The 57,671-nt window shown below is 34.2% G+C and carries 55 protein-coding genes, 2 tRNA genes and 2 pseudogenes (2 of these 59 cut by a window edge); 50 read left to right on the top strand and 9 right to left on the bottom strand.

What is annotated here, in order from left to right; all coding sequences use genetic code 11:
* On the bottom strand, positions 1–1,265 hold the 5' portion of the coding sequence (locus EB239_RS13425; RefSeq protein WP_003870079.1) for a DDE-type integrase/transposase/recombinase. Its footprint begins 100 nt before the window's first position; 1,265 of the gene's 1,365 nt are visible here — the first part of the coding sequence; its start codon is at positions 1,263–1,265; the stop codon falls past the left edge of the window.
* A gap of 185 nt (positions 1,266–1,450) precedes the next feature.
* Here EB239_RS13425 and EB239_RS13420 point away from each other — a divergent pair, with 185 nt between their 5' ends.
* From EB239_RS13420 to EB239_RS13385, 8 genes and pseudogenes are all read left to right on the top strand, one after another.
* Entirely contained in the window at positions 1,451–2,272 is an 822-nt protein-coding gene (locus EB239_RS13420) for a CheR family methyltransferase (protein WP_003870078.1), read from the top strand.
* Entirely contained in the window at positions 2,269–3,324 is a 1,056-nt protein-coding gene (locus EB239_RS13415; protein ID WP_003870077.1) for a protein-glutamate methylesterase/protein-glutamine glutaminase, read from the top strand. Before EB239_RS13420 ends, EB239_RS13415 begins: the two co-directional genes overlap by 4 nt.
* Positions 3,325–4,179: 855 nt before the next feature.
* Positions 4,180–5,469 carry a putative bifunctional diguanylate cyclase/phosphodiesterase gene (locus EB239_RS13405; protein WP_318261403.1) on the top strand — a complete coding sequence of 430 codons (1,290 nt, stop codon included), beginning with the start codon at positions 4,180–4,182 and terminating at the stop codon, positions 5,467–5,469.
* A gap of 300 nt (positions 5,470–5,769) precedes the next feature.
* Entirely contained in the window at positions 5,770–7,173 is a 1,404-nt protein-coding gene (locus EB239_RS13400) for a methyl-accepting chemotaxis protein (protein WP_003870074.1), read from the top strand.
* 207 nt (positions 7,174–7,380) lie between these two features.
* A complete protein-coding gene (locus EB239_RS14665) occupies positions 7,381–7,539 on the top strand; it encodes a hypothetical protein (protein ID WP_003870073.1) in 159 nt (52 codons plus the stop codon).
* 223 nt (positions 7,540–7,762) lie between these two features.
* Positions 7,763–9,054, top strand: a pseudogene (locus EB239_RS13395) (GGDEF domain-containing response regulator).
* 931 nt (positions 9,055–9,985) lie between these two features.
* Positions 9,986–12,598 carry a calcium-translocating P-type ATPase, SERCA-type gene (locus EB239_RS13390; RefSeq protein ID WP_003870070.1) on the top strand — a complete coding sequence of 871 codons (2,613 nt, stop codon included), beginning with the start codon at positions 9,986–9,988 and terminating at the stop codon, positions 12,596–12,598.
* A 198-nt stretch (positions 12,599–12,796) separates the two neighbouring features.
* Complete coding sequence (locus tag EB239_RS13385; RefSeq protein ID WP_003870069.1) at positions 12,797–13,171, top strand: class II SORL domain-containing protein; 375 nt, start codon at positions 12,797–12,799, stop codon at positions 13,169–13,171.
* A 151-nt stretch (positions 13,172–13,322) separates the two neighbouring features.
* Here the strand turns inward: EB239_RS13385 and EB239_RS13380 are convergent, their stop codons facing one another.
* Positions 13,323–14,096, bottom strand: coding sequence for an exodeoxyribonuclease III (locus tag EB239_RS13380; RefSeq protein WP_003870068.1), 774 nt, complete (start codon positions 14,094–14,096; stop codon positions 13,323–13,325).
* Positions 14,097–14,321: 225 nt separating this feature from the next.
* Here EB239_RS13380 and EB239_RS13375 point away from each other — a divergent pair.
* The 7 genes from EB239_RS13375 (at position 14,322) to trxB (ending at position 18,014) form a co-directional block, all read left to right on the top strand.
* Positions 14,322–14,407 (top strand) — tRNA-Tyr (locus EB239_RS13375).
* A 3-nt stretch (positions 14,408–14,410) separates the two neighbouring features.
* A tRNA-Lys gene (locus EB239_RS13370) sits at positions 14,411–14,486 on the top strand.
* A 119-nt stretch (positions 14,487–14,605) separates the two neighbouring features.
* The gene (locus EB239_RS13365; protein ID WP_003870067.1) at positions 14,606–16,126 is read left to right on the top strand and encodes an FAD-dependent thymidylate synthase; all 1,521 of its coding nucleotides are present in this window, start codon (positions 14,606–14,608) and stop codon (positions 16,124–16,126) included.
* 17 nt (positions 16,127–16,143) lie between these two features.
* A complete protein-coding gene (locus EB239_RS13360) occupies positions 16,144–16,458 on the top strand; it encodes a MazG-like family protein (protein WP_003868493.1) in 315 nt (104 codons plus the stop codon).
* A gap of 78 nt (positions 16,459–16,536) precedes the next feature.
* The gene (locus EB239_RS13355) at positions 16,537–16,719 is read left to right on the top strand and encodes a spore coat protein (RefSeq protein ID WP_003870066.1); all 183 of its coding nucleotides are present in this window, start codon (positions 16,537–16,539) and stop codon (positions 16,717–16,719) included.
* A 15-nt stretch (positions 16,720–16,734) separates the two neighbouring features.
* The gene (locus tag EB239_RS13350; protein WP_003870065.1) at positions 16,735–17,010 is read left to right on the top strand and encodes a spore coat protein; all 276 of its coding nucleotides are present in this window, start codon (positions 16,735–16,737) and stop codon (positions 17,008–17,010) included.
* A 56-nt stretch (positions 17,011–17,066) separates the two neighbouring features.
* Positions 17,067–18,014, top strand: coding sequence for a thioredoxin-disulfide reductase (trxB, locus tag EB239_RS13345; RefSeq protein WP_279625645.1), 948 nt, complete (start codon positions 17,067–17,069; stop codon positions 18,012–18,014).
* 29 nt (positions 18,015–18,043) lie between these two features.
* Here the strand turns inward: trxB and EB239_RS13340 are convergent, their stop codons facing one another.
* A complete protein-coding gene (locus EB239_RS13340) occupies positions 18,044–19,027 on the bottom strand; it encodes a LysM peptidoglycan-binding domain-containing protein (RefSeq protein WP_003870063.1) in 984 nt (327 codons plus the stop codon).
* Between the two features lie 105 nt (positions 19,028–19,132).
* On the opposite strand from EB239_RS13340, the gene cwlD reads away from it, so the two are divergent.
* The 8 genes and pseudogenes from cwlD (at position 19,133) to EB239_RS13300 (ending at position 27,330) form a co-directional block, all read left to right on the top strand.
* Entirely contained in the window at positions 19,133–19,813 is a 681-nt protein-coding gene (gene cwlD, locus EB239_RS13335) for an N-acetylmuramoyl-L-alanine amidase CwlD (protein ID WP_003870062.1), read from the top strand.
* An 83-nt stretch (positions 19,814–19,896) separates the two neighbouring features.
* Positions 19,897–20,529: a pyrophosphatase PpaX gene (gene ppaX, locus EB239_RS13330; protein ID WP_003870061.1), complete on the top strand. Its 633-nt coding sequence runs from the start codon at positions 19,897–19,899 to the stop codon at positions 20,527–20,529.
* Between the two features lie 64 nt (positions 20,530–20,593).
* Positions 20,594–21,013, top strand: a pseudogene (locus EB239_RS13325) (MerR family DNA-binding transcriptional regulator).
* Positions 20,994–22,430 carry an IS200/IS605 family accessory protein TnpB-related protein gene (locus tag EB239_RS13320; protein WP_003870059.1) on the top strand — a complete coding sequence of 479 codons (1,437 nt, stop codon included), beginning with the start codon at positions 20,994–20,996 and terminating at the stop codon, positions 22,428–22,430. The pseudogene EB239_RS13325 and the gene EB239_RS13320 overlap by 20 nt, the downstream one beginning before the upstream one ends.
* Positions 22,431–22,575: 145 nt before the next feature.
* On the top strand, positions 22,576–23,520 hold the full coding sequence (locus EB239_RS13315) for an AAA family ATPase (protein ID WP_003870058.1): 945 nt from the start codon (positions 22,576–22,578) through the stop codon (positions 23,518–23,520).
* Positions 23,513–24,667 (top strand): DUF58 domain-containing protein, encoded by a 1,155-nt coding sequence (locus tag EB239_RS13310; protein WP_003870057.1) that lies wholly within the window; start codon positions 23,513–23,515, stop codon positions 24,665–24,667. The genes EB239_RS13315 and EB239_RS13310 overlap by 8 nt, the downstream gene beginning before the upstream one ends.
* Complete coding sequence (locus EB239_RS13305) at positions 24,636–26,828, top strand: DUF4129 domain-containing transglutaminase family protein (RefSeq protein WP_003870056.1); 2,193 nt, start codon at positions 24,636–24,638, stop codon at positions 26,826–26,828. Before EB239_RS13310 ends, EB239_RS13305 begins: the two co-directional genes overlap by 32 nt.
* Before the next feature lie 88 nt (positions 26,829–26,916).
* Entirely contained in the window at positions 26,917–27,330 is a 414-nt protein-coding gene (locus EB239_RS13300; RefSeq protein WP_003868505.1) for a universal stress protein, read from the top strand.
* 9 nt (positions 27,331–27,339) lie between these two features.
* Here EB239_RS13300 and EB239_RS13295 read toward each other — a convergent pair whose 3' ends face one another.
* Complete coding sequence (locus tag EB239_RS13295) at positions 27,340–27,999, bottom strand: BON domain-containing protein (protein ID WP_003870055.1); 660 nt, start codon at positions 27,997–27,999, stop codon at positions 27,340–27,342.
* A 141-nt stretch (positions 28,000–28,140) separates the two neighbouring features.
* On the opposite strand from EB239_RS13295, the gene cdaA reads away from it, so the two are divergent.
* From cdaA to EB239_RS13200, 19 genes are all read left to right on the top strand, one after another.
* Positions 28,141–28,974 (top strand): diadenylate cyclase CdaA, encoded by an 834-nt coding sequence (gene cdaA, locus EB239_RS13290; RefSeq protein WP_003870054.1) that lies wholly within the window; start codon positions 28,141–28,143, stop codon positions 28,972–28,974.
* A complete protein-coding gene (locus EB239_RS13285; RefSeq protein ID WP_003870053.1) occupies positions 28,964–30,154 on the top strand; it encodes a CdaR family protein in 1,191 nt (396 codons plus the stop codon). Before cdaA ends, EB239_RS13285 begins: the two co-directional genes overlap by 11 nt.
* A 200-nt stretch (positions 30,155–30,354) precedes the next feature.
* Entirely contained in the window at positions 30,355–31,419 is a 1,065-nt protein-coding gene (buk, locus tag EB239_RS13280; protein WP_208638278.1) for a butyrate kinase, read from the top strand.
* A gap of 13 nt (positions 31,420–31,432) precedes the next feature.
* Positions 31,433–32,329 carry a phosphate butyryltransferase gene (gene ptb / locus EB239_RS13275; protein ID WP_003870051.1) on the top strand — a complete coding sequence of 299 codons (897 nt, stop codon included), beginning with the start codon at positions 31,433–31,435 and terminating at the stop codon, positions 32,327–32,329.
* A 37-nt stretch (positions 32,330–32,366) separates the two neighbouring features.
* Entirely contained in the window at positions 32,367–33,434 is a 1,068-nt protein-coding gene (locus EB239_RS13270) for a Glu/Leu/Phe/Val family dehydrogenase (RefSeq protein WP_003870050.1), read from the top strand.
* An 88-nt stretch (positions 33,435–33,522) separates the two neighbouring features.
* Positions 33,523–34,596 (top strand): butyrate kinase, encoded by a 1,074-nt coding sequence (buk, locus tag EB239_RS13265; RefSeq protein ID WP_208638277.1) that lies wholly within the window; start codon positions 33,523–33,525, stop codon positions 34,594–34,596.
* 14 nt (positions 34,597–34,610) lie between these two features.
* On the top strand, positions 34,611–35,285 hold the full coding sequence (locus EB239_RS13260) for a hypothetical protein (RefSeq protein WP_003870048.1): 675 nt from the start codon (positions 34,611–34,613) through the stop codon (positions 35,283–35,285).
* A 14-nt stretch (positions 35,286–35,299) separates the two neighbouring features.
* Complete coding sequence (locus EB239_RS13255) at positions 35,300–35,512, top strand: 4Fe-4S binding protein (RefSeq protein WP_003870047.1); 213 nt, start codon at positions 35,300–35,302, stop codon at positions 35,510–35,512.
* A 15-nt stretch (positions 35,513–35,527) separates the two neighbouring features.
* Positions 35,528–36,595: a 3-methyl-2-oxobutanoate dehydrogenase subunit VorB gene (locus EB239_RS13250; protein ID WP_003870046.1), complete on the top strand. Its 1,068-nt coding sequence runs from the start codon at positions 35,528–35,530 to the stop codon at positions 36,593–36,595.
* Complete coding sequence (locus EB239_RS13245; protein ID WP_003870045.1) at positions 36,595–37,344, top strand: thiamine pyrophosphate-dependent enzyme; 750 nt, start codon at positions 36,595–36,597, stop codon at positions 37,342–37,344. The genes EB239_RS13250 and EB239_RS13245 overlap by 1 nt, the downstream gene beginning before the upstream one ends.
* Positions 37,345–37,346: 2 nt before the next feature.
* Complete coding sequence (locus EB239_RS13240) at positions 37,347–37,904, top strand: 2-oxoacid:acceptor oxidoreductase family protein (RefSeq protein ID WP_003870044.1); 558 nt, start codon at positions 37,347–37,349, stop codon at positions 37,902–37,904.
* 38 nt (positions 37,905–37,942) lie between these two features.
* Entirely contained in the window at positions 37,943–38,833 is an 891-nt protein-coding gene (locus EB239_RS13235) for a bifunctional enoyl-CoA hydratase/phosphate acetyltransferase (protein ID WP_003870043.1), read from the top strand.
* Between the two features lie 29 nt (positions 38,834–38,862).
* A complete protein-coding gene (gene iorA, locus EB239_RS13230; protein WP_003870042.1) occupies positions 38,863–40,596 on the top strand; it encodes an indolepyruvate ferredoxin oxidoreductase subunit alpha in 1,734 nt (577 codons plus the stop codon).
* A gap of 6 nt (positions 40,597–40,602) precedes the next feature.
* The gene (locus tag EB239_RS13225) at positions 40,603–41,178 is read left to right on the top strand and encodes an indolepyruvate oxidoreductase subunit beta (protein ID WP_003870041.1); all 576 of its coding nucleotides are present in this window, start codon (positions 40,603–40,605) and stop codon (positions 41,176–41,178) included.
* Between the two features lie 121 nt (positions 41,179–41,299).
* On the top strand, positions 41,300–41,899 hold the full coding sequence (locus EB239_RS13220; protein WP_003870040.1) for a lysophospholipid acyltransferase family protein: 600 nt from the start codon (positions 41,300–41,302) through the stop codon (positions 41,897–41,899).
* Between the two features lie 68 nt (positions 41,900–41,967).
* The gene (glmM, locus tag EB239_RS13215; protein WP_003870039.1) at positions 41,968–43,311 is read left to right on the top strand and encodes a phosphoglucosamine mutase; all 1,344 of its coding nucleotides are present in this window, start codon (positions 41,968–41,970) and stop codon (positions 43,309–43,311) included.
* Between the two features lie 260 nt (positions 43,312–43,571).
* Complete coding sequence (gene glmS, locus EB239_RS13210) at positions 43,572–45,398, top strand: glutamine--fructose-6-phosphate transaminase (isomerizing) (RefSeq protein WP_003870038.1); 1,827 nt, start codon at positions 43,572–43,574, stop codon at positions 45,396–45,398.
* A 349-nt stretch (positions 45,399–45,747) separates the two neighbouring features.
* Positions 45,748–46,164 (top strand): EamA family transporter, encoded by a 417-nt coding sequence (locus tag EB239_RS13205; RefSeq protein WP_003870037.1) that lies wholly within the window; start codon positions 45,748–45,750, stop codon positions 46,162–46,164.
* Between the two features lie 105 nt (positions 46,165–46,269).
* On the top strand, positions 46,270–46,659 hold the full coding sequence (locus EB239_RS13200) for a secondary thiamine-phosphate synthase enzyme YjbQ (protein WP_003870036.1): 390 nt from the start codon (positions 46,270–46,272) through the stop codon (positions 46,657–46,659).
* A gap of 2 nt (positions 46,660–46,661) precedes the next feature.
* Here the strand turns inward: EB239_RS13200 and ligD are convergent, their stop codons facing one another.
* Both ligD and ku read right to left on the bottom strand, forming a co-directional pair.
* Positions 46,662–47,585 carry a non-homologous end-joining DNA ligase gene (gene ligD / locus EB239_RS13195; protein ID WP_003870035.1) on the bottom strand — a complete coding sequence of 308 codons (924 nt, stop codon included), beginning with the start codon at positions 47,583–47,585 and terminating at the stop codon, positions 46,662–46,664.
* 14 nt (positions 47,586–47,599) lie between these two features.
* Positions 47,600–48,412: a non-homologous end joining protein Ku gene (gene ku, locus EB239_RS13190; RefSeq protein ID WP_003870034.1), complete on the bottom strand. Its 813-nt coding sequence runs from the start codon at positions 48,410–48,412 to the stop codon at positions 47,600–47,602.
* Between the two features lie 122 nt (positions 48,413–48,534).
* Between ku and EB239_RS13185 the strand changes: the two genes are divergently transcribed.
* Positions 48,535–49,812, top strand: coding sequence for a serine hydrolase (locus tag EB239_RS13185; RefSeq protein WP_033426665.1), 1,278 nt, complete (start codon positions 48,535–48,537; stop codon positions 49,810–49,812).
* A gap of 24 nt (positions 49,813–49,836) precedes the next feature.
* On the opposite strand, the gene EB239_RS13180 is transcribed toward EB239_RS13185, so the two are convergent.
* Together EB239_RS13180 and ytaF are read right to left on the bottom strand one after the other, a co-directional pair.
* Positions 49,837–50,502, bottom strand: a complete 666-nt coding sequence (locus EB239_RS13180; protein ID WP_003870032.1) for a peroxiredoxin — start codon at positions 50,500–50,502, stop codon at positions 49,837–49,839.
* A gap of 76 nt (positions 50,503–50,578) precedes the next feature.
* Positions 50,579–51,232 (bottom strand): sporulation membrane protein YtaF, encoded by a 654-nt coding sequence (gene ytaF, locus EB239_RS13175; protein ID WP_323053819.1) that lies wholly within the window; start codon positions 51,230–51,232, stop codon positions 50,579–50,581.
* A 117-nt stretch (positions 51,233–51,349) separates the two neighbouring features.
* On the opposite strand from ytaF, the gene EB239_RS13170 reads away from it, so the two are divergent.
* Positions 51,350–51,628 (top strand): DUF503 domain-containing protein, encoded by a 279-nt coding sequence (locus EB239_RS13170; protein WP_003870030.1) that lies wholly within the window; start codon positions 51,350–51,352, stop codon positions 51,626–51,628.
* Positions 51,629–51,744: 116 nt separating this feature from the next.
* A complete protein-coding gene (gene hcp / locus EB239_RS13165) occupies positions 51,745–53,388 on the top strand; it encodes a hydroxylamine reductase (RefSeq protein WP_003870029.1) in 1,644 nt (547 codons plus the stop codon).
* 70 nt (positions 53,389–53,458) lie between these two features.
* Here the strand turns inward: hcp and EB239_RS13160 are convergent, their stop codons facing one another.
* On the bottom strand, positions 53,459–53,857 hold the full coding sequence (locus tag EB239_RS13160; protein ID WP_003870028.1) for a helix-turn-helix domain-containing protein: 399 nt from the start codon (positions 53,855–53,857) through the stop codon (positions 53,459–53,461).
* Positions 53,858–54,036: 179 nt separating this feature from the next.
* On the opposite strand from EB239_RS13160, the gene EB239_RS13155 reads away from it, so the two are divergent.
* The 5 genes from EB239_RS13155 to EB239_RS13135 form a co-directional block, all read left to right on the top strand.
* Complete coding sequence (locus EB239_RS13155; RefSeq protein WP_003867465.1) at positions 54,037–54,222, top strand: helix-turn-helix domain-containing protein; 186 nt, start codon at positions 54,037–54,039, stop codon at positions 54,220–54,222.
* A gap of 298 nt (positions 54,223–54,520) precedes the next feature.
* Positions 54,521–54,886: a DUF6514 family protein gene (locus tag EB239_RS13150; protein WP_003867466.1), complete on the top strand. Its 366-nt coding sequence runs from the start codon at positions 54,521–54,523 to the stop codon at positions 54,884–54,886.
* A gap of 95 nt (positions 54,887–54,981) precedes the next feature.
* Positions 54,982–55,398: a holo-ACP synthase gene (acpS, locus tag EB239_RS13145; protein ID WP_003870027.1), complete on the top strand. Its 417-nt coding sequence runs from the start codon at positions 54,982–54,984 to the stop codon at positions 55,396–55,398.
* On the top strand, positions 55,361–56,893 hold the full coding sequence (locus EB239_RS13140; RefSeq protein WP_003870026.1) for an NAD(P)H-hydrate dehydratase: 1,533 nt from the start codon (positions 55,361–55,363) through the stop codon (positions 56,891–56,893). The genes acpS and EB239_RS13140 overlap by 38 nt, the downstream gene beginning before the upstream one ends.
* Before the next feature lie 11 nt (positions 56,894–56,904).
* Positions 56,905–57,671, top strand: the 5' portion of a protein-coding gene (locus EB239_RS13135; RefSeq protein WP_003870025.1) for a LolA family protein. 244 nt of this gene lie beyond the right edge of the window; 767 of the gene's 1,011 nt are visible here — the first part of the coding sequence; it begins with the start codon at positions 56,905–56,907; its stop codon lies off the right edge, out of view.

The raw sequence follows: 57,671 nt of genomic DNA, 5'->3' as shown, positions 1-57,671 counted from the left end.
TCATGAGGTTTCAAGTGATTGTAGTACAGCTGATATAGCAATGCATGAGCGACAGCACCTTCAAAAGAACTAAAAGACTTATGGCGCTTGTAATGAGCCTTGTAAGAGCCAAATAAGCGTTCTAAACGGTTTTTATACGGTCTGTAAGTATGACTGTCACCACCGGGTGGAGGAGAGATTCCCAACACAGGTCGGTGACGGATATCGGCCCCAAAGAAAACCGAAGCGAAATGGACTGCCACATCATAAATAGGCGCTTTATCTGTGACTAAAATGAATTCGTGGTTGCTATAACGGTCAATGACCTCTTTAAGGATTGTCAAAGCAGCTAAAGCATCCCTATGAGGAGAAAGGTGCTGTGAGATAATAAAACCTCTCAAGCCATCACAGGCAGTAAAAAGGTAATGCCACTTACCTTTGACCTTTATGTAAGTCTCATCAATAACAACAAGGCCTGACAAAGGGAGGTTGATAGACTTAACAAGCGGAGCGAGTTTAGAGGCCAAGGAAACCACCCAGTTTTGTATAGTCTGATGAGAGACTTGAACTTGCCATATATGCTGTAGTACAGAGACAGTTTGCCTTAAAGAAAGACCGAGACCTACGTATAAATTAACAGTTTGTGCTATCAAGAATGGGCTAAAATGGCTTTTTGCGAGGTTAACAGGGGTAGCATTTGGAGAAGAAGAGAGTTCATCAAAATCAACATCAAAAGCTCTGAAGCGATATCTTTTACGGTGGTTAAGCCACTTAGGGCAATTATCATTGCGACACTTAAACACAGTAAAATTCTTTCTAGTTTTATCCTGAATAAGGGCAGACCTGCAGAAAGGGCAGCGGTAAGTAGGGCGAGACTTTTTAGGAGCAGGTTTACCAGGAGCCCATTGATGTTTACACACTTTACACTGTAGTTTTTGAAAGCCGTCAGGGTCTTTACCAAAACTGTACAAATAATCAGGAGGGGCACCGCAAACAGGGCACTTATCAACATCAACACAAAGGGGTTTAATACGTCTAACATGAGAGATAGGCTTACCTTGAGCTTCAGCCTCGGCAAGGATTTTCTTGTAATCTTTTTTCTCAACAACTTTTTCAACAAGGGGTAAAGGATCCTCTAAAGGTGACAAAACTTTGTAGCCTGAAGGTTGGAGGTCAACAGGCGGCTGAATATCTACTTTAAAGTGTTTGAGAGCGAATAGAGAAATTTTAAGCAAAAAATTTAATAAATGAGTAAGAAAGAAAACGGGTAGTAGTTGTCGAAACATAAATTAGGATTCCCTCCTTTGGGTTGATGGTGTTTGTTTTTGCTACAACTACTACCTACGACACCAAGGGGAGGGAATCCTCCTTTTTCTCGAAAAAATTTTTATTCCAATGTTTTAGAGACTATAGATATGCGAATTTAAGGCTTTAATTTGACGTTACACATACAACGAGGGGAGGTATAGTAATGTTTGCAGATACAATCGGAATAAGTCAATTAGCAGAACTTATAAATAGTTACTGTGGTATTGATTATAAAAAAGATCTTCCGGCTCTTCAGTCTAAAGTTTCTAGAAGATTAAAAGAACTTGGGCTATCCTATTGGGAATATTGCGGATATCTCAACATGGAACCAAATGAATGGGATACCTTAATTGAATTGATAACAGTTAACGAAACTTACTTTTTCAGGGAAGAAAACTTTTTGGAGGAGTTTCGGAAAGTTATACTTCCCCAATATGTAGGACGTACCTCCCAAAATCCTTTGCGTATATGGAGTGCCGCTTGTTCGACTGGTGAAGAGCCTTACACAATTGGAATGTTGGTTGAAGAGAGTGGGTTGTTTCAGCCAGGAGAAGTGCAAATCATTGCTTCTGATATTAACAAAAAAGTTTTGGAAAAAGCCAAAAGCGGTGTGTATAAAAAAAAATCTTTTTCTTTTAGAAGAATGCCTGAAGGAGCATATGAGAAATTTTTTATTGAATTAGATGACGCTTATAAGGTTAAAGATTCTATTAGGAATATGGTTGACTTTAGATATATAAATCTTTTGGACAATGACGTAGCAGACCAAATTGGAAAAGTGGATATTATTATATGTAAAAATGTATTGATATATTTTGATAATAATACTATTAAAAAAGTAATCAATACTTTTTATGATATCTTAAAAATGGGTGGATATTTGTTTTTAGGTCATGCAGAAACGATAACGGGCATGAATTCTGGATTTGAAGCAATATATACTCCATCTATTTTTTATTATAAAAAGGGGGGCAAAAATTTATGAAAAAATATGGAGTATTAGTAGTTGATGATTCATCTTTTATGAGAAAATATATAAGCCTTATTATTGAAAAAGATCCACAATTTTCTGTTATAGGCATAGCAAGAAATGGAGTTGATGCAATAGAAAAGATACAAAGGTTAAAGCCTGACATTGTGACTATGGATGTGGAAATGCCAGAAATGGATGGAATAACTGCGCTTAAAGAAATAATGAAAACTAATCCAGTTCCTATAGTAATGTTAAGTAATTATACAGAAGAAGGTGCGGAAACTACAATTAAAGCTTTAGAATTAGGAGCTGTTGACTTTTTCCTTAAAAGTGAATTAACTAAAGAAGATGCAAAAGAGGAAACTGCTACTGAATTTTTAAATAAGTTAAAAGCGATTGCTGAAAATGCCAAGATTCCATTTAAAGAAATAAAAATTCCAACGGAGAATATTATTAAATCATTAGAAAACAAAATTACTGTAAGGAATAACCTGGTGGATCTTGTGATAATAGGATGTTCTACTGGAGGACCTATTGCCCTTCAATCAATTCTTCCATTTTTCCCGAACGATATCCGTGTGCCTATAATTGTTTTACAACATATGCCACCAGGTTTTACAAAATCGTTAGCTGAACGTTTTGACGCTATGTGTAATTTGCACGTTAAGGAAGCGGAAGATGGAGAAATTTTAGAAGCTGGTAATATTTATATTGCTCCAGCTGGTTTCCAGACATTATTATATAAAAATATAGATGGAAAAATTACTTTAAAAATAGAAGATTATCATGATGACAAAATATTGTACAAACCGTCTGTAGATATTACACTTAGTTCCGCAGCTCCTATTTATAAAGATCGCTTACTAGCAGTTATACTAACAGGAATGGGAAATGATGGACTTGAAGGATGCAAGGCAGTAAAAAAATATAATGGACGTGTTATAGTTGAAGCAGAAGAATCTTGTGTTGTATATGGTATGCCAAAAGCAGTTTTTGAGGCAGGACTTGCAGATATTCAGGTACCATTATCAGGTATTTATCAGCAAATTATGTTTTATATATAATTTTATTGAAGAAGTGAGCTAGTTAAGTATTTAATCTGTTGGTTGAAATAAATATAAATATTGTCTTCTGAAAATAAAACTATATATTTACATAAAAATTTTCGATAGCCAAAGGCAATGGTATCCATTGTGAAGTGGAATCTGAAGGAAGCCGAAGGTAAAGTTCCAAACCGACGGACAGAAACTTGCATATAAGGCTCATACGGGGCGGATGAGACTGCGAGACAAGTCAAAGTCCAATACTGTCCGAACCTTGCGGAGTAAATGTAACGGTTACATGGGGTGAAGGTTATCGGTCTTACTTTGGGAGGTCTGTATGGTATGCTTAGAGAGAATCTTCTCTGTGAATAACCTGCTGAGAGGTATAGTTGAACATTCAGAAGTCAGTTCAAGTTATAGTACTGGTTGAATCTACCGAAAGGATAGGTGTAAATGATAAAAATTAAGATGCACGAAAAGTGGAAAATAAAAATGTATAAATTTGTACATGAATTTGGTATCCTTCTGTTTGTTGGAGGGATACCAAATATGAAAAATATATTAGGCTGGTGTTAGTATATTCAAAGCTATGGAGATAAAACCTAGTTTTTTAGAATTAGCAAGAGAATATGGGATAGATAGGAGAACTGTTAAAAAATATTATGAAGGATATGAAGGTAAACCAAAAACAAGAAATAAATAAAGTTCTCAAAATGGGCAAAATTGTAATTTATAATCAAAAGAGCAATGTATTTAAACTAAAGACTTTTTGAAAACAGCAGATGTTCAAAATTAGCAATTTTAGAGGCAACGATAAAAGCAATATACTGAATTATGCATGCGAGCAAAAAGTCTACTTTTATTGAATATGAAAGGATGATTTATGTGTTGAAGAGAAAGGAACTTAGAGATAAGAAGTATTATTATGATTATTTGACCCACCTTCCAAACAGATATTTTTTATATGAGTATTATAGCTCCAGCAATTGCCAATTTGTTGTTGCACTCCTTGATTTTGATAATTTTACATACATTAACGATTCCTATGGACATCATTTTGGGGATAAAGTGTTAGTTGAAATAAGCAATATGCTGATTGAAATAGTAAAAGAAAAGGGAAAGATTTTCAGGTTTGGTGGTGATGAGTTCGTTGTTCTTTTTCACTGTAATCTGGATGAAGCAATAAGCGTTATAGAAGATGTTATAGAAAAATTTAATTATATTTTCAAAGTTGAGGAAAGAGATATATTAACAACAGTGAGCGCCGGCATTTATGTATCAAAAATAGGCGAACATATGGATGATATTATAAGAAAAGCAGATGCTGCAATGTTCGAAGCTAAAAAGTTGGGCAAATCAAAATATGTCATTTTTGACAAAACTATAGAGGACAAGATAATCGAAAAAGCTGAAATGATGGTAGATATCAAGAAAGCGATGTTAAACAACGAGTTTTACCTTTTATTTCAGCCTATTTATGATTTGAGAGAAAATAGGATAAAGGAAGTTGAAGCCCTTGCAAGGTGGAGAAACAACAAATATATCAATATCTCTCCTTCTCGATTTGTCCCAGTACTTGAGGAAACTGGTCTCATCAAAGAATTTGGTATTTTTATTATTGAAGATGTTTTTAAACAAATAAGAGATTGGCGAAATAAGGGTATCGAGCTTAAGGTTAACATCAATGTTTCTCCCCTTCAGCTTAGGGACGATGAGTTTTTCTTTAAATTTGATGAGCTTATTAATAAATACAATATACCATCAAATCTCATTGGCATAGAATTTACTGAAACTCAAATATTAGACATTAAAGAGCAAAAGGTAAACAAAATAGACGAATTTTTAAGAAGGGGAATAAAGATTTCGCTAGATGATTTTGGAGTTGGATATTCTTCCTTAATAAACATGGTAGAGTTTCCTATAAGCACTATTAAGATGGACAAAAGCCTTATTGACAGGATTGACGAAAACAAAGTAAAAACATTAATCAAAGGAATTTTGTATATCTCAAAGGAAATGAACTATGAAGTCGTAGCGGAAGGGGTAGAAACAGAGGAACAGCTTAGTATGCTAAAGGAATGGGGCTGTGACAAAATACAAGGTTATTATATATCGAGACCTAAAACTCCAGATGAGATAGAAATGATGTTCAATTATCCTCATTAAGATTAACCAAAAGCAAAAACAACACTGCTTAATAAAGCCCTGCAAATGGGGTAAAACTGCAAGTGAATATTCAATTTCTTGAATTAAAACATAGAGAAAGTTGAGTAAGTGAATTATGAAAACTATAATATTTTAAAAACAAATATTTAGAGATGGAGAAAACATCGACAATATATTGGCGTTTACAAAAGATAGAAATTTTCTGTTTATAATTGTGACGGATTGTTTTTGTTTCCTATTTAAAATATAGAAAAGTTTAATTTAAGCAATATAATATAGATAAAAGAAAGGGGTAAGGCAATGTTACGAAACAACGCGAACGTAAAAGGGAATAAAAACATACTAAAAAATCTAAAAATAACAACTTTACTTTTTATTCTAATAGGACTAGTTGCCATTTCTTTTGGAATAATTTCATTTTTAGCTATAAATAACATGAAGATTTTAAATGAAGCTATGAATAATTTGTATAATTATAAAATGGCATCATCAGTTGAACTAAATGCTAAAAATTTAATGGAAGTTGTAAATAAAGCAAATTTAGCTTATTCAAAATCAAGAGGTATCTTTATAGGAGTATCTATCTTGTCGATGGTAATGTCACTAATTTTAGGATTTGCTATAACAAAATTATTAAGGAACTCAATGAAGCAGATCAATGTTCTTGTTGAAAAACTATCAAATTATGACTTTACAGTGGAAATAAATAATGAAGGTAAGAACGAATTTGCTGAAATGAATAGATCATTAAAAATTGTGATAGAAAATATAAAGGAAACAATTAAGATTGTTAAAGAAAATGCAGAAACTCTGACTATAAATTCAGAAAATTTATCTGCTGTATCAGAAGAGATAGCATCATCTTCACAAGAACTTGCAGAGACTATGCAACAAGTTGCAGAGGGCGCGACATCACAAGCAAATGATTTACAAGATATTGTACACTTAATAGCTGATTTTACACAAAATATAGAAAATGTTTATAAAGAGCTTCAAAGCGTTAAAAATGAAACAGATAATACAGCAAATAGGGCTAACAATGGTAAAAAAGAGATGGACAAGCTTGTTAAGTCGATAAATGAAATAAGAAATGCATTTGAAATAGTTATATCAAACGTTAATAATCTTACAAAATCAATTAAGGAAATTAGCAACATAACCAATGTAATAACATCAATATCAGAACAAACAAATCTTCTAGCATTAAATGCAACTATCGAAGCAGCCAGGGCTGGAGAAGCTGGAAGAGGATTTGCAGTAGTTGCTGAAGAAGTTAGAAAACTTGCGGAAGAATCTAAAAAATCAACCAACGAAATAATCGAACTCATATCTTCAATACAAGTAGATACAGAAGAAGTAATAAAGACATCAAACGAAGTAGATAACTTTATAAAATCTCAAACAAATGTAGTAGAAAACACTGTTGAGGCATTTGGCAAAATTTTAGAATCTGTTGAAAACATAGCACCACTTATGGATAGAACTTATAAAGGAATGGATGAAATAGTAAAATCTAAAGATGAAATATTATCTAAGGTAGAATCAGTAAGTGCCGTAACACAAGAGAACTCTGCTGCATCAGAAGAAGTGGCCGCTTCATCAGAAGAACTTTCAGCATCATCAGAAGAAGTGGCCGCAATAGCACAAAACTTAAATTCAATGGTTATAGACTTAGCAAATGCTGTAAATAAATTTAAAGTTTAAATTAAACTAAAATTGTGTTAGGCATTAATAACTGATTATTACTGCCTAAATTTAACTAACAAGAGGGAATAAACACGACTATTTGATAATTATCGAGTAATATATTTTATGATAATCTTATCTAAAGTTTAAAACTAAAGGAAATGGGTCACAAAGTTACAAAACAACATTTATAAAAAATTAAATTCTGCATGATATAGAGGACAAATGATTGCTTCTGTGAAAATTAATAGAGAAATAAACTATAAAAATGTGATTTTCGCTGTTTTAATGCATCTTACTTATGCTCAGTTTTGGATATATTTAGTGTTAAAAAGATATTTTTTGCAGATAAAGATGCTTCTTAGGAAAGCTGAACCAGTGTAGGAGAAAGCGGTAGGATTTAAAAAAGCAAAATATGATGAGAAAAATCTAAATTTTAGATGCATAAAAATAGGGCATCTAAAATTTTAATTGTGTTTTTTAGGTAAATATTTCGGAAAATAAAACTCTTGAGTAATTTTTTAAAAATAGAACAAAACGTTTTTATAAGTTACATCTAGTTATATTTGCTGAAATCTAGTTAATTGGAGGCATTAACTGATGGAGATTGCTTTTCCAAAAGGAAATCCTGATTGTAGAAGACAGTAAACTTAATGCACAAATAACGGCAGACATTCTAAATAAATACGGATACAAAACAGAGATAGTTACATCAGGAGAAGAGGCTATTGAAAAAGTAGTAAATAATGTTCAAACTCCAGATTTAATCCTTATAGACATAGAACTTAGAGGAGCAATCGACGGGATAGATACGGTAAGAATAATTCAACAGCATAAAGATCTCCCTATTTTATTTCTAACTGCTAATGCCAGTAAAGAAATAATGGAAAAAGTAAAGTCAGTTTCAGCCTATGGATATGTTCCCAAAGGTGTAGATGAATATGTACTCATATCTCAAATAGAAATGGTTTTTAAGCTCTATGAGGCGAAAACAGAGCGCAAAAAGGTAGAAATAGACTTAAGAGAAAGGAACGCAATCTTAAACACTATAATGGAGTATGCAGGATATGCAATTATTATGATTGACGATAGCGGTAATGTGACTTTTTGGAACCCTGCGGCGGAACGTATACTTGGTTATTCAAAAGAAGAAATAATAGGAAAAGAGTTACACACATTTATGACCCAGGATGAACGACTATACGAAGCCTATAGAGAGGCATTTAAAAAATTCTGTTTAAGCGGTAAAGGAAATGTTGTGGGTAAAACAATTGAAATGAAAGCGAGACATAAAGACGGTTATGAAATTGATGTGGAACTTTCACTTTCTGCCGTTAGAATTAAAGATTCGTGGCATGCAATAGGGATTATTCGTGACATAAGTGAGCGCAAGAGATTTGAGGAATTGCTTTACCGCCAATCTATTACCGATCCCCTTATACAAATATTTATAACAGGCGTTTTTTTATGCAGATGCTGGAGCAGGAAATAGAGCGAACAAAAAGGAATAAAAAACCATTTTCACTTATTATGTTCGACTTAGATCACTTCAAAAACGTAAATGACCGTTTTGGGCATGCTGCAGGAGATATGGTTCTTAAAAGTGTTACCGATACGGTAAAAAAGAGGATACGAAAAACAGATTGTTTTGCACGCTGGGGAGGAGAAGAATTTATAATCCTCCTGCCTGAAACTTTTTTGAATAATGCAGTTGATCTGGCTGAAGAGCTTAGAAAACACATAAGTACGATAGAACTGCAAGGAATAGGGGATGTAACAGCAAGCTTTGGAGTAACTGAATATAGGGACACTGATACTATTGACACAGTTCTTTTACGAGTAGATAATATGCTTTATGAAGCAAAAGGTACAGGAAGAAATTGTGTAAAGAGCGAGTAAAAAGGTATGGCAAAATAGTGCGCAGCATATTCTCCAGACCATTGAACATTTTGCAAAAATAATTCTAAGGTGTAAAAAGAATTATTCAAAAGAGCTTCTTAATGTTTTAGACGACATAAGAAGTCCGTATGTATTGTCATTAGTTTGCATTTTTCTTGGGTTTATTGCTAATGAAGAAGCTATCCCAGTTGTTTATGATAAATATATTCAATTAGAGAACCTGTATCCTAATAAAAGTTATGAACAAGGTCCACTTTGGGGGCTTTATAAGCTAAAAGAAAGGTTTTGTGGATAAAAATCTTGCCTGATTAGCCACTAATTTTTTAAGTGATAAAATAATAAAAAATTGTATTGGACAACAACTAACTAATAGGAAGACTTGACAATGCCTGAAAAACCACACAAACTCCGCATTATTGACAGATTTAAAGATAACTAGGATGTAATACTGGATTATTTTACCAAAATTTTTTAAACAAGAAATTCAGATTTATCAAATCTTTTCCGATATACCTGTCAAATATAGGTTATAATAACTTAAGTTTTGAGTTGCAAAGCCAAATTAAATTTTGTGTGCGAGTTGTGTGCGAACTGAGAAAATCTCAAGTGATTTAAAATGATTTCCATATTTCAACAATAATCTTAAATGCTTGATTTATCAAGTTTTACAAACATTCTTGACATGTCAAAAAAATTCTGATAAACTACATTTGTATAAATTCGTAATCAACAGGTCGTGGTTCGAATCCCACTGCCAGCTCCAGTTCATTAATTAGATAGAGTAAAGGGGAGTAACTCTGAATCAATCAGTCGTCATGACGGCTTTGCCCGGCTGATTGAGCAAAAAATGCGAGTGAGACCTTTACTTTGTGGGATACTACAAAGTAAAGGTCTATTTTATTTTGCAAAAATTTTTAAAGGAGGGCTGCTAATGAAAAGATATTGGAATATGGATGTAGAAGAGATAAAAAAAGAATTAGAAACTGATGATAAAAATGGCTTGACACAAGAGCAAGCTAATGAAAGGTTATTTAAATATGGTAAAAATGCTTTAAAAGAAAAGAAAAAGAAATCAATATTTTCATTATTTCTTGAACAGTTTCAAGATTATATGGTGTTAATTCTTATTATTGCTTCAATTATATCTTTTTTTCTTGGAGAGACAACAGATGCAAGTATAATATTAGTTGTTGTAATTTTAAATGCATTATTAGGAACAATTCAGGAAAACAAAGCTGAGAAGTCTCTTGAAGCTCTTAAGAAATTGTCTCAACCTCTTGCAAAAGTAATAAGAGATGGGAAAGTAATGGAAGTTGAAGCATCTTCTCTTGTAATAGGAGACGTAGTATTAATAGAAGCAGGAAATATCATACCTGCAGATGGAAGATTGGTGGAGGCTAAAAACCTTAAAGTAGATGAATCAGTATTAACTGGTGAATCAGTACCTGTTGACAAAGTTGATACTGTAATAGAAAATGAAAATATACCTTTAGGAGATAGGCTTAATTTAGTGTACATGGGTACTACGGTTACTTACGGCAGAGGTAAATTTATTGTAATTGCTACAGGTATGGATACCGAAATGGGGAAAGTAGCCGGTTTGATAGAAAACGAAAGGAATGTCAAAACGCCACTTCAATTAAAACTTGAAGAATTGAGCAAATATTTAGGAACAGCTGCGCTTCTCATAAGCGCAATAATATTTGCAATAGGAGTACTTCAAAAAAGACCAGCATTTGATATGTTTATGACGGCTGTAAGCCTTGCTGTTGCAGCGATTCCTGAGGGACTCCCTGCTATTATAACTGTTACGCTTGCACTTGGCGTGCAAAAGATGATTAAGAAAAATGCGATAATAAGGAAACTTCCGGCTGTAGAAACGCTTGGCAGTACAAGTGTTATTTGTTCTGACAAAACAGGAACCCTTACACAGAACAAGATGACAGTTGTGAAGCTTTATATTAACGATAGAAAAGTGAATGTAAAAGAAGATGAAGTGAAACAGGAGGACTATTTCCTTTTAAAAAATGCTGCATTATGCACTGATGCTTTTATAGATGAGGAAGGAAAAGGGATTGGCGATCCTACGGAAGTTGCGATTGTTGCTGCGCTAAATGATTTAATAGGCTTAAAAAAAGCCGATATAGAAAAAGAATTTCCAAGAATTGCGGAAATACCCTTTGATTCAGATAGAAAAATGATGTCAACAATACATATTATGGATAAAGAGGACTTTAGATTAATTACCAAAGGAGCACCTGACAATATTTTAAAAAGATGTAAGTATATTTTGAAAGACAATAAAATTTTACCGCTTGATGAAATAGAAAAGAATAGGTTAAGTTCTATTAACGAAGAAATGGGAAAAGAAGCTTTAAGAGTTATTGCAGTTGCTTATAAAGATATCAAAGAAATACCTAAAAATTTGAACAGCGATGAAATGGAAAAAGATTTGATATTTATAGGGCTTATAGGCATGATAGATCCACCACGATTGGAGGCCAAACATTCAGTTGAAATATGTAAAAAAGCAGGAATAAAACCTGTTATGATAACGGGTGATCACAAGATAACGGCTTCTGCGATAGCACGGGAGCTTGGAATTCTTGAGGATAATGATGAAGCAGTAACAGGCGAAGACCTTGACAGAATCTCTGATGAAGAATTAAAGGAAAGGATAAAAAGAATATCTGTTTTTGCAAGGGTATCTCCTGAGCACAAGATGAGAATTGTAAAAGCGTGGCAAAAAAATGGTGCTGTGGTAGCAATGACAGGCGATGGTGTAAATGATGCACCTGCCCTTAAACAGGCGGATATTGGAGTTGCAATGGGTATAACTGGTACCGATGTTGCAAAAGAAGCAGCAGATATGGTTTTAACTGATGACAATTTTGCGACAATAGTTGCAGCAATAAAAGAAGGCAGGACCATATTTGCAAACATAAAAAAAGCTATCCATTACTTATTAACCTGTAATTTAGGTGAAATAGTTGTACTGTTTATTGCTACAATATTAGGCATGCCGATGCCTTTAAAACCCATACATATACTATGGGTGAACCTTATAACTGATAGCCTGCCAGCTCTTGCTCTTGGATTTGAACCGCCGGAAAATGATATAATGGAGAAAAAACCCAGACAAAAAGGTGAAAGCATTTTCGCAGGAGGGTTGGCCTATAGAATACCGCTTGAAGGTATGTTAATTGGGTCGGTCACATTAATTGCTTTTGTTATAGGACTTAAGCAAAATATAGAGACTGCAAGAACAATGGCTTTTGCGGTGTTGACTTTATCGCAGCTTGCTCAAGCTTTAAATGTAAGGTCGGACAAATCCATTTTTAAGGTAGGATTATTTACAAACAAATACATGATTTTTGCTTTGATAGTGGCAATTTTGTTACAGGTTATTCTAATTGTAACTCCTTTAAACACTATATTTGGACTTAGGAATATTAATGTTTATGACTGGGATATAATTATTGCAATGTCAGTTACACCTCTTTTAGTAATGGAGGTAGTTAAATTTTTTAAAAACAAGAGGTAAGGTTATATTCAAATCCATTTTTCAATCTTTTCTTAAGATATTATTAATTGAGACTTTGTATTATTACATTGCGACTTTCCTTTAAAAGAAGATATTTAGTTTATAATCTTTTGTTAAATATAAAATTTTTTAAGCTTTTTGATATTGGATAAAGTTGTGGTATAATAAAAAAAATAATAAAAAGTGGGGAGGATATTTATGGAGAAATTTGGGTCATTATATCAAAGTGGAGATTGGAAAGGAGAGAAGCACGTACCTGTCATACATATCTCCGACAAGGTAAAAAAAGGAGAAGTAGTTGAATTAAGAGTCAATATAGGAGAAGAAATTCCACATCCAAATACATTGGAACACCACATTAAATGGATTAAAGTGTATTTCCATGGTGAAGGAGATAAATTCCCTGTGGAAATAGGTAATTACAATTTTACATCTCACGGAGAGTATGGAGTGTTTACAGAACCCGACTTGACAATAAAGTTTAAAGTTGAAAAATCAGGAACAATCTATGCGGCAAGCTACTGCAATATACACGGTTTGTGGGAGAATAGCAAGAAAGTTGAAGTTGAGTAAAATTTCAAAGGGCTTTCATCTTTAAATTTATCCAGATGAAAGCCCTTTGTTGCTAATTTAAGGAGAGGAGAGAGTGCAATGAATTCTTTAGAGTTTGCTATAAAAATACAACCCCTTCTATAAATTTTCAGAAGGAGTTGTTAAATTATGGTTATATTAATTTATCATCTATTTCTAAAACCACAGGACAGTGGTCACTACCCATTACATCAGAATGAATTTCTGCATCAATAAGATAATCTTTTAATCTTTGAGAAACTATGAAATAATCAATTCGCCAACCGATGTTTTTTTCTCTGGCATTTCTCATATAAGACCACCAGGTGTAAGCATCTTTTTTATGAGGATAAAAATATCTGAAAGTATCTATAAAGCCGGAGTTTAAAAGCATTGTCATTTTTTCACGTTCTTCATCTGTAAAACCTGCATTTCTTCTATTAGCAGATGGATTTTTTATATCTATTTCTTTATGGGCTACATTTAAATCTCCACATAAAATTATAGGTTTTACGGAATCTAATTTTAGCAAATAATTTCGAAAGTCTTCTTCCCATTCCATTCTGTAAGAAAGTCTTGTCAATCCTCTTTGAGAATTAGGAGTGTAGGTATTTACTAAGTAAAATTTTTCGTATTCTAGCGTTATAACTCTTCCTTCGTTGTCATGTTGAGGGATGCCTATTCCGTAGTTAACGGATAAAGGTTTATATTTTGTGAATACAGCAGTTCCTGAATAAGCTTTCTTTTCAGCAAAGTTCCAAAAAGCGTAATAACCTTCTAAATTAAGTTCTTCAAGGCCTGTCTGATGGGGCTGTAATTTGGTTTCTTGTATACAAAAAATATCAGCATTTACTTTTTTGAAATAATCCATAAACCCTTTTTGCAAGCAGGCCCGTAAGCCATTTACATTCCATGAAACAAATTTCATATTTTTTCCTCCAATATTTTTGAGTTGCTATGAATTAAAAACTATGTGATTACTATCTTCATTATATAGAAAAACAAAAATAAATCAAATTCCAAAATTGTTTACATATTTTTACATAAAAATAACTGCATAAAAGCCCTTTACAAATAGAATTCTATATGATAAAATAAGCTACGTAGTTTTTGTTAAAGCTTCAAGCAAAACTTTTTATTGTTTTAAAAATGTGGAGGGATACCCAAGTGGCCAAAGGGGGCAGACTGTAAATCTGTTGGCTGTCGCCTTCGATGGTTCAAATCCATCTCCCTCCACCATATGACCCATTAGCTCAGGAGGTAGAGCACCTGCCTTTTAAGCAGGGTGTCCCGCGTTCGAGTCGCGGATGGGTCACCAGTTGTAAAAAACAGTTATCAGTGATAACTGTTTTTTTGTTTTTTACCTCAAAAGTTTATGGTATAATAATATAAAATGTCGAGAAGGTTGGTTTTATAATTTTGAAGGGAGTTTTTGACATGAAAATGAGAAAATTGACACCTGAAGAGGAGAAGCTTTTAGAGAATTTTGTGACAGACGTATACGGACCTGTCTATTTTATACATTCATTGCCGGAGTTTATCATTCCACCTATAAATTCGAAGGTAAGTAGAAGAGATACCAGCTGGAGGCTTAATATACTTGAGTCTTTGACAGATGGAGATTTAAACATAACTGACTACATACCCAAACATAACATACCTTTAGAAAAAGCAATACAAAAGGCGAAAGAATTTCACGAAAAGTGGGTTGAAAGATTTGGACATTCTTCTATTGCTGAGCAGCATTTAATGCACCTGTGCGTGGAAGATGTTTCAAGGCTTTTGTCAGGGGATATTGAACTTATGAACAGGCGGCCTGCCTTTATAGAGTGGAGCCAAAGGTATCAAAAGCCTACAAGAGATAAAGTAGTGATACCAAAAGAATTAGAAGGAAAGCCTGATTTGAAAGAAAAGTTTTTAAAAGTCTGGAACAACTCCTATGATGCCTATGAAAAACTTGTAGAAGTTTTGACAGAATATTTAGCTAGGGCAGAAGAGAAAAAAGAGGGGGAAAGTGAAGAAAGGTTTTACAATAGGATTAGTAAAATTGCCTTTGAAGATGCGAGATATGCACTTCTTTTAGCTACCAAGACAAGTTTTGCAGTAGCTTTAAATGCCTTAGATTTACAGGATATAGTGAGAAAACTTTTCGCGCATCCTACTAAAGAGGCAAAGTTATTAGCCGAAAGAATAGTAGAACAAGGGGAAAAAATTGCACCAAGCATGTTACGACATACAACTCCTACTGTTTATCAATTAAAAGTTCACGATAGATTAAAGAATTTAGCAAGTGTTGTAAGGGAAGATGAATTATCAAATTCAGATGAGGATGTCATTTTAATAGACTATACAGGGAAAGATAGTGAATATTCTCCGGTAGATATTGTAATTATGCATATTTTGTTTACATATTCAGGTAAAAGTTTTGAAGCGGTGAGAAAAACAGTGAAGGAGATGGACGAAGAGGGGAAAAGTAAAATCTTGCAGCAGGCAGTTGAAGATATAGGGGAATTTGACCATTTAATGGAGGCATTTAAATCGGTTAGATTTAAATTTCAACTGAAGATAAGTGAAGCTAATTGGCATCAGCTTTTAAGGCATAGAACTATTGTCTTTGATTGCGGTGAACCGACAATTGAAAATGGTTTTGTTATTCCTCCAAATATCGAAAAAGCGAAGGCTTCCGAAATTTTAATAGAAGCAATAAAGGCTTCAGAGGAATTATTTATAGAATTAAAAGAAAAATTGCCTGAAGTAAGTCCTTACGTGGTAACAAATGCACACAAACGCTTGGTTCTTATGAATGCGGATTTATGGGCTTTTGATCATTTTGCAAATTTGAGATGCACTAATGAAGCTCAGTGGGATATAAGGAATGTTTCTTTTAAGATGCTTGATTTGATTAAGGAAGTAGCGCCCCAGTTGGCAACCTTTATGGCAAGGCGAAAAAAAGCTTAAAAGATGGAGATGAAATCATGAAAACCAGTTTTAAAGAAATAAGTTTGCCAAAGCTTAATAATTTGACACCCTCACTGGAATCTACTGCCCTTAAATTAATGGAAGAAGCAGGAGAATTGGCACAAGCTATAGGAAAATTTAGAGGTTTAAACGGAGAAAATGTCACTTTAAGCGAAAAAGAGATAATGGAAAAAATTTCAGAGGAGCTTTTAGATGTTGCTCAAGTCGCAGTTTCAATGATGTTTGTCTTGGAGGAAAAGTATAATATAAATATTGAAGAAAAACTTAAAGAACATATCGAAAAATTAAAAAGGAAAGGGTATATAAAATAAAAAATATGCAGAAAAACTCTGCATATTTTTTATTTTTGTGCGCATATTAAAAATGAAATCTAAGAAGGGAGGATAAATATGCAACTTTCAAACAAGGAGTTACTTTATTTGGATGATATTTTATCATTACAACAAAATATGGCAAAAACTTTAAACGATTATGCTACAAGATGTCAAGACCCACAGCTTAAAGCTTTATGCCAAAATCTTGCAGATAGATGTCAAAACAATTTCAATTCTTTGCTAAAACATTTAAGTTAGGAGGAGTGTAAAAATATGTATGGAAATACGCAAATTAGTGACAAGGATATTATGATGAATGTACTGGGCAATTACAAATTCGCAATAGAAATGTTCAGCCATGCAGCAGTTGAGTCTGCAAATGAAAGCATAAGAAGAGAATATATCAATCTTTTAAATTCTACTTTAGAAGATCAAAGGACAGTTTGGAATGCTATAAATCAAAGAGGATGGTATCCTGTCAAACCGGCTCCACCTCAGGATATACAAGAGGCAAGGAACAAATTTAGACAACCCGTTGGGATGATGTAAATATAAAAAGTTTGTGATATAATAATGGAAGTAGTGTTTTTACTGCTTCCATTATTATATTTTATTTTCAAAGGAGGAGTGATTTTATTATGTACGATCTAATTATTTTAGGAGGAGGTCCTGCGGGACTTACTGCTGGATTGTATGCTGCAAGGTCAAGGCTTAAAACGGTACTTATTGAAAAAACTTATCTGGGAGGGCAAATAGTAAATACTTATCAGTTAGAAAATTACCCCGGTTATGAAGAGATAAGTGGTGCTGACCTTATTGCCAAGATGGAGGCACAGGTGAGAAAACACGGCCTTGAGATTGTTAATGAAGATGTTGAGAGCCTAGATATTACAGGAGATGTAAAGAAAGTTAAGACTTCTAATAAAACTTATGAAGCAAAAGCTATTATTTTAGCGATGGGCGCTACACCTAAAAAGTTAGGTGTTCCAAATGAGGATAGATTTATAGGGGCTGGTATCTCCTTCTGTGCTACCTGTGACGGAGCTTTTTACAGAGATGCCACAGTGGCAGTTATAGGCGGAGGAAATACAGCAGTAGAAGACGCGTTATACCTTACTAAATTTGCAAAAAAAGTCTATATAATTCATAGAAGAAATGAACTTAGAGCTACAAAGATTGAACAGGAAAAAGCCTTCGCAAATGAAAAAATTGAGTTTATTTGGGATACTGTAGTAGTTGATGTAGAAGGAGAGTATGGAGTAGAAAGACTCAAACTTAAAAATGTTAAAACAGGTGAAGAAAGCACACTAAACGTAGATGGTGTCTTTGTAGCTATTGGTTATGCTCCTAATACAGAATTGGTGAAAGGCATAGTAGACCTTGATGAATATGGATATATCATGACAGATGATGATATGAGGACAAATATACCTGGAGTTTTTGCAGCTGGAGACATAAGGCATAAATCTTTAAGACAAGTTATAACGGCTGCTGGAGATGGCGCAACAGCGGCTTATGTAGCAGAAAAATATATAGACAGCGTCAAAAAATAGTCAGGATTTTTCCTGACTATTTTTTGACTTTATTCTTCTTTGCTTTCTTCTTGTTCTGCATTTATTTCTTGTACTTCTTGGTTATAGGCTACTTCCTGTGAAGATGTAGAAATTATAATTCTCTGACCGGGATAAATCAAATTAGGGTCTTTAATATCTGGATTTGCCTTTAATATAGCGTCTACTGTTGTATTGAAGGTTTTTGCTATATTCCATAAAGTGTCACCAGGTTTTACTATATAAACTTTTCCTGGTGGTGTAGGGGTAGTAACAGGAGGAGTTCCAAACAAGAGTGCATTCCATGTCACATTATCGACAATTCCTGTTACTGGAAGCCCTCTGCTTTGCTGATACGCTTTTACGGCTTCTTCTGTTTTTCTTTCAAAGATACCATCAATAGGACCAGGGTCAAAGCCCAAAGATTTTAGTCTTGCTTGGAGATTTACTACAAAGGGTCCTTTATCTCCAATCTTTAGTGTGGGATATTCAATGGGTGGCGATGTGGGACAAGGAATTATTAATATTTGCCCAGGGTATATCATATTTGGATTTATTAAATAGTTTGCTTTAATTAGCTCCTCCAATGATACTCCAAATTTTTGTGCTATAGTCCATAAAGTATCTCCTGGCTGTACTGTGTAATAAGTTGGACAAGGCTTTTGCGCGGGAGGTGGTGAAGGTAGTGGTGGTTGTGGTGCGATTATTTTTGCTCCAGGGATGAATAGCTTTTGACCCGGATATATGGTATAAGGGTATGTGAGATTATTTGTATAAATGATAGCTTCGTAAGGAACATTAAATTTTTGAGCAATAAGATATAGAGTATCTCCAGGTTGGACAGTATAATAACTTCCTTGTACTGGAATGATAAGCCTTTGTCCAGGATATATTAAAGATGGATTTATAATGTTGTTTCTTGTGATTATAGCGTCAACTGAGGTGTTAAATTTTTTAGCAATTGAAAATACCGTGTCTCCTGGTTGTACTACGTATGTGAATTCTAAAGTGACCATATTTTTACCCCCTTCCTTTAATCATAATATGTGGATTTTATTATTAAGTGACATATAAACTTTTTTAGATGAATAATTTTTACTAAAAGATAAGGGGATGGGGACATGGTATTTAAAAGGTGGATGATGTTTTTACTAATTGTAAGTTTAATAGTAGGGTTATATAGTTTTAAAAAAGGGTATTATATCTCTGTTTTTAAAACTGTTCCAATAATGAATAAAGTTGTTGTCATAGATGCGGGACATGGAGGACCAGACCCTGGGAAACCTGGAAAATATGGAAAAGATGAGGATGAGTTAAATCTTGAGATTGCTCAAAAATTAAGAGAACTTATTGAAGAAAGTGGTGGTATTGTAGTGATGACAAGGGAAGACGACACTTTGTCAGATAGTTCTCTTTCAAAGGATTTAAAAAATAGAGTGGTAAAAGCAAATGAAGTAATAGCAGATGTTTTAATTAGTATTCATTTAAATAGCTTTAGTCAATCTAAATACAAAGGGGCACAGGTATTTTATCAAAACAATTCTGAAAAAGGTAAACTATTAGCAGAACTTATTCAACAAGAGTTAAGAAATACGTTAGATCCTGATAACGACAGGATGGCTAAAAGTTCTAATAGTTATTACCTTTTGCGAAACGCTAAAATGCCGGCAGTTATTGTGGAATGTGGCTTTATGTCGAATCCAGAAGAGGAAAAGCTTTTAAATGACGAAAAGTATCAATATAAAATTGCTTGGGCAATATATAAAGGTTTAATACATTATTTTCAAAAAGTTTCAGAATAGCAAAATTTTTCACTTCATGTCTTGTTATGAAGTGATTTTTTTTGTATACTAAAAGAAGAAGAGAATTTATGAAGGGAGATAATATGGGGATAAAAACAGTACTTTTCGATTTAGATGGAACGATTATTGATACCAATGAACTTATTATTGAGTCTTTTAAATACACAATTGAACGGCATTTAGGATATATCATAAAACCGGAAGACGTTACTCCTTACTTTGGAGAACCTCTTCCAATAACTTTAAAAAGATTTAGCCAAGATAAATGGGAATTGATGCTGGATACTTATAGACAATACAATGAGTTTAATCATGATAAATATACCAAAATAAGAAAAGATGTAAAAGAAGCCCTTGAACTCATGTATAAAAATGGAATAAAAATGGGTATAGTTACATCTAAGAGGAGAGAATTGGCTATAAGGGGGTTAAGGATTTTTGACTTGGAAAAGTATTTTAAGGTAATTGTGGCATTAGAGGACACAGAAAAACATAAGCCAAATCCGGATCCAATTTTAAAAGCTTTGGAACTACTCAATGCTAATAAAGAAGAGACTTTAATGGTGGGAGACAGTCCTTATGACATATTATGTGCTTCTAATGCTGGAGTAAAAAGTGCGGCTGTTAAATGGACAATCTTGCCGTTTAATCTCTTAGAGGAAGCAAAACCGGATTATGTCATAAATGATATGTTAGAAATTCTAAAAATAATTTGAATATATGGTGGAGGTAAAAACAGTTGAAATTAATAGTAAAAAATGATGTAATTTCAATTAGATGATGACAAATGTTATTAACTATAAAAAAGTTAAAGAGCTATATGATATAAGCAGAATTACATTAATAAACTGGGAAAAGGAAGGATTAATAACCCCAGTTAGAACAGCAAAAGGAAGAAGAAGGTACAAAAAAGATATAGAGAAGTTATTAGCCATGCTGGAAGGAAAACCAAAACCTAAAGTAGTTTTGTATGCAAGAGTGTCCACAAAGAAACAAGAAGAATATCTTAAGAATCAAATTAGAAGGCTTGAAGAGTATGCTAATTCCCAAGGATGTCAGTATGAAGTCATATCCGAAATAGCAAGTGAAGTAAATGAAATAAAGAACTAGCAGAAGACTTAATAGCAATAGTCACCTCATTTGCAGCAAGAATTTATGGACAAAAGAGGTGGTAAAAAACATGATAGTAATACAGGCTAAACTTATTTTTTTAAGTCAAGATGACAAACAAATAGTGCTGGATTTAATGAGAAGATGGTCTTCCTGTATGAGATTTGCATACAAGAGACTCTTAGAAGGTTATGATAGAAACACACTAAAAAGAGAGCTTCAAGGGATTTTTAACTTAAACTCAAGATACGTAGATGATGCAATAATGAAAGCAAGAAGCACATTAGAATCCTCTAAAGAATTAGGGAATAATCCAAAGAAAGTAATTTTTGGAGGGAAAGATTTATTTAAAAAACTTCAAAAGCGCCATATAAATGGGAAAGAATATAAAAAACTAAAAACAAAGTGGCAAGAAAGAAGAAAAGGAAACCTTTATTCAAGAGGAGATAAAAGCAAAAAGGGGAATCTCAACACAAGAATAGAAGTAAAAGAAAATGGCACTTTCTTAAGGATAAATGTAGGGGAAAGAAAATACTTATACGCCAGAATAGAAGCAGGTTATAAAAAGAATAAAAGCAGAGGAAAACTCCTGCAGGAAATTGCCCAATCAAACATACCCTACTCTGTAGAATTAAAACTCAAAAATGGCAATATATATGCCTATTTTGCTATTGAAAAAGAATATCCAGAGATAAAAATAACAAAAGAAAAAGGAGTCATAGGGATAGATGTAAATGCATATCCAGACAACATATCATGGGCAGAAACAGATGAAAAAGGGAATCTAATAAGCTATGGGAATATGCCAATGACAGAGCTTGCAAGTGGCAGTAAAGACAAAAAAGAATATTTCAGATGGCAGTATGCTCATGAGATAGTAAATATAGCAAAAGAAAAAGGAAAAGCAATTGTAATTGAGGGATTAGACATAAAAAACAAAGGTAAAAGAGGAGACTTTTCAGGGAGGAAATCAAGAAGAATAAGACATAACTTTAGTTATAGAGCACTTCTTTCAAAAATAAAAACACTAGCAAAAAGAGAAGGGATAGAAGTAATAGAAGTCAATCCTTCTTATACATCAATAATAGGAATGTTAAAATATTCTCCGCAGTATATGATAACAAAAGATGTAGCGGCAGCCTACGTAATAGCAAGAAGAGGATTGGGTAAAGAAGAGAAAATGCCAAATAATTATATGAAGTTTCTTAATGCATTGACTGTAGATGAATTAGAAGAATTAAAAGAGCATGTAAAGAAAACAGTTAGAAACAAGCATATAAATAAAAAGCATTTAAAGGAAATAGATAAGGCAATAAAATTTTTACAAAGCCTTGAGAGTAAGCCAGGAAGGGTGCTAGAACCTCTGAATGGAACAAGTTTTAGTGCCTATAATTTCTGGCAAGTTCTCAAGGTAGCGGTGGTAACGCCACTCTCTCCTGAGAAGGTACCAAGAGACTTCTCTGCCCTGAGGGAATTATTAATCCAGGGCAAATGGGGAGACCCGTAAGGGCGTGAGTCCCTGCTTCTTGGGGCAGGGGCTATGGCTTTCCCAAATACCGCCTGCTGGGGCTGGGAAAGTCTGAAGGGCGGACTACAAATACCCCAGCTATCTAAACTGTGCAGTTTTGTACAGTTTGGGTAACCAGGTAAAAATGGATAATATTGCTGTAGAAAAAATTATAGAGAATATAGAAAGAGTAATAATAGGGAAAAGAAAAGTTATTGAACTTGTGGTGATAGCCTTATTGGCTGAAGGCCACGTCCTTATTGAGGATGTTCCTGGTGTAGGAAAGACTTCTTTAGTTAAGGCTTTAGCTAAATCAGTAAATCTTAAATTTAAACGAATACAATTCACACCGGATCTTTTGCCTTCAGATGTTATAGGCATAACTATTTACAATCAATTAAAGAACGACTTTGAATTTAAACCAGGTCCTATAATGAGTCAGATAGTTTTAGCTGATGAAATCAACAGAACTTCTCCTAAGACTCAATCTAGCCTTTTGGAGGCAATGGAAGAAAGACAAATAACTGTTGATGGGGTTACTTATTCTTTACCTAAGCCTTTTATGGTATTGGCTACCCAAAATCCAATTGAATATGAAGGGACTTTTAGATTGCCAGAAGCTCAATTGGACAGATTTATGATAAAAATAGAGATAGGTTATCCCGATGAATATCAGGAAATGAGGATTTTAAAAAATTTCGAGAGAGAGGACCCTTTAGAGTCTCTTTTTCCAGTAGCCGATGCTGAAGACATAAAGGAAATGCAAGTGAAGGTAAAGTCTGTCTATGTAGATGATCTAGTCAGAAATTATATTGTCACATTAGTTGCTAATACCAGAAAAAGCAAAGCAATGAGGTTAGGTGCAAGTCCAAGAGCTACTGTAAATTTAATGAGAGCTGCTCAGGCAAAGGCCTTTTGCGAAGGAAGAAATTATGTTTTACCAGATGATGTAAAAGAATTAGCGGTACCTGTGTTATCTCATAGAATCATTTTAAAAAATGAAGAAAGATTTGAAGGATTGGACGAGAAAATGTTTATTAAAAATATTGTAGATACCACAAAGGTGCCGGTGATAAAAAGATATGCATAATAAAATTTTTCTTTTATTGCTACTCATAGTTTCTTTTGCTTTTGCCATTTTTACCGGCGGGAAAATACTTTATTTGCTTGTCTATGAATTTGCATTTTTTATCCTTTTGAATTACCTGTATATAAGGCATATAAAAAATTCTATAGATATCTATGTTATATCTCACAAAGATGAAATTACTGTTGGAGAAGAGATAGCTTATGAGATAACTTTGATAAACAACAGTTTTCTTCCTGTTTTTAATCTTAAAATTATTGACTATTCTCCTCTAAATGCTAAATTTAAATCAGAAGAATGGTATCTTATGACTTTTAAAAATAAAAAAGTACAAAAAAAATTTGTGATTTCAAAAAGAGGAATATATTTTTTTGGACCTTTTGAAGTAGAAATAAAAGATCCTTTTGGAATTTTTAATGTAGTAAAAAAATATGATTTTAAATTAAAATTTGTAGTGCTACCAAGGATTCATAATATAAATGTGGAATTGAAGGCAAGACAACAATTAGGAAATATAGAGGCGGAAAATAAAGCTTTTGAAGATTATACTAATATATCGCAATTAAGAAAGTACAATTATGGCGACAGTATTAAAAGGATTCATTGGAAGGTGTCAGCAAAGAAAAGAGAATTTTATGTGAAAGAATTTCAAGTATCCGCGATGAGTGAAGTTTATATTTTGTGGGATTTAGATAAAAACCATTTTGCTATGGATACCCAAGGAATAATAGATGAAAATTGTGCTGAATGCATGTTATCTATAGCGAAATTTTGCCTTTTACATAGTATTCCTGTAAGTGTTATAGATTACAATACCGGTAAGGTTCATATAAAAGGAAGAACGATTAAAGATTTTAAAAATTTTATTGAGGCTTCTTTAAGGAATTTTCCAGTTTACGAAAAAAGTCTAGAGGACTTTTTGAGATTATATAAAAGTATTCCCTATGATGTGACTCTTATTTTAATAACTCCTTATTTGAATAATGTAATTTTAGGAGAATTAGCGGATTTAAGAAGCAGTAATAGAGAATTAATAATCTATTATGTTAATGACCCAAAAGAAATTGAAGATAAAATTAGCAAATTAGATATCGAAGTTGTTTTCTGGGGGAAGAAAGATGTCAAAAGAGCTAAAAAAGAGTTTGCATGAACACATTATGACAATTGCCCTATCTCTTGTGGTTATATTATCTGCTGTTAGCGGCTTTAGATTCTTATATCCTTTCTATTATCTTTTACTATTAGATATAGTATTAGTGATATTTTTTGCTTTTTTGCTCAAAAGGCCACAACTGATAATATTTTTGCTTACAAGCCTTTTACTTATAGATGTCATAGTTTTTATCAAATATCGCAGCTTATTAGTGAGTATTGTATCTTATATTGATGGTTTTATAAAATGGGCGGATATTTATATGAATTATACAATTTCGCCTCCAGGCTTTGACCTTTTAACAGAAAAATATAGATTTTTTATGATTATAATGACCGTTGTTATAGTAACACTGATTATTACGTTATTAAATATTATCATAAGGAGTTGGTTTTTAACTTTATTTTCAGGAATATTGTTTTTTGTTGTGCAGTGGTATAATTATGTAGATGCTGCTTACCTCTATATGACAGTTTATATTACGCTTTGTTTTATAGATATTGGAATAAAGAACTATTTTAAAAAAGGCAGTGCCAAAGCACCTATTGCAGTTTTTTTGATTGTTGTAATCTTTCTATCTTCTATTACCTCTATCAGTGCTCAATTGATGCCTAAAAACTTTAAACCCGTTAAGTGGGAAACATTGAATAATTGGTTTTATGATACTTTCCCTTTTACTAGAGATTGGAGAAATGGCGAAGGCACTAATGATGATTGGTTTGGGGAAACGGTTTTTACTACTTTTGCCAATGAATTAGGCGGAAATGTGAAACCGAGTAATTTTTTAATAATGGAAGTAGAAGCCGATGAAAGTACTTACCTTAGGGGAATGGTCTATGATACTTATACTTATTCCTCAAAAAGTACTTTAATTTATGATAATTTTTCTAATAGATGGGAAAATTCCAGACAACAGTATATGTATGTAGAAAGCAGCGATAAAATTCCGCCAACTTTCAGTAATAATGTAAATTTTGAAGTAAAAACTATCACAGTAATTCCACTAAAAATTAAGTCAGATATTCTTTTTTCCCCTTGGCAACCTCATAAACTAAGCTATGATTTTTATTATGAAGTTGATAATTTGAACTTAAGAGCAAAAACCTCTCATGGTACTGGAGAGCCTTATGTTGTCACTTATTTAAAGCCACAAATTGATTTAAATTCACTGAGGCAAAAAGGTAACGAGACTTTAAAAGGCGAAGAAAGAATAAGATATTTGTCTTATCCAGCTACTCTTCTACCAGAAAGAGTGAAAGATTTAGCTTATTCTATCACAAAAGACAAAAAAACTCTTTATGATAAGGTAAAAGCAGTGGAAGAATATTTAAGGCAATACCCCTATTCTTTAGATGTTCCTCCTACTCCTTCGGATAGAGATTTTGTTGACTATTTTTTATTCGATCTAAAAAAAGGATATTGTTCTTATTATGCGACGGCAATGGTGATTATGCTCAGGACAATTGGAATTCCTGCAAGATATGTAGTGGGATTTAGAATGCCGTCAGCACCTAGTAGTGATGGCAAATACAGGATTACCGCTGCTAATGCTCACGCGTGGGTAGAGGTATATTTTGATGACTACGGTTGGATTACTTTTGAACCAACACCTAATTATCCCTCATTAGAATTTCCAATGTCCCTCTCAAATAATAATCACTTAAATTTAGAAAATGATATGGAATTACAACCAGATAACGGGAGTAGAGATTCCCATAGCACAGTCGATAAACTGCAACAAAGTGATAATACGGAGACAACTTCTCAGGAAATTGCTTTTTTCAATGATAATAAATTTAATATTTTACGTTTTGGCTTAATATTGATAGTAATTTTAGTGACAACAACTTCTTTATATTGGTGGGATCGGAAGAAAAAAATTAATAATTTGGACAATAAGTTTTTGGCGATATATTATTATGAAAAAATTGTAAAGTATTTAGCTAAAAAAGGCTTGAAAAAGTTAGATACAGAAACTCCTTTGGAATATCAAAAAAGAGTGTTAGGAAATGGGTATATAGGTTTCAGTGAAGTTACGCGGATATACAATGAAACAGTTTATGGAGGTAAAACACCTTCTAAAGAAGAGGTAGGTTATCTAAAAGAATTTATAAAAGAGTTAAAGAAAAAGAGACAGTTAAATCTAAAAAGAATATAAGGTTTATTAATGAATTTGACATAGGTTAGAGAACTAACATATAATAATATTTGGAAGGAAAGTATGCATCTGAAAGGGGTTTATTAAAATGGTTTTAAGTTACGAGCCTGGCGTGAAAAGCAGAATCATGGTGTGCGTAACCCCGCAGAAAAGTTGCCGCAGGCTTGTGGAAAGAGGCGCTGAAAGAGCAAAAGAGACTAATGGTGAGTTTTGCGTTGTATACGTTAACAAAAACAACGACATCTCAAATGATTTAAAGCAAAACAAAGTATTGCTGGAGCTCTTTGATTTAGCACAAAAAATGGGTGGCAGAGTTTCTATTTTGGTGGGTAAAAAAATCTCAAAAACGCTGGCAGAATTTGCGAAAGAAAACAATATAACCGAGATAATAGTAGGCAAGTCTTTAAGGTCTGCTCTGGATGTTATACTTCATGGAGATGTGATAAATCCATTGAAAAAAGAAGTAGAAAAGAATGACATAAGAGTAGAAGTCATAGAATGACATATCCTTCTATGACTTCTCTCTAATTTTTATATGATTTATCACTTTTTTTACCCCATTTACGCTTTGAGCTGCTTCATTGGCTAATTCTTTTTCTTTTAAATTATTCACATATCCCCTTAATGTTACTGTCCCGTTGTTTGCTGTAATAACTAAATCAGGCAAACTCAAATCATAACGAGACAGCTTTTGTACTACTAAATTTACAAGAGATACATCATCTATTTTATGCTCTTTGTTAAGTTCTAATTTGCTTATTACACTTTTGACACCCATGGCTTGGGCTGCTTGACTTATGCTTTCTATTTCTTGCTGTGCGTTATTAATCTTTCCATATAAAGTTACGGTACCGTCGGTTACATCAACACCTAATTCTCCTATTTCTTCATGAAATTTGGAGTTCTGAAGATTTCTCAAAACACCCTGTTTTATATCTTTGTCTGTTATTTTGCTATCTATTGCAATTGTTATGTTATTTTCTACTTTTTTTACACCTTCTACGCTTTCTGCTATTTTTTGAGCGTGATTTTTTTCGGATAAGTTATCTACTATTCCATACAAAGTTACATGACCATTGATACACCGGACATTTACATCTACTCCGTAAGACACCCTTTCCTTTTCTAATTTTTCCTTTATATTTTTTTCTATAATTTTATCTTTATTCATTTTCATCCTCCTTATTTTTTGCTAAAATAATTTTTCCACTTTAATTAAAATTTAATTCAGTTTAAATTATTTTTTATTCAAATTTGTTGTATAATTAATATGTACACACGATTTACCACAGAGCCTTGAGAGGTGAATTTTTTGTTTAATGGACTTATAGATATCATAAAAACAATGCGCATTAACGATGTAATAGATATTTTAATAATAGCTTATGTCCTGTATCGCTTAATTTTGGTAATACACAAAACACGAGCAGAGCAGTTGCTTAAAGGGCTTGCTGTGTTAATTGTAATTACCAAAGTGAGCGAATGGCTACAACTTAGGACAGTCAATTATATATTGCGAAATGCTATGACGGTAGGAGTTATTGCGCTTTTAATTGTTTTTCAGCCGGAGTTAAGGCGTGGATTAGAGTCTTTAGGTAGGAGCGGGTTCTTAGGCAAAAATTTCTTCTTTTTTAATGAAGAGGAAAAAGATATGTCAGAGGTTTTGGGAGAGATATGCGATGCGGTGCAATTTTTGTCCCGCTCAAAAATAGGGGCTTTAATTGTTTTAGAAAGGGAGACAGGCCTTAATGAGCTCATTGAAACTGGCATAGCCATGGATTCTAAAATTTCCAGTGAGCTTTTAATAAATACCTTTATACCTAATACGCCCTTACACGATGGAGCTGTCATAATTCGTGGAGATAGGATTATGGCGGCAGGTTGTTTTTTACCTTTAACAGACAACCAAAATCTAAGTAGTGAATTAGGAACACGCCATAGAGCGGGAATAGGTGTTACTGAAATATCTGATGCGGTAGCGATAATCGTTTCTGAAGAGACAGGCACTATTTCTCTTGCACAAAATGGCAGGATTTCAAGACATTTAGATGCAAAAACTTTAAAAGAGGTGTTGTCGAGCATATTTGAAGTAAAAGATACCAAAAAGCCCGTATGGAAAAAATGGGGGAACAAACATGCTGACTAAAGATTTTACAATAAAATTGCTGTCACTGGTATTGGCTTTTTTACTGTGGCTTTATGTAATGGGAGAAGAAAATCCAGAAATTCCTTATGAAATAAGCAATGTGCCTGTCAAATTGATTAATAGCGATACTTTAGAGAAAAAAGGACTTATTGTTTTAGATGAAAAAAATTATACGGTAAATGTAAAAGTAAAAGGAAGACGAAGTGATGTTCTGAATATAGCAGCCCAGAATATATCAGCTTTTGCAGATTTAAGCAGAGTAAATTCTAATGGGACAAATGTCATTCCTGTTACAGTGGAAGGATTACCTAGAAATGTCTCCTTAGTTTCAATAAATCCGTCAGAAATAAAGGTAGAAATAGATAATATTGCGAAAACGCAAATGCCAGTTACTGTAAAAGTAATTGGCAATGTGATGGATGGTTATGCTATGCAACCTGCTGTCCCCACGCCGGGAGAGGTATTGGTGATTGGACCAGAAAGTAAAATTAATCTTATAAAAAATGTGATAGCTGGGGTCAATGTTTCTTATAAAAAAGAGGATGTAAAAATCTCTGTTCCAGTGGTTGCTGTTGACAGAGAAGGAAAAGAAGTAAAAGGTGTTACTATTACTCCTAATCTTGTTGAAGTATATATTCCTGTAAATAAATCTATACGTGTGCCTGTAGTTCCTAAAATATTCGGGAAACCAATGGAAGGATATATGATAGCATCTGTAAATGTACTGCCAGAGTATGTGTATATTACTGGTGATGAGACTGTCCTAAATACGATAAAATCTATAAGTACTAAGCAAATCGATATTTCTGGGAAAAATGAACCTGTCACTGAAAATGTACCTTTTGATTTGCCAGATGGTGTGAAACTTGTTAAAAGTGATATTAATGCAAAAGTATATGTGGATATACAAAAAATAGCGACTAAAGAGATTACTATAAGCAATATAGATATACGAGGAGCAGACAACAAAAATGTTGTAATTCAAAATCCAGATTTAGTCATTACTATATCTGGCCCAGAAAGTGTAGTTAATGGAGCTACAGCTTCCGATTTTAACGCATATATAGACGTAACCAATCTGCCAATGGGTGATCATTCTTTAACTGTAAATATAAATACTAACTTGAACTTGCAAATAATTAGGATTAAACCTGACAAAGTAACTGTTAATATTCAATAGGCGGGTACTTCCCGCCTGTTAATTTTGCTAAAAATCTATCAATTCCACAAAATATAAAGTCTTTATAAAAAAATTTTAATTTAAGAGAAGGATTTTTGACAAATATGTAGAATTAAAATATTGTAAGGTTAAAAAATTTTTAATAACACTCAAAAATTGTAATAGAACTTCATATTATGTATTAAGAAGGGCAGGTGAACCTGTTGAAAGTTTTAGTTATTAATCCGGGTTCTACTTCTACTAAAGTGGCATTGTATGAAGAGGAAAAAGAAATTGTAAAAACGGAGATTGTCCACGACATTGAAGCGCTTAAAAGATATAAGAGTATCATTGAGCAATTTGATTTAAGGTTAAATGCTATAAATGATTGGATAGAGCAAAACAACATAAACTTGAAAGAAATATCTGCAATTGTGGTAAGAGGAGGACTTATTAAACCCGTTCAAAGTGGTACTTATTTTGTAAACGATATTATGCTTGAGGATTTGAAAAGGGGAGTTGGAGGTGAACATGCTTCAAATCTCGGTGGACTAATTGGAAGAGCTATAGGAGATAAGCATAATATTCCTGTTTATACATTAGATCCTGTAGCTGTTGATGAAATGGAAGATGTTGCAAGAATTTCTGGCCTTCCTGAGCTTCCAAGAAAAAGTCAATCTCATGCTTTAAACATAAAAGCGTGTGTTCATCGATATGCAATGGAAAATGGTGTTAAAGAAGAGGAATTGGATCTTGTTGTGGCTCATATGGGGGGAGGCATTTCTGTAGCAGCAATTAAAGGAGGAAAAATTGTAGATGTAAACAATGCAAATCAAATGGGGCCGTTTTCTCCTGAGAGGACAGGAAGCCTGCCATCGATGAAAGTTGTTGACCTTTGTTATTCTGGTAAATACAGTTTTGATGAGATGAAGAAAAAAATTGTAGGTATGGGTGGGATGGTAGCACATCTTGAGACAAATGATGCGAGAGAAGTAGAAAAGCGAATACAAAATGGTGATAAAAAAGCTAAATTAGTTTTTGAAGCTATGGCTTATCAAATTGCAAAGGAAATTGGCAGAATGGCGGCAGTATTAAAGGGGGATGTGAAATCAATAATTTTAACTGGTGGACTTGCTTATTCTAAACGACTAATAGAGATAATCATTGATATGACGAGCTTTATTGCACCTATAACTCTTTATCCAGGGGGAGATGAAATGGAAGCTTTAAGAGATGGTGCATTAAGAGTTTTAAGAAATATTGAAAAGCCCAAGATTTATAGCTGATGAGGTGTATGATATGAGAACATTTGAAGAAATGTATAATTACGTAAAAGACTTGCCTCCCAAAACTATAGCAGTAGCTCAAGCGGCAGATGAAGATGTATTAGAAGCGATTAAAGAAGCTCATGAAAGAGGAATAGTAAAAGCAATATTAGTTGGTGATAAAGAAAAAATAGAAAGGATAGCTTCTTCAATATCAATGCCTTTAAAGGATCACGAAATAATAGACACAAAAAGTAACTTAGAAGCTTGTCGCGAAGCTGTAAAGTTTGTGAGCGAAGGCAAAGCTGATATATTGATGAAAGGCCTTGTACAGACGGCAGAGATATTAAGGGTTGTTTTAGATAAGGAAATTGGTCTTCGCACTGGAAGAACTTTAAGTCATGTGGCTGTTTTTGAATCTCCTTATAACAGGCTTATCCTTTTGACAGATGCAGCAATGAATATTGCCCCTGATTTGAAAGTGAAAATAGACATAATTTTAAATGCAGTAGACGTTGCAAGGCAAATTGGAATTGATGCTCCAAGGGTTGCAGTTTTAGGAGCTGTTGAAACAGTTAATCCTGATATGCAAGCCACATTAGATGCAGCAATACTTTCAAAAATGAGTGAAAGAGGTCAAATCAAAGGGGCTATAATAGATGGGCCGTTGGCTCTTGATAATGCTTTATCAGTAGAAGCAGCGCGGCATAAAGGGATAATAAGCCCTGTTGCAGGTAATGCTGACATTCTTTTAGTTCCAGATATTGAAGCTGGTAATATGCTGTATAAAGCTATAACCTATATAGCAGAAAGAAGGATAGCAGGAATAATAATGGGGGCAAAAAGGCCGATTGTCTTGACTTCAAGGGCAGACTCCAGTGAAGCTAAATTTAATTCTATAATGTTGGCATCTCTTGCTTCTAATGTTTGATTATTTAAGTTGATTATTAAATAGGAGGAGATATTTTATGAAAATATTTGAAATAATGGAAACTAAAGATTATGAAAATGTGATTTTATGCCATGACAAGACTTCAGGTCTTAAGGCGATAATTGCAATTCATGACACGACTTTAGGTCCTGCTTTAGGCGGATGTAGGATGTGGACTTATGACTCAGAAGAGGATGCAATAAATGATGCATTAAGGCTTGCAAGGGGAATGACATACAAAAATGCTGCTGCGGGCCTAAACTTAGGTGGAGGTAAAACAGTTGTAATAGGAAACCCTCGAACAGATAAATCTGAAGCACTATTTAGAAGCTTGGGAAGATATATAGAGTCTCTAAAAGGAAGATATATAACAGCAGAAGATGTTGGAACTAACTTAAAAGATATGGAATATATACGCTATGAGACGAAATATGTAGCAGGGTTAGCAGAAACCAGTGGAGACCCGTCTCCTTTTACAGCTTATGGAGTCTATAGGGGTATGCAAGCAGCTGCTGAAGAGATTTTTGGAACTTTAGATTTAAGAGGAAAAGTAGTTGCAATACAAGGTGTAGGAAATGTAGGCTACAATTTAGCGAAACACTTATATGAAGCAGGGGCAAAGCTAATTGTGACAGACATATTTGAAGACAATGTAAAGAGGGCAGTAGAGGAATTTAAAGCTGAATATGTGAAACCGGATGAGATTTATGGGGTAGAATGCGATATATTTGCGCCTTGTGCTTTGGGAGCGATAATAAACGATGAAACGATACCGCAACTTAAGTGTAAGATAGTAGCAGGTTCAGCTAATAACCAGTTAAAAGAAGAGAGGCATGGGGATATATTGCAAGAGAAAGGTATACTCTATGTGCCTGATTACATTATAAATGCTGGTGGGGTTATAAATGTAGCTGATGAGCTCAATCCTTCTGGCTATAACAGAGATAGGGCTATGAGAAAAGTTTCTATGATATTTGATACAGTGAAAAAGGTTATACAGAAATCTAAAGAAGAGAACATACCGACATATGCAGCAGCAGATAGAGTGGCAGAAGAGAGGATAAAGACCATTGCTGCTGTAAAAGACAATTATATTGTCAAATAAGGGTGGGCGGTTTTTTGTTTGCCCTTTCCTTAAAAATTTTGATAGAAAAAGGAAGTGTAATATAATATAAATTGATAGCACGGAGGGGATTGTTTTGCCTTTAATTCTTGTGATAAATCCCGGCTCTACATCTACAAAAGTTGCTGTGTTTAAGGACACAGTGCCCCTTTTTACTGAAACTTTAAGGCACAATACTGAAGAGCTTAGTAAGTATAAAAGTATTATTGACCAGTTTGAATTTAGAACTCAGGCGATTTTAAATATGTTAAAAGAAAAAGGCATTTCTCTTTCAGAAATTGATGCAATAGTAGGGAGAGGCGGACTTTTAAAGCCAATAGAAAGTGGAACTTATATTGTAAATGAAAAAATGATAGAGGATTTAAAGAAGGCTGAAAGAGGAGAACATGCTTCCAATTTAGGGGGTATAATTGCTTATACTTTAGCTAAAGAACACAATATTCCAGCTTATATAGTAGACCCTGTAGTAGTGGATGAGTTAGAGGATGTAGCGAGAATAACAGGGATGCCTGAGATTGAAAAATCTAGTATATTCCATGCGTTAAATCAAAAAGCAATTGCTCGCCGTTTAGCTGCTGACTTACACAAAAAGTACGAAGAAGTAAATTTAATTATTGCTCATTTAGGTGGTGGTATATCTGTTGGGGCTCATAAACACGGCAGGGTAGTAGATGTAAATGATGCTTTAAATGGGGAAGGGCCTTTTTCTCCAGAAAGAGCGGGAGGACTTCCTGTACTTGACTTAGTAAAGTTATGTTATAGTGGTAAATACACCTATCAGGAGATGAAAAAGAAGTTAATAGGACAAGGGGGAATAGTGGCACATTTAGGCACTAACGATGTAAGAGAAGTTTATAAAAAAATTGAAGAAGGAGATAAAAAAGCAGAATTGGTCTTAGAAGCTATGGCCTATCAGACAGCTAAGGAAATTGGAGCGATGGCAGTGGTTTTAAAAGGCCATGTAGATGCAGTAGGAATTACAGGTGGAATTGCGTATAACGAGGATTTTGTAAAAAGGATAAGTGAAAGGGTAAAATTTATAGCTCCTGTTTATGTATATCCAGGTGAGGATGAAATGTTAGCTTTGGCGCAGGGGGCATATCGGGTACTTAGCGGTGAAGAAAAAGCTAAAATGTATAGTTAAAAGGATGATGGATAATGGATTTCAAAAGGTTGACAATTGTAGTAGGGCATTACGGTACAGGTAAGACCGAGGTTGCAATAAATTATGCTAAGTTTATAAGAGAATCAGGAAAAGAGGTAGAAATAGTCGATTTAGATATTGTAAATCCATATTTTAGGTCGAGGGAAGTGAGAAAAGAACTTTTTGATAAGTGGAGAATACGAGTAGCAGGAGTAGAAGAGAAATATATGAATGCAGATGTGCCTGCTATTTCCCGCAACATCTATGGGGCATTATACAGCAAGGATAAATATGCAGTCTTCGATGTTGGGGGAGACGATGTAGGAGCAACTCCATTAGGTCAGTATCGGCATATAATAAAGGATCAAGATGCAGAAGTATTATTTGTAGTTAATGTAAACAGGCCACTTACAAAAGATGTAGAATCGGTCATTGAATATCTTAAATCGATTGAAGAAGCAGCTAAAATTAAAGTAACTCATTTGGTAAACAATACTCATTTATCTTATGAAACAACAGTAGAGGATATTTTAAAAGGTCAAAAAGTGGTGGAGGAAGTCTCAAAAATTACAGGGATACCTATTAAGATGGTGACTGTAAAAAGAGAATTGCTCAACAAAGTTCCTGACTTAGGATATCCGATATTTCCAATTGACCTTTATATGAAAACTCCATGGGATAAAATGTGAGAGGAGGAATTTATGTGGCAAAAGTTATTTTTAATGAAGATTTATGTAAAGGTTGTGAATTGTGTGTAAATGCTTGTCCCAAGAAAATTATTGAAATGGACATGAGCAAAATAAATGTGAAGGGATATCATCCTGCCACTGTTAAACCGGAAAATATGAACAAATGTATAGGTTGTGCATTTTGCGCTATGATGTGTCCTGATACTGTTATAACAGTTATAAAATAAATGGAGGGGAGTAAGATGGCTAAGGTATTAATGAAAGGTAATGAGGCGTTAGCGGAAGCAGCTATTCAAGCTGGGTGTAGACATTACTTTGGTTATCCTATAACACCTCAAAATGAGGTTACAGCTTACATGGCAAAGAGAATGCCAGAGGTAGGTGGCGTATTTTTACAAGCAGAAAGTGAAGTTTCTGCTATAAATATGGTATATGGAGCAGGTGGAGCAGGAGCTCGTGTTATGACTTCCACCAGCAGCCCTGGTTTGAGTCTTATGCAAGAAGGTATCTCATATCTTGCAGGTGCTCAAGTACCTTGTGTAATTGTGAATATAATGAGGGGTGGCCCAGGATTAGGAGACATTCAAGGAGCTCAAGGAGATTACTTTCAATCTACAAAAGGAGGAGGCCATGGAGATTATAGATTGATTGTCCTTGCTCCTTCTACAATCCAAGAAATGGCAGATTTAGTCCAAGAAGCTTTTGATATTGCAGATGAATATAGGAACCCTGTTGTTATATTGGGAGATGGGATGTTAGGTCAGATGATGGAACCTGTAGATTTTGAAAATATTCAAAAAAGAAAGAGAGATATTCCAGAAAAAACATGGGCTACTACAGGAAGAGGAAATAGAGAGCATAGAAACATAATCAATTCTTTATATATCGATCCACCTGTATTAGAGAAATATAATTATCAATTATTTGAAAAATATGCAAAGGCTGAAAAGAATGAAGTGAGATATGAAATGATAAATTGCGAAGATGCGGATGTTATTTTAGTTGCTTATGGTACTATTGCCCGCGTAGCAAAGAATGTGATGAATATTGCAAGAAGAGAAGGGTATAAAGTAGGATTAATAAGACCTATTTCCTTGTGGCCTTTCCCGAAAGAGCCTTTCGAAAAGACAGTTGATACCGCAAAAGCTTATTTGACTGTAGAAATGAGCATGGGACAAATGGTAGAAGATGTAAAACTTGCAGTACAATTCAAAAAGCCGGTCTATTTCTACGGAAGGCCAGGTGGTATGATACCAGAACCATCTGTGATGCTAGAACAAATTAGGAAAATTGCAGGAGGTGTGAAATAATGGCTGTTGTATTTCAAAAAACAAAGGGATTGACAGATACGCCTTTTCATTATTGTCCAGGCTGTACTCATGGTATAATCCACAGGTTAGTAGCTGAAATTATGGAAGAGTTAGATGTTTTAGATAAGGCAATAGGTGTTGCTCCTGTAGGATGTGCTGTATTTGCATATGACTATTTTAATTGTGATATGCAAGAGGCAGCTCATGGGAGGGCTCCAGCAGTTGCTACAGGTATTAAGAGAGTTCATCCTGATAAAATTGTGTTTACTTATCAAGGAGATGGAGACTTAGCAGCTATTGGAACAGCAGAGATTGTTCATGCGGCTGCAAGGGGAGAAAATATAACAGTTATTTTTGTCAACAATGCTAACTATGGAATGACAGGAGGACAAATGGCTCCTACTACATTAATTGGTCAGGAAACAACTACTACTCCTTACGGAAGAAAGCCAGAAATAAATGGTTATCCCATTAGAGTGAGTGAAATGCTAGCAACCCTTGAGGGTACAGCATATATTGAAAGAGTATCTGTTTACGATGTAAAACATGTAATGCAGGCTAAAAAAGCCATAAAAAATGCATTTTTAGCTCAAATACAAAAAAAGGGGTTTTCTATGATAGAAGTGCTCTCTAGTTGTCCTACTAACTGGGGTATGACACCGGTAGAGGCATTAAATTGGATAAAAGAGCACATGGAACCGTATTACCCTTTGGGTGTGTATAAAAACACCTTAGAGGAGGTTAAGTAATTATGGAAGAAAGAATAATTTTTGCAGGCTTTGGTGGTCAAGGAGTTTTATCAATGGGGCTTATAATTACCTATGCGGGAATGTTTGAAGGGAAAAATGTGTCTTGGACTCCTTCTTATGGTCCTGAAATGAGAGGAGGAACTGCCTATTGTAATGTCACTGTATCAGATGAGGAAGTAGGCTCTCCAATTATTACAGAGGCTACCTCTGTAGTTGTAATGAATAGGCCTTCTTTAGACAAATATGAATCTTATGTGATACCAGGTGGAAAATTATTCATAAATACTTCATTAGTAGATAGAAAAGCAGAGAGAAAAGATATAGAAGTGTATGAGATACCTGCCAATGATATTGCTAATGAATTGGGTAATTTAAAAATTGCTAACATGGTGATGCTAGGAGCTTTCATAGAAGCTACTAAAGTTGTAAAAATGGAAACAGTACTAAAAGCTCTGCCTGAGGTCTTTGGCAAAGGTAAAGAGCATTTGATGCCTATAAATGAAAAAGCGTTAAATAGGGGAGCAGAATTAGTAAAAAGTCTCATTACAACTAAAAAATAACCTCTTCGGAGGTTATTTTTTCTGTAGGAGGTGTAAATTTGAAAAAATTAAGTGAAATTGTAGAGAAAGCAAAAGGATTCAATAAAATATTTACTGTGGCAGGGGCAGAAGACTGTGAAGTATTGTTAGCATGCGAATCTGCAAGAAAAGAAGGGATAGGAAATCCTATATTGGTAGGTATTAAAGAAAAAATAGAAACTATTGCAAAAGATATAGGCATTGATATTAAGCAATATGAAATAATTGATGAAAAAGAAGAGTCGGAAAAATGCAAAAGGGCAGTTTTAGAAGTTAGAGAAGGTAGGGCTTCTTTTGTCATGAAAGGTCTTGTTCCTACTGCTACTCTTTTAAGGGCTGTTCTTGACAGCGAATACGGCATTAGAGGAGAAGGATTACTCAGTCATGTAATGGTTTATGAAATTCCCAACTATCACAAGTTATTGCTTTTGACTGATGGAGGAATGAATATTAGTCCTACTTTAGAAGAAAAAGTGCAAATTTTAAAAAATGCTATTAAAGTGGCAAAAGCTATAGAAATAGAAAATCCTAAAGTAGCCTGTTTGTCGGCGGTAGAAGTGGTAAACCCTAAAATGCCTTCCACTGTTGAAGCCGCTAAATTAAAGGAAATGAACCAAAGAGGTGAGATAGAAGGAATAGTAGATGGTCCTTTAGCTTTTGACCTTGCCATAAGCAAAGAGGCGGCAATTCACAAAGGAGTAAAAAGTGAGGTTGCAGGAGATGCCGATATTTTGTTGGTGCCATTTATAGAGGTAGGAAATGCTTTAGGTAAAAGCTTTACTTATTTTGCAAAGGCAAGAAGTGCGGGAATTGTGGTAGGAGCAAAAGCGCCAATTGTTCTAGTTTCAAGAGCTGATTCCCACGAAGATAAGTTTAATTCTATAGCTTTTGCCTGTGCAGTATCTTTTTGATAACGATAAATTAAATGGGGGGAAAATGAATGAAAAAAATAATGATGGGAGATGAAGCAGTAGCAAGAGGTGCTTATGAGTACGGCATCACTTTTGCTGCTGCATACCCTGGTACACCAAGCACAGAGATAATAGAGAATATAGCTAAGTACAAAGAAATATATTCTGAATGGGCGCCAAATGAAAAAGTTGCTGTTGAAGCAGCAATTGGTGCTTCTATCGCAGGCGCAAGAAGTCTTGCTGCTATGAAACATGTTGGCCTTAATGTGGCAGCAGACCCACTTTTCACTTTTGCATATACAGGTGTTAATGGGGGTTGTGTAATTGTAACGGCAGATGACCCTGGAATGCACTCATCACAAAATGAACAGGACAATAGGTATTATGCAAAATTTGCTAAAATACCCATGTTAGAACCTTCAGACAGTCAAGAATGTAAAGATTTTGTAGGATACGCATTGGACATAAGTGAAAAGTACGATACTCCTGTTTTGTTAAGGCTTACAACAAGGGTAAGTCATGGCAAAGGAGTAGTAGAATTAGGTGAAAGACAAAATGTAGAGATGAAACCTTATAAAAAAGATATTCCTAAATATGTAATGGTGCCTGCTAATGCACAAAAAAGGCATGTAGTTGTAGAAGAAAGATTAAAGGCTTTAAGACAATTGTCAGAAGAAATTTCTATTAACAGAATAGAATGGAATGATAGAGAAATTGGCATAATTACCAGTGGTATAAGCTATCTTTATGTAAAAGAAGTTTTTGGAGATGAAGTTTCAATCTTAAAATTAGGAATGACTTATCCTTTGCCATCAGAGCTTATAAAAAAATTCGCAGAAGGAGTTAAAAAACTATACGTTGTAGAGGAATTGGAACCTTACATCGAAGAACATGTAAAAAGCTTAGGAATAAAAGTCATAGGCAAAGAGATATTGCCGATAGTAGGGGAATTAAATCCTGGTATAATAAGAAAAGCTATAAAGGGTGAAGAATTAGAGCATATATCAGTTGATACAAAAGTGCCAGGTAGACCTCCTATGCTTTGTGCAGGATGTCCTCACAGGGGAGTTTTCTACGTATTGAAAAAAAAGAGAGTTCCAGTCTTAGGCGACATTGGATGTTATACTTTAGGGGCAGCTCCTCCACTGGAAGCTATAGATACCTGTGTTTGCATGGGAGCAAGTATTTCTGGATCTCACGGATTCCAAAAGGCCAATGAACACAAAGGAAGGAAACAAAAGATTTTTAGTGTAATAGGTGACTCAACTTTCTTCCATTCAGGAATAACAGGTTTGATTGATATAGTCTACAATAAAGGAAATGCTGTACCTATAATTCTTGACAACCGCATAACAGCTATGACGGGGCATCAGCACAATCCTGGAACTGGGAAAACTTTGATGGGAGAAGAGGCTCCAGAAATAGATATAGCGAAATTAAGTGAAGCAATAGGAGTAAAAAGAGTAAGAGTGGTTGATCCTTTTAACTTAAAAGAAGTTGAAAATGCTGTTGATGAAGCTATGAATACTGACGATACAATGGTAATTGTAGCAAAGGGACCTTGTGCTTTGATTCCTCCGAGACCTCAGGGAGAGTGTAGAATAGACCAAGATAAATGCAAAAAATGCGGTTTGTGTCTAAGGATAGGTTGTCCTGCTATAAGCAAAAAAGATGGAATATTTAGCATAGACCCTGACCAGTGTACCGGATGTACAGTTTGTATGCAGGTATGTCCTTTCGATGCTATAGAAAAGGTGAGGTGAAATAAAGTGCAAGAAGTGAAAAGCATATTAATGGTAGGGGTAGGAGGGCAAGGCACTATTCTAGCCAGTAATGTTTTGGCGGAAGGACTATTAAAAAGTGGTTATGATGTAAAAATGTCAGAAGTCCACGGCATGTCTCAAAGAGGAGGAAGTGTCAATACTCAAATAAGGTTTGGAGAAAAAGTTTATTCTCCAGTCATTGAAGTTGGGGCTGCTGATGTTATCGTAGCCTTTGAAAAAATGGAAGCTGTGCGATGGTTAAATTATCTTAAAAAAGACGGCGTTGTCATTGTAAATACGGTAGAAATACCTCCACTTTCTGTGCTCATAAGCAAAGAAGAGTATCCCAAGAACTTAATTGAGGAAATATCAAAAAGCGTAAAGACAATTGCAGTAGATGCAGATAAAATAGCAGAGAGCCTTGGAAATATAAAGGCTCAAAATATAGTTCTTTTAGGAGTACTTGTTAAATATTTAGGACTACAAGGCATTGATTGGGAAGAGGTAATAAAAAATAACGTGCCACAAAAATTTGTTGAATTAAATACAAATGCCTTTAGAAAAGGGCTGGAGGTAATCTAAGAGGGGGAGATAATTTCCTCCATTTTTTATTAAAAGAAGGATTGTTAAAGATTGTGGCGAATATATCTTATAGCGCTGACTTTATTGAATTTGTCATTAGAGGAAGGGAGGTATTATTTTTTTGTTATATAGAATTTTACGGCTTATTGCTAAATTGATTCTTAAGATATTCTATTCCTTTGAAGTAAAATATGAGAAAAATTTGCCTGAGGGAGCTTGTATTTTTGTTGCAAACCATCAAAGTTTGCTAGACCCAGTTGTGGTAGCCTGTTCTGTAAAAAGACCCGTTATATTTTTAGCAAGTTCTGAACTTTATAAAAGGCGTTTTTTAAAATATTTTTTAAAAATTGATAAAGCAATTCCCATAAAGAAAAATTCGCCTGATTTAAATGCCATAAAACAAGCGTTATTTAGACTAAAGGAAGGAAATTCTATAGGATTATTTCCAGAAGGAGGAATATCACCAACTGGCAAAGTAGAAAAAATGTATGAAGGGGCTATGTATATAGCATATAAATCGGGAAAGCCCATTGTGCCAGTGGCTATAAAAGGCACAAGAGAAATACTACCTTTTGGCAAATATTTTCCCAAATTTAGGGGAAAAATTGAACTAAAAATAGGGGAACCAATTTACCCAAATCTGAATATTGATATAAAGATGGAAATTGTTGAATTGAGAGACAAAGTTATGCAAAATATATTAACAATGTTGGAGGAATAGTGTAAATTGAAATATGGTTTTCACTGTGATAAAATATTATCGTATGATTTATTGAGAGGAGATAGAAAATGGCAAGGTTGTTTGGTACAGATGGTGTTAGAGGTATAGCTAATTATGACTTGACTCCACAACTTGCTTTTGAACTAGGAAGAGCAGGAGCATATGCTTTGACGGAAGGAAGTCATAGGCCCAAAATTGTAGTGGGAAAAGACAGCCGTATTTCTAGCGACATGCTAGAATGCGCATTAGCTGCTGGTCTTACCTCTGTAGGGGCGGAGGTCATAAGTGTGGGGATAATTCCTACACCAGCGGTAGCTTACCTTACCCGATTATATCAAGCAGATGCTGGAGTTATGATATCGGCATCTCATAATCCCGTAGAGTACAATGGGATAAAATTTTTTGATAAAAATGGGTATAAATTGCCAGATGAAGTAGAAGATAGAATAGAAAATATAATAAAAGAAAAAATTGAGTTGCCTTCTCCTATTGGGACGGGAATAGGTACCAGGAAAGAATACACAAATTCTCATAGAGATTACATAGAGTTCTTAAAGTCTACTATTGATGGGGATTTAAAAGGAATGAAAATTGTAATTGATTGTGCTTATGGAGCTAGCAGCACAGTAGCGCCAATTCTATTTAAAGAACTAGGGGCGGAAGTCATATTACATGGAGCAGAGCCTATAGGGGAAAAGATAAATGTCAATTGTGGGTCTACTCATCCTGAAAAATTGCAACAACTCGTCATAGAAAATGGGGCCGACATAGGTTTAGCCTTTGACGGAGATGCTGATAGACTTATTGCAGTTGATGAAAAAGGAAATGTTGTTGATGGAGACCACATAATGGCAATATGTGCTATAGATTTAAAGAAAAAAGGTAGGTTAAAAAATAACACAGTTGTGGCAACAGTTATGAGCAATATAGGCTTTGAGATTGCACTTAAAGAGCAAGGGATTAATCTCATAAGGACAAAAGTAGGAGACAGATATGTTTTAGAAGAAATGATAAAAGGCGGATATTCTATTGGTGGCGAACAATCAGGCCATATTATTTTCCTTAATGACAATACTACTGGAGATGGGGAAATTACTGCTTTAAAACTTTGTTCTATTTTAAAAGAAAGTGGCAAAAAATTGTCAGAGTTAGCTGCCTGCATGGTTACTTACCCACAAGTTCTTATAAACGCAAAAGTAAAAAATGAGTTAAAACATGCTTATTTAGAGGATGAAGAAATAAAAAGGGAAATTGAAAACTTAGAAAGGGAAATGAGAGGAGAAGGACGAGTACTTATAAGACCCTCGGGTACTGAGCCTCTTGTGAGAGTTATGGTAGAAGGAAAAGATTCTGATAAAATTAGTCAAATGGCAAAAGAACTTGCTGAATTAATAGAAAGAAAATTAAATTAAATAAAAGTGCGAAAGGTATTATTTGAAAGGGGGGATGCCTATTGAAGAAGAGTAAAAGAAGGTAAGGATTAAAAATTAAAAAAGCGCCTGGGCTTAAAGTGTATACTTTAAGCTGACGAGGACAGGGTTTATCGAGTTATCGGCGGGTGCCCTGCGGTTTTCTGCGACCGATAAAGGACTGGTAAAACCACAGGCGACTGTGGCATAAAGCAGTCTGGGCAGGGATGAATATTTATTACAAAAGTGAGAGGAGACCGAGTATGTGTGGAATTGTAGGATATATTGGCGATAAACAGGCGACGCCAATACTTTTAGAAGGTTTGACAAAATTGGAGTATCGAGGCTATGATTCGGCAGGAATTGCCATTTTAAATGATGGCAATATAAATATAAAGAAAGCGAAGGGAAGATTAAACGTCCTAAAAGAGCTTGTTGAAAAAGATAATATGGTAGGGACAATAGGCATAGGACACACAAGGTGGGCTACGCATGGTGAACCATCTGATACAAACTCCCATCCTCATTTATCCCAATCAGGGCTAATTGCAGTAGTCCACAATGGCATAATTGAAAACTATCTTCCACTGAAGAAATGGCTGTTAGAGGAAGGTTATACCTTTAAGTCTGAGACTGATACAGAAGTTGTAGCAAATTTGCTGGAGTATTATTACAATGGCGATATAGTAGAGGCTGTGAAAAAAGTTTTAGACAGAATTGAAGGTTCTTATGCCTTAGGCGTTTTGTGCAAAAACAATCCCGATATGATTGTAGCTGCAAGAAAAGAAGCACCTCTTATAGTTGGAATAGGCAATGGTGAAAACTTTATTGCATCTGATATCCCAGCTATATTAAAACATACAAGAAGTGTATATTTTCTTGATGATCATGAGATTGCCATAATTAAAAAAGACAGCGTAGAGTTTATAGACATGTTTGGAAGGCAAGTAGAAAAATCGCTTTTTGAAGTAAAATGGGATGTAGAGGCGGCTGAAAAGGGCGGTTATGAACATTTCATGATAAAAGAAATTCACGAGCAGCCAAGTGCTATAAAAGATACATTAAGAGGCAGAATAATTGATGATTCAGAAATAGTTTTAGATGATGTGAAAATTACTAAAGAAGACCTTGAAAAGATAGATAAAATCTTTATTGTAGCCTGTGGAACAGCTTATCATGCGGGTGTTGTTGGGAAATACGTCATAGAAAATCTTGCGAGAATACCTGTTGAAGTAGATGTCGCTTCAGAATTTAGATATAGAAACCCCTTAGTAAATGAAAGAACTCTTACAATTGTAATAAGCCAGTCGGGGGAAACAGCAGATACCATTGCTGCATTAAAAGAAGCTAAGAAAAAAGGGTCAAGAGTTATAGCCATTACAAACGTCGTTGGAAGTTCTGTCTCCAGAGAAGCAGATGATGTACTATACACATGGGCAGGTCCTGAAATAGCTGTTGCTTCCACCAAAGCTTATACTACGCAACTTATAGCTCTCTATCTTGTAGCTATGGACCTTGCAATAAAAAGAGGGACAATAACTAAAACAAAGGTTATGGAACTTTGCACAGAATTAAAGAAACTTCCTGAAAAAGTTCAGTATTTACTTGACAACAAAGATGTAATACAAAAATTTGCCTCTGAACACTATAATGCAAAAGACGTATTTTACATTGGAAGAGGACTGGACTATGCTGTTGCTATGGAGGGTTCTTTAAAACTCAAAGAAATATCCTATATTCATTCAGAGGCTTATCCGGCTGGTGAATTAAAACACGGTACTTTGGCCCTTGTAGAAGAGGGAACACTTGTGATAGCTCTTGCAACACAAGATGACCTTTTTGAAAAGATGCTTAGTAATATAAAAGAAGTAAAAGCAAGAGGTGGTTTTTTAGTCGCCTTTGCAAAGCAGGGTAATTTGCAGCTTGAGGGCGTTGTAGATAAAGTAATATATATACCTGAAACGCTTAAAGAGCTTACTCCAGTATTGACAGTTGTGCCTTTGCAACTTTTAGCATATTATATGGCAGTAGAAAAAGGATGTGACGTAGATAAACCGCGTAATCTTGCAAAGTCAGTAACTGTAGAGTAATGGAGGTCAAAAGGCTGAAGAGTTGTGTATTTTTCATTTATACCTTTTCCCCATGCGAAAAAAGTGGTTCCGTTTGGGAAGGAGAAAGGGAAAAGGATTAAGGATTAAGTCTTTATAGAATAACAAAGGGATAAGTGGTAAAGCCTCGAAAAATTCGGGATTTACGCCACTTATCCCTTTTTTCCTTGATCCATAATCCTCTCCTACGGAACGACTTTTTTCAACTATTAATATTGCTACTTTTTCCTTCCTCAAGTATAATGAAGTTAAAAGGTTAAGACGCAGTAGTAATTGAAGTGAGACGTAAAAATAGTTAAGTGTAAAAATTGCATTGAGGGGATGTTGGATTATGTGGAAATTATTTGCAATATTATCAGCTTTGTTTGCTGCTTTGACTTCAATTCTTGCTAAAATTGGCATAAAAGGCGTGGATTCTAACTTGGCTACAGCTATTCGTACAACTGTTATTATATTTTTAGCGTGGGGTATTGTATTTACAACAGGGGGACAGTATGGAATTAAAAGTTTGACAAAACAAAATTGGATCTTTTTGATTCTCTCTGGACTGGCGACAGGTTTGTCCTGGTTATTTTATTATAAGGCAATATCTATAGGTGAAGTATCAAAGGTTGCACTTATTGATAAATCCAGCATCGTCCTAACTTTAACTTTATCTTTTTTTATCCTAAACGAGCAATTCACCGCAAAAACGTTAGTTGCAAGTGTACTTATTACTGCAGGTATATTTATGATGATATGGAAATAAATGTTGCATTTTTGATTTACTTTTTTATAATCCATGTTGACATGCCATTAAACAATTTGCTATTATAAAAAGCAAATCCAGAAAACAAAAAATGGAGGAGTCGTTATGGTTGTTTTGGAGATAAATACACCGACAAGGGAAGTTATGGTGGATATTACTGATATGGTAATGCAAGAAATTAAAAAATCTGGCGTTGTTGATGGCCTTTGTGTTATCTTTGTGCCCCATACAACAGCGGGAATTACAATAAACGAAAATGCAGATCCAACTGTAAGAGAAGATATAATGGCAGCCTTAGAAAAAATAATTCCTAATATGCGTTTTAAACACATGGAAGGCAATTCTGATGCCCACATCAAGGCGTCTCTTATGGGAAGTTCAGTAACTCTCATTATTGAAAATGGAAGGCCACTTTTAGGAACTTGGCAGGGTATTTATTTATGTGAGTTTGATGGTCCAAGGAGAAGAAGAGTGTATATTAAGTTTTTGAAGTGAGTTTATTCAAACCTGCACTCTTCTGGTTTTACGTTATACTCAAATTGAATAAAAGAAGGTGCCCTCATCTTCATGTTTTCAGACCATTCCATAAATCTCACTTTACATGTTAGCAAGGGTTTTAACCACTGCACATTTTTTTCTTTAAAGTTATAATAATTATCTGGGGCTTTTATCTCCTTGGCAACTTCATAGAATGCTTTTAATTCCTTCTGGGATAGGCCTGATTCACAACTTCCTATGTTTATTAAATTATTTTCCTCATCGTAAAGCCCCAGTATGAGGGCTGTTTTGTCAGTTCTGTACCCTATAATAACAGCATTTATTACAATAAAATGTTTTGACTTAAGCCAGAGTTTACTCCTTTTTCCTATTAAATATTTTGAATCTGCTTTTTTGGCAACAATTCCTTCAAGTCCTTTTTTCCCTGTCTCTTCAAAAAGCATTTTTCCATGTTCAAATATAAAATCTGATATTTTTATGATCTCGTTTTCTTTAACTGTTTTTCTAAGGATATCTTTTCTCTCTATAAGTGGCAATTCTACAAGAGATTTGCCGTTTAAATATAATATATCCCATGTTATGAAAATTACGGGCATTATCTTGCTTAAAAGATTTATTTTTACTAAATTTTGTTGATGCTTTCTCGACATAATGTTTTTGTAACTGGGCTTGCCGTTTTTTAAAACTACAAGTTCACCGTCAAGTATTGCTTCTTTTGCTTTTATTTGCTTATGAAGTAATGCTAAATCTGGAAACTGATGGGTTATATCAACAAGCCTTCTATCTTGAAGTCTTGTTTTATTTGAAATAAAAGCAATAGTCCTTGAACCATCCCATTTGACTTCATATATCCATTCGGGGCTATCAAAAGGGTCACTGCTGGATGCCAGCATAGGTGATATTTTTTCTTCTATCATAGACATATTCAATCTTCCTTTTATGCGCCTTTTCTTTTGCGTCCTTTTTTTGCTTTTTCTTCATTCTTTACAGATTCAATACTCGCTTTTAATGCACTTACTAAATCAAGAACATTATCGGCTTCAGGTGCTTTTTGGGGAATTTCTACATCTTTGTCCTGTATTTTTGACTCAATCATTTCAATTAACGCTTTTCTGTAACTATCATCATATTTTTCGGGTTTAAAATCGGAGGTCAAAGTATCAATAAGTTGTTTGGCCATTTTTATTTCATTTTCCTGTAAGCTGACTTCTCTTAAGGGAGGAAGCTGGTTTGCGTTTTTTATTTCATCAGGGAAATGCATTGTTTCCATGACCATGTATTTTTCATCATACACTCGTATGCATGCGAGGTTTTGCTTTGACCTAATTACCACTTTCGCTATTGCAACTCGCTTTGTTTCTTTCATAGAATCTCTTAAAAGTACATAAGGCTTTGTACCAATATCTTCAGGTACAATGAAATATGTTTTGTCATAATATATGGGGTCTATTTGTCCTATATCGGTAAAATCTACTATATCAATGGTTTTAACTGTTGGCATAGGTATCCTTTCCAAATCTTCATCATCTATAATGACAAATTTACCTGGTTCGTATTCATACCCTCGTACTATTTCCTCATCTGAAACGGGTCTATTACATACAGGGCATATTTTTTCATATTTTATGGGGGATTTACATTCTTTGTGAAGTTGCCTAAAATGTATGGCATGGTCTTCTGTAGCGGTATACAGTTTTATGGGGATACTTACAAGACCAAAACTTATTGCTCCTTTCCACATTGAGCGCATATTTAAATCACCTCATAATTAATATCCCCATTAAGAAACTTTTTATTTATAAAATCATATTTGTAAATTGGTATATATGGATATATATATTTGTTGAAATATGATGTTATATACAGTATAATATGGAGTTGAATGGGGGGATAAAATTGAAGAATATAAAAAAGATACTTTCATGGATTCTTATTATTGCTATTGTTGTATTGATACCTATATTTTCGTATGCAAGAAATCTTCCAAAATTCACTTTTGGGTCAAGGCTTTTATATAGCGGGACGTATGGAACTGATGTAGAAGAATTACAAGCTATGTTAAATAAAGCGGGATTTGATACAGGTACTGTTGATGGCATATTTGGTAAAATGACATTAAATGGAGTTTTAGACTTTCAAAGGTCCAAAAATCTTGTGCCAGATGGAATTGTAGGTCCTAAGACATATGCTGCTCTTGAAACTGTTTCCTGGGCTGACCCGATAGTTTACTCTGTCAAACCAGGTGACAACTTATACTTTATAGCAAAGCGCCATGGAACGAATGCCCAAAATATAATGGATGCAAATGGATTAAATGATGGGGATAGTTTATATGTTGGGCAAAAGATTTTAATTCCTCATCCGCCTGTTGAAGTACCGCAGCAATTGAACAATGCTACAAATTATCAAGAACTTAAAAATAACATTCAGGCATTAATATCTCAATATCCTGGTAAATACGGAGTTTACTTTATTGACTTAAATACAGGGCAAACTTTTGAAATAAACGGTTATGATTCGTTTATTGCGGCAAGCACTTATAAAGTACCTCTTAACTTTTACCTTTATACTCTTATAACCGATGGAAAAATAGACCCTAATATGAAAGTGCAATACACTCAAGCTGACTATGAAGGGGGTGCCGGTTCTATACAGGCAGACCCTGTTGGAAGTTATTATACTATAAGAGAGCTTTCAAGACGTTCGATTGAAGAGAGTGATAATATAGCATCAAATATGATTATGAGAGTTGTAGGGCGAGATAACTATATAAAATTCATGGAAAGCTTAGGAGCAAATGTAATACCTTATAACAGCAATGTTACTTCCCCAAGAGATATGAGTATGTATATGGAAAATCTCTTAAATTATGTGAAGGCTCATCCGGATACAGCTGGAGAATTGATGTATTATCTCAAAAATACCATATACAACGATAGAATATCATATACAATACCTGATGAAATAGAAGTAGCACACAAAATAGGCAACCTTTCAAATGTTGTAAATGACACTGCAATAGTTTTTCATCCCACAAAGCCTTATATCTTGACGGTCTTGGCAAACAATGTAGATGGGTCAGATGATTCTTATGCATATACTGTAATAAGGCAAATATCAAAGATGGTGTACGATTTCCAAAGCAGGTAAAAGTTTAAGCCGGAAAATTCCGGCTTAAACTTTTTTATAACATAAATACCAGTCAGTACAATTATATCCTTCAATGTTTTTAACTCTTTCTTTAAGTTCGGCATAAGTTTTTGGAGGTGGAACGATGACAGGCATACCCGGATACCAGTTGGCGGGTGCCAAAACCTTGTATTTATCTACTGTTTGCAGTGCATCAATAATTCGTATTATTTCTTGGATGTTTCTACCTATTTCGAGAGGATAATACAGTATAAGGCGAAGTATCTGTTTGTCATCAATTACAAATACAGCTCTAACAGTACTTGTAGAACTTTCTGCGGGGGATATCATTCCGTACAATTTTGCTATTTTCATATCTTTATCTTCTATTATAGGGAAAGGAATTTCTATACCAGTATTTTTGTATATATTTTGTACCCAAGCTAAATGGGAAGGATTACTGTCTATACTTAATCCTATCAATTGGACATTTCTTTCTACAAAACTGGTATAGACTTGTGTGAAAGCTATAAATTCAGTAGTGCAAACAGGCGTAAAATCTCCTGGATGTGAAAATAGTACAATCCATTTACCTCTATAATCTGATAATTTTATAGGTCCAAAAGTGCTATTGGCTTTGAAATCTGGGGCAGGTGCTCCTATTTGAGGAAGGCAAGTTCTTGGGATACTTTCTATTGCTTCTGTTTCCATAAAATCACCTCTTAGCTTTTACTTTTTTCAATACATTATATTCAAGGGATTATGTCAAGTGTTATAATTTTAAAGGTTAGAACAAAGCTTTATAAGCTATTATAAGTAAAATAACCCCGCTTATAATTGTGCCAAATTGTCCGATAGTAAAAGAGCCTATTCGTATATTAGCAACTTTTGTCCCGAATTGTACTCCTGCCCATACAGAAACAAGGCTTCCAATTGCTGTAGTGAAAGATATAGCAAAGGGAGAAAAGCCCAAAAGCCCTGCTCCTAATCCGTTTGTCAGGGCATTTGCCGAAAGGGCAATTCCTAAAAGAATTGCTTCTAATAGACTTATTTCTCCTGATTTATCTAAATCTACAATTTCAGGATTTTCTAAAATTCCCTTTATAGAAGTAGTTTTTGATGATACTTGTTGTGTGTTTTGTGAAGAAGATTTACGAGGGACAGCCAGTAAAATAATTCTAAGTCCGATTATAAACAGCAAAAAAGCTCCTACAAAAATAGGGAGTGACCCTGGAAGTATTGAATTTAACCATTTGCCAAAGACAATTCCAGATATGCTAAACAAAAAAGCGATTACTGCGATAATTGTATTACAAAAAAGGCTTATTCGTATATTTCGTATACCATAGGAAATGCCTACTCCAAAATTATCTATGCTTGATGATATTGCGAAACCAAGAATAATTAGCCATTTCATATGTTCACACTCCTCTCTATCCAGCCTCTATTTATAATACGCGTTAGATAGAGAAGGTGTGATTTTATTGAAAGAGTTTATTATGTAAGGTATAATTATATTGTAAAAATTTTCTGGAGGAAATTAGGTAAGGCGATATATATGATTGTATCTTATTGTAAAATATATCTGAGAGCAAATTGGGTTCATTCTTTAAAAGAAAAAAGAATGATTGTAAGAAGTATTGTAGGTAAAGTAAAAAGTCATTATAATGTTTCTATATGCGAAATAGAAAATCAAGATTTACACAAATCAATTGTCATAGGTTTTTCGGTGTGTGGCAGTGATGCTGTTTTAACAAATAAAATAGTTCAAGAGGTTGTAGACTATATTGAAGAAAATACAGATGCTTATATAGAAATGGATACAATAAATGTGTGACTCCAAATGAATATGCTCATTTGGAGCTTTTATTTTGTGATTTTTATCACAGATTCTTTTGAGTTTTTAGCTTATCATAATTTGTGGGCAAAAACTTAGAAAAAGGAGGAAGTAAAATGAGTATGTTTTGCTATCAATGTCAAGAAGCCTCTCAGGGCATAGGGTGTACAGTGAGAGGTGTATGCGGTAAGACATACGACGTTGCAAATCTGCAAGATTTGTTGATTTTTACATTAAAAGGCATATCTTTTTTAAATTTAAAAGCAAGAGAGGCAGGAGTAAATAAAGAGAAGACGGACAGATTCCTTTTTGAGGGATTATTTTCCACAATAACTAACGTTAATTTTGACAGAAACTTCTTTATTAACAAAATAAAAGAAGCTGTTGCATTAAGAGAAGAAATAAAAGAAGACCTCAAAAAGGCAGGAATTGAAGTAGACGAATCCTGTGAGGCAATAAACTGGGTTTATGATACAGATGAAGATATAGAAGCAATAGCAGCTGAAGTAGGAGTTTTATCTACGAAAGACGAAGATATAAGGTCCTTGAGAGAGCTTATCACTTATGGTGTAAAAGGTATGGCGGCTTATGCATATCACGCATATCAGCTGGGATACAAAGATGATAATATATTTAGGTTTATGGAAAAGGCTTTAGCTAAAGTTTTAGATGACAGCTTAACTGCTGATGATTATGTGGCTCTTGCACTCGAGGCAGGAAAATATGGTGTTGATACAATGGCGCTCCTTGACAAAGCAAATACCTCGACTTATGGCCATCCTGAGATAACAAAAGTTAATATCGGTGTGAGAAATAATCCTGGAATATTGATAAGCGGTCATGACTTGAAAGACTTAGAGCAATTGTTAGAGCAAACTGCTGGTACAGGGGTAGATGTTTATACACATGGAGAAATGCTTCCTGCTCATTATTATCCAGCTTTTAAGAAATATCCGCATTTTGTTGGTAATTATGGAAATGCATGGTGGCAGCAGGATAAGGAGTTTGAGCTATTTAACGGACCAATTTTAATGACTACAAACTGCCTTGTGCCTCCAAAGGATTCCTACAAGGATAGAGTTTACACTACAGGTGTTGTAGGCTTTGAGGGAGTAAAATACATTCCAGAAGGTCCCGACGGAAAGAAGGACTTTTCAGAAATAATTGAACATGCAAAGAGATGCAAGCCACCTGTGGAGATTGAAAGAGGGGAAATAATTGGTGGTTTTGCTCACAACCAAGTTTTAGAGCTGGCGGATAAAATTGTAGAAGCGGTAAAGACAGGAGCTATAAAGAGATTTTTCGTAATGGCAGGCTGTGACGGCAGAATGAAGAGCAGAACCTATTATACCGAATTTGCTAAAGCTCTTCCTAAAGATACAGTCATTTTAACTGCAGGTTGTGCAAAATACAGGTACAACAAGTTAAACCTTGGAGACATAAACGGAATTCCAAGAGTTTTAGACGCAGGACAGTGCAATGACTCTTACTCATTAGCTGTGATAGCCATGAAGCTTAAAGAAGTCTTTGGTTTAAATGACATAAACAAGCTTCCTATTTCTTACAACATTGCGTGGTATGAACAGAAGGCTGTTATAGTGCTTTTGGCACTTTTATACCTCGGAGTAAAAAATATTCATTTAGGACCTACGCTTCCTGCTTTCTTATCACCAAATGTCACAAAAGTATTAGTTGACAAATTTGGCATTGGTGGTATCACAAACGTAGAAGATGATATGAAAATGTTCATGGGTGAGTAAAGATTACGGCTGCAAAATGCAGCCGTAATCTTTTGTCACTATGATTAATAATTAATCATAATGGTTAAAATTATACTTTCTTTTCTTTTTTAATGAACTCTTCTAAATCAGTAGTATTCAAACTCACTTTTATGTATCCTTCTATATCTCTCTTTCTTTCCTCAGGCAATGTTTCAAAGGCTTTAAAAATTATTTTATCCTTTTCACTGATGCTTTCAAACTCTTCTCTCGATAAGTATTTTTCCTCTTCTTCTTTTACATATTCTATTTGTTGGCCAGTAAGAAGCCAATCTATTGAAACATTAAGGGCGTTTTTTAACTTTATCAAAGCATTGGAAGAAGGCATTGATTTGTTGTTTTCAAGGTCACTTAAATTTCCAACAGATAATCCTGTGAGTTTGCTCAAAGCTGTTATAGTCAAATTATTTTTTTTACGAGCATATTTTATGCGTTCGCCAATTGTATCCATAACACTCCTCCTTTGTTTTTTTCTGAATTACGATATTAGTATTGACATTTTCGTAATTCAGATATATATTTAAAATAGTTAATTTTTAATCATTATCTATTTTAACACAAATATTTTATTATTCCTACTGAATAAATATGCTAACTTTTGTTTGTAGGAAAAAACAAGGGGGTGCTTTGATGAAGAAAAGAAAGTTAACAGATTTTGGGAAATTAGTGAATGACAGATTGGCGGAACTGAATATGACACAAAAAGAATTGTCGCGATTGATAGGTACCAGTGAGCCATATTTAAGCATGATTTTACATGGTGAAAGGTCAGGGAAAAAATATATGGATAAAATAAAGGAGATATTAAAACTTTAAAAAAGAGTTTTCGTATTTTGTGAAATTTTTTTGATAGAAATTTTTTATAAATTTTTTTCGACAATTATAGTTCTAATATTGAACATAGACAGAATAATTTACAATTTTCGATATCGCAAAAAACACCAAATAGTTTTACATAGACTTGTTAAATGTTTGTTAAAGTAAAAAAAGTGTCTTTTCTGTCGATAAAAAATTTTCAAAAAAATAAAGGATTTTTTAGAAAAAAATAGAATATATTAATATGTATTGTAAGTTAATAATTAATCTTAAAAAATAAATTGGAGGGGATAGTAAGATGTATTACAGGAAAGTGAGCGAGTACATATCGACAAGGGAGGAAGAAAGGAGAAACATAACTACTCACTACACAGTGGTCATGTCAGAAATAAGTGTTTTTAACGGAAAAGAGGAAGTAAAATTGCCGTCGTATGGGATCAAAATTCTTCAAGAAATTTTTGATGGAGAAAAGGAGAAAATTGAAATAATAGAAGAAAAAGTGACAAATATAAGTCCTTACTTTGAAAAAGTGGACAAGCTAGCACAATTCTTTAAAGAAATGACGGTATCGCCTGTTCATCTGTATGAAGTAATTGACGATATGTGTGAAGATTATATAAGTGACTATGATAGACAAGCTAAATTGTGTAAGGTTGCTATTTAAGAAGGTGTCATGCCTTCTTTTATTTTTTTGAAGGATTTTGTGAATTAATAGAGAAATAATATAATGTAATTAGGATAATTGGAGGAACTGTATATATGGAACTGTTTGTGGGAACGGATATTGTAGAAGTTGAAAGGATAAAAAAAGCTTTTGATGCAAATTCTAAATTTTTGGAACGGTTATTTACTCAAAAAGAGATAGAGTATTTTAACAGTAAAAGGATGAAATTACCTCATATAGCGGGTTTTTTTTCAGCAAAAGAAAGCATATCAAAAGTCTTAGGAACAGGTATCAGTGGTTTTAGCTGGAAAGATATTGAAATATGTCACGATGAAAAAGGAGCCCCTGCCGTAATTTTAAAGGGGAAGGCTAAAAATATTGCAGACAAAAAGGGAATAAGGGATATAAAGCTGTCTATTTCTCATACGAAGACCTATGCTATAAGCTGTGCTATTGCTATTGGAGGTGAAAAAAATGATAGTGCTGACATCAAAACAGATGAGAGGAGTTGAAAAAATAGCTATAGAAAAAATAGGAATTCCTTCTATAGGTTTAATGGAGAATGCGGGAAGAGAAACAGCGCTAGAAGTGAAAAAGATTTTAGAGGAAGAGAATTTAAACTCTGTAATAGTTATATCTGGAAAGGGGAATAATGGTGGAGATGGCTATGTAGTGGCTAGAAATCTTCATAATTGGGGAGTCGATGTAAAAGTATTTTTAACTACAAGTTTAGGTGCTATTTCAGGGGATGCAAAAGTAAATTTAGATGCAATCCTAAATATGGGGATTTATGTAGCGGAAATTACTCAAAGAGAACATCTAAAATTTTTGGAAAAAACTATTAAAGACAGCGATGTGATTGTGGACGCAATTTACGGAATTGGGCTTAAAGGAGAAATAAGCGGCATAACAAAAGAGATTATAGAAATGATAAACCAAGCCAATAAAATTGTGGTATCTGTCGATATTCCTTCTGGATTAAATGCTGATACAGGTAAAGTAGAAGGATGCGCTGTTAGGGCTACTAAAACAGTTACTATGCAATTTCTAAAGCCAGGCTTATTAGTGTATCCGGGTGCCGATTATGCAGGAGAAGTTCGTGTTGCTGAAATAGGGATTCCTTACCGGTTAGCAGCAGAGGTAGGTTATAATTATAACCTTGTGACTTCAGAGGATGTAAAGCTTCCAAAAAGGCATGGAAATACTCATAAAGGAGATTATGGTAAAGCTTTGATTATAGCTGGTTCTAAAAATATGACAGGAGCAGCATATTTGAGTGCTAAAAGCGCTATTAAGGCAGGTTGCGGATTGGTGAAATTAGCAGTTCCCCAAAGTGTGCAATCAGTAATTCAGGGGGGACTTTATGAGGTTATAACCTATGGATTAGAGGAACAAAATGGTATTTTATCCCATAATGCTTTAAGTAGTGTACTAGAGTTAATAGAGGAAAGTGATGTTATTGCTATAGGACCAGGATTGACTCATGATAGAGATATTTCACAATTGGTATATGACATTGTAAAAAATACGGATAAGCCTGTAGTTTTAGATGCTGATGCTCTCAATGCTTTGGTAGGAAGATTGGAAGTTATACAAGGTAAAAAAATTATTCTAACTCCCCATTATGGGGAAATGTCAAGATTGACAGGCCTAGAGATTGATGAGATTAAGAATAATCTTTTTGAAGTAGCAAAAACTTTTATTGATAGGTACAAAGTGACACTTGTACTTAAAGGTGCTAAAACTGTAATAGCGACAAAAGAAGGAAGCATATATATAAATAGCACAGGCAATCCCGGGATGGCAACTGCTGGTAGTGGAGATGTTTTGACAGGAATGATTACAGCTTTTTTGGCTCAAGGGTTTAGCGAAGAAAAAGCGGCAATTTATGGGGTATTTTATCATGGGAAGGCAGGAGATATTGCTAAAGAATATGTGGGAGAGTATGGAATGACAGCGATGGATATCCTTGAGAACATTCCAGAGGCTCTTAAATGTGGTTTGTAAGAGGGTGAGAGTTGTTGAAAAAGAGCTTTTTTGTAATTGTTTTTGTGCTTATATTTCTTCTTTCAGGGTGTGGAGTAAAAACAAAAAAAGTTAAAGATCCTTTTATTTCTATTAAAGAACAATTAGATAAATTAGAAAGTTATACTGCCACAGCAATTGTAGAGCTTTATAACAACAAGATAGATAACAAATTTGCAGTTGTGCAATTTTACAAAAAAGGTAAATTTCGATTAGAAGTTTTAAAAGAAAATGGGAGTCCGGATAAAATTATTGTATATGACGGCAAAAGAAGTTATGTGTATTTTGCAAAGGTGAATCAAGTTTTTGTAGCAGAAAATACAGAAGAGATTCCTTTGTATTCGATGATTACTTCTTTTATAAAAAACTATATTAATTCAGGTGGAGAGATAGAAAAAAGAGAGATGGATAAATTTTATTTAATAACAGTTCCTATTTTGGATAAAAATATTTTCATGTACAAAGAACAAATGGCTTTTTCTAAAGAGGATTTGACACCTAAAGAATTGACAATTTTTGATATTAATAATGAAATTTTTTCAAAAATTACTTATAAGGATTATAAATATAACCCTGAGATAAATGACAAGTTGTTTACTAAGGATAGCGTAACGACGTTAGCGGGAAATCTTTTAGATTCTCCAGTAATAGAAATAGATGCAAAAGAGGTTTATAAATATTGCGGCATAAATCCTGTAATGCCTGTGTATTTACCACAAGGCTTTAAACTTTTAAATGTATTAGTGAATGTTAATAAAAA

The organism is Thermoanaerobacter ethanolicus JW 200, from assembly GCF_003722315.1.
GTDB classification, from domain to species: Bacteria; Bacillota; Thermoanaerobacteria; order Thermoanaerobacterales; family Thermoanaerobacteraceae; genus Thermoanaerobacter; species Thermoanaerobacter ethanolicus.
Note: the sequence above shows the minus strand (reverse complement) of the source record. Positions and strands in the feature narration are given on the sequence as shown.

What these genes read in the sequence shown, in the direction of transcription:
- EB239_RS13420 (WP_003870078.1), top strand. Translation starts at nt 1,451, where the DNA reads ATGTTTGCAGATACAATCGGAATAAGTCAATTAGCAGAACTTATAAAT.
- EB239_RS13415 (WP_003870077.1), top strand. Translation starts at nt 2,269, where the DNA reads ATGAAAAAATATGGAGTATTAGTAGTTGATGATTCATCTTTTATGAGA.
- EB239_RS13405 (WP_318261403.1), top strand. Translation starts at nt 4,180, where the DNA reads ATGATTTATGTGTTGAAGAGAAAGGAACTTAGAGATAAGAAGTATTAT.
- EB239_RS13400 (WP_003870074.1), top strand. Translation starts at nt 5,770, where the DNA reads ATGTTACGAAACAACGCGAACGTAAAAGGGAATAAAAACATACTAAAA.
- EB239_RS14665 (WP_003870073.1), top strand. Translation starts at nt 7,381, where the DNA reads ATGATTGCTTCTGTGAAAATTAATAGAGAAATAAACTATAAAAATGTG.
- EB239_RS13390 (WP_003870070.1), top strand. Translation starts at nt 9,986, where the DNA reads ATGAAAAGATATTGGAATATGGATGTAGAAGAGATAAAAAAAGAATTA.
- EB239_RS13385 (WP_003870069.1), top strand. Translation starts at nt 12,797, where the DNA reads ATGGAGAAATTTGGGTCATTATATCAAAGTGGAGATTGGAAAGGAGAG.
- EB239_RS13380 (WP_003870068.1), bottom strand. Translation starts at nt 14,096, where the DNA reads ATGAAATTTGTTTCATGGAATGTAAATGGCTTACGGGCCTGCTTGCAA.
- EB239_RS13365 (WP_003870067.1), top strand. Translation starts at nt 14,606, where the DNA reads ATGAAAATGAGAAAATTGACACCTGAAGAGGAGAAGCTTTTAGAGAAT.
- EB239_RS13360 (WP_003868493.1), top strand. Translation starts at nt 16,144, where the DNA reads ATGAAAACCAGTTTTAAAGAAATAAGTTTGCCAAAGCTTAATAATTTG.
- EB239_RS13355 (WP_003870066.1), top strand. Translation starts at nt 16,537, where the DNA reads ATGCAACTTTCAAACAAGGAGTTACTTTATTTGGATGATATTTTATCA.
- EB239_RS13350 (WP_003870065.1), top strand. Translation starts at nt 16,735, where the DNA reads ATGTATGGAAATACGCAAATTAGTGACAAGGATATTATGATGAATGTA.
- EB239_RS13340 (WP_003870063.1), bottom strand. Translation starts at nt 19,027, where the DNA reads ATGGTCACTTTAGAATTCACATACGTAGTACAACCAGGAGACACGGTA.
- cwlD (WP_003870062.1), top strand. Translation starts at nt 19,133, where the DNA reads ATGGTATTTAAAAGGTGGATGATGTTTTTACTAATTGTAAGTTTAATA.
- ppaX (WP_003870061.1), top strand. Translation starts at nt 19,897, where the DNA reads ATGGGGATAAAAACAGTACTTTTCGATTTAGATGGAACGATTATTGAT.
- EB239_RS13320 (WP_003870059.1), top strand. Translation starts at nt 20,994, where the DNA reads ATGATAGTAATACAGGCTAAACTTATTTTTTTAAGTCAAGATGACAAA.
- EB239_RS13315 (WP_003870058.1), top strand. Translation starts at nt 22,576, where the DNA reads ATGGATAATATTGCTGTAGAAAAAATTATAGAGAATATAGAAAGAGTA.
- EB239_RS13310 (WP_003870057.1), top strand. Translation starts at nt 23,513, where the DNA reads ATGCATAATAAAATTTTTCTTTTATTGCTACTCATAGTTTCTTTTGCT.
- EB239_RS13305 (WP_003870056.1), top strand. Translation starts at nt 24,636, where the DNA reads ATGTCAAAAGAGCTAAAAAAGAGTTTGCATGAACACATTATGACAATT.
- EB239_RS13300 (WP_003868505.1), top strand. Translation starts at nt 26,917, where the DNA reads ATGGTTTTAAGTTACGAGCCTGGCGTGAAAAGCAGAATCATGGTGTGC.
- EB239_RS13295 (WP_003870055.1), bottom strand. Translation starts at nt 27,999, where the DNA reads ATGAATAAAGATAAAATTATAGAAAAAAATATAAAGGAAAAATTAGAA.
- EB239_RS13285 (WP_003870053.1), top strand. Translation starts at nt 28,964, where the DNA reads ATGCTGACTAAAGATTTTACAATAAAATTGCTGTCACTGGTATTGGCT.
- ptb (WP_003870051.1), top strand. Translation starts at nt 31,433, where the DNA reads ATGAGAACATTTGAAGAAATGTATAATTACGTAAAAGACTTGCCTCCC.
- EB239_RS13270 (WP_003870050.1), top strand. Translation starts at nt 32,367, where the DNA reads ATGAAAATATTTGAAATAATGGAAACTAAAGATTATGAAAATGTGATT.
- EB239_RS13260 (WP_003870048.1), top strand. Translation starts at nt 34,611, where the DNA reads ATGGATTTCAAAAGGTTGACAATTGTAGTAGGGCATTACGGTACAGGT.
- EB239_RS13250 (WP_003870046.1), top strand. Translation starts at nt 35,528, where the DNA reads ATGGCTAAGGTATTAATGAAAGGTAATGAGGCGTTAGCGGAAGCAGCT.
- EB239_RS13245 (WP_003870045.1), top strand. Translation starts at nt 36,595, where the DNA reads ATGGCTGTTGTATTTCAAAAAACAAAGGGATTGACAGATACGCCTTTT.
- EB239_RS13240 (WP_003870044.1), top strand. Translation starts at nt 37,347, where the DNA reads ATGGAAGAAAGAATAATTTTTGCAGGCTTTGGTGGTCAAGGAGTTTTA.
- iorA (WP_003870042.1), top strand. Translation starts at nt 38,863, where the DNA reads ATGAAAAAAATAATGATGGGAGATGAAGCAGTAGCAAGAGGTGCTTAT.
- glmM (WP_003870039.1), top strand. Translation starts at nt 41,968, where the DNA reads ATGGCAAGGTTGTTTGGTACAGATGGTGTTAGAGGTATAGCTAATTAT.
- glmS (WP_003870038.1), top strand. Translation starts at nt 43,572, where the DNA reads ATGTGTGGAATTGTAGGATATATTGGCGATAAACAGGCGACGCCAATA.
- EB239_RS13205 (WP_003870037.1), top strand. Translation starts at nt 45,748, where the DNA reads ATGTGGAAATTATTTGCAATATTATCAGCTTTGTTTGCTGCTTTGACT.
- EB239_RS13200 (WP_003870036.1), top strand. Translation starts at nt 46,270, where the DNA reads ATGGTTGTTTTGGAGATAAATACACCGACAAGGGAAGTTATGGTGGAT.
- ligD (WP_003870035.1), bottom strand. Translation starts at nt 47,585, where the DNA reads ATGTCTATGATAGAAGAAAAAATATCACCTATGCTGGCATCCAGCAGT.
- ku (WP_003870034.1), bottom strand. Translation starts at nt 48,412, where the DNA reads ATGCGCTCAATGTGGAAAGGAGCAATAAGTTTTGGTCTTGTAAGTATC.
- EB239_RS13185 (WP_033426665.1), top strand. Translation starts at nt 48,535, where the DNA reads ATGGAGTTGAATGGGGGGATAAAATTGAAGAATATAAAAAAGATACTT.
- EB239_RS13180 (WP_003870032.1), bottom strand. Translation starts at nt 50,502, where the DNA reads ATGGAAACAGAAGCAATAGAAAGTATCCCAAGAACTTGCCTTCCTCAA.
- EB239_RS13170 (WP_003870030.1), top strand. Translation starts at nt 51,350, where the DNA reads ATGATTGTATCTTATTGTAAAATATATCTGAGAGCAAATTGGGTTCAT.
- hcp (WP_003870029.1), top strand. Translation starts at nt 51,745, where the DNA reads ATGAGTATGTTTTGCTATCAATGTCAAGAAGCCTCTCAGGGCATAGGG.
- EB239_RS13160 (WP_003870028.1), bottom strand. Translation starts at nt 53,857, where the DNA reads ATGGATACAATTGGCGAACGCATAAAATATGCTCGTAAAAAAAATAAT.
- EB239_RS13155 (WP_003867465.1), top strand. Translation starts at nt 54,037, where the DNA reads ATGAAGAAAAGAAAGTTAACAGATTTTGGGAAATTAGTGAATGACAGA.
- EB239_RS13150 (WP_003867466.1), top strand. Translation starts at nt 54,521, where the DNA reads ATGTATTACAGGAAAGTGAGCGAGTACATATCGACAAGGGAGGAAGAA.
- acpS (WP_003870027.1), top strand. Translation starts at nt 54,982, where the DNA reads ATGGAACTGTTTGTGGGAACGGATATTGTAGAAGTTGAAAGGATAAAA.
- EB239_RS13140 (WP_003870026.1), top strand. Translation starts at nt 55,361, where the DNA reads ATGATAGTGCTGACATCAAAACAGATGAGAGGAGTTGAAAAAATAGCT.